A 55,453-nucleotide genomic window follows, 5' to 3' on the forward strand; every position below is an offset into this window, starting at 1 on the left:
CAACGCGCTCGACAAGGCGCTGCGCAAGGATCTCGGCCGCTACCAGAGCCATATCCGAGGTTTGAAGCTCAGCGATTTCAAGGTCCGCATCTTCCAGGGCGGCACCGATGCCGTGACGCGGGTGCTGATCGATTCCACCGACGAAGCGGGCGAGAGCTGGACAACGGTCGGCGTGTCCTCGAACATCATCGACGCCTCGTTCCAGGCGCTGACGGATTCGATCGTCTACAAGCTGATGCGGGCGCAGGTGGCGGCCGAGTGAGGCCGCCACAGGGGCTGATGCCGGCGGCCGAGTGAGGCCGCCACGGGGGCTGATGCCGGCGGCCGGCTCAATCGACGAAGCGCACCACCTTGTCGGCGCAGAGATTGACCTCGCCCTGGTCGAAACTCGCCTCGTCCGAGAAGGCGGCGCTGACCGCGAAGACGCAGCCCGCCTTCGCCGGCAGCTTGAACGCCGCGCGCTTGCCCGGCTCCAGCGGCCGCTTCAGCCGCGCCACGGCCTTGCCGGCGGCGTTCGTCACCGCTGCCTCGACCAGCACGCCTTGGCGCCCGTTCACGAACACCACTTCGGCGGCGTTTTTCGGCGGGGTCCGCCGCTGCGCCGCACGCGGCGCCGGCGCGGCGGGTTCGGCGGCCGGGGCCTGCTGCGCCACGGCGTTGCCGGGCCCGACCGGGCCGAGCACGAGAAGCGCGCCGATCAGCGCAAGCCCGGATTTCGAAATCATGCCGCACTCCCCTGCTTTCGCATGCCCTGCGGGCGCATCGCGCCCGCCGCGCCATTCATCGCGCAGCGGCGCGGCGTGCGCAAGCGCCGGTATCGGGTGCGGATACGGGGCGGGTTCAGGCCGGCTGGCGGCTGCGCATCGCCACGGCCTGCCTCAGCATCGGCAGGACGTCCCCGACCTGCTCCGCGACGAGATAATGCACCTCAAGCCCCGGACGGATGAAGTGAAACTCGCGCATATGGGCGAGCAGCACCAGCAACGGTTTCCAGAAATTCGCGATATTGGCGAGAAGGATCGGCTTCTGGTGCTGGCCGAGCTGCGCCCAGGTCAGCTGCTCGACCAGTTCCTCGAGCGTGCCGATGCCGCCCGGCAGCGCCACGAAGGCGTCGGAGCGTTCGAACATCAGGCGCTTGCGCTCGTGCATGTCGCCGACGACGATCATCTCCTGCGCATTCTCGAGCATGAGTTCGCGCGCCTTGAGGAAGCTGGGAATGATGCCGGTGACATGCCCGCCATGCGCGATCACCGCACGCGCGACCGTGCCCATCAGCCCGTGCGAGCCGCCGCCATAGACAAGCCGGATCCCGGCCTCGGCGAGGAGGCGCCCGAAGGATTCCGCGGCCTCCCGGAACACGGGTTCGGAGCCGTTGCCGGAGCCGCAATAGACGCAGACGGAGCGAATCGATGTCGGAGCCACGCCGGGAAGATGGGCGGGCGGCCACGCCGAGGCAAGCCTGAAAACGCCGAGCCGGCTTATCGGTACCGAGGCGCCGGCGCATCCAGGTGCCGGGAATACCGTACCGTGCGGCCTAGAATGGAAATATTCCAACGAGAAGCGGGGCCGGCCCTTGCCGTGCCCGCAGGCGGATCCCTAAATGGAAGCATGGGCTCCAGCATCGCGGTGCCCGTATCCCCCGCGACTGCGCTTCCCCCGCCCCGGGCGCAGCCCGATGCCAAGGCCGAAAGACGCCATCCGTGACCGATTCCCCGCCCGCGTCCGTCCGGCGCGATGCCTCGCTCCTTACCACCCTGCGGCAGCTCTTCCCCTATTTCTGGCCGTCCGACCGGCCGGATCTCCAGCGGGTGATCGCGGGCAGCCTGGCGCTGATCCTCGTCGCCAAGGGCTTCACGATCCTGATGCCCTTCACGTTCAAATGGGCGACGGATGCACTGGTCGTGGCCTCGGGCGGCCGGGCGGATCCCGCTTCGGCCATGCCCTGGCTGATTGGCGCTCCGCTGCTCGCGGTGGCGCTCTACAGCCTTGTCCGCATCCTGATGACGGTGTTCACGCAGCTGCGCGAAGGGCTCTTCGCGCGGGTGGCGATGCATGCGGTGCGCCAGCTTGCGCTCCATACTTTCAAGCACATGCACCGGCTTTCGCTGCGCTTCCACCTCGAACGCAAGACCGGCGGCCTGACCCGCGTGCTCGAGCGCGGCCGCAACGGCATCGAGGAAATCACGCGGATGACGTTGATGACGCTCATCCCGACCATCGTCGAGTTCGTGCTGGTGATCGCGGTCTTCGCCATCGAGTTCGACTGGCGCTATGTCGTGATCGTCGTGGTGATGATCGTGCTCTATCTCTGGTTTACGATCGTCGCCACCGTCTGGCGGATGCGCATCCGCAAGGAGATGAACGAATCCGATACCGACGCCAATGCCAAGGCGGTCGATTCGCTGCTGAACTTCGAGACCGTGAAATATTTCGGCGCCGAGGCCCGCGAAACCGCGCGCTATGACCGCAGCCTCGCCATCTACGAGCGGGCGTCGATCAAGACCTATACGTCGCTGGCCGTCCTCAATACGGGGCAGGCGGTGATCTTCACCCTGGCCTTGGGGCTGTGCATGGCGCTTTCGGCGACGGATGTCGTGGCCGGGCGCAATTCCGTCGGCCATTTCGTGATGATCAACGCGCTGATGATCCAGCTTTACCAGCCGCTCAACTTCATGGGCATGGTCTATCGCGAGATCAAGCAGGCGATCGTCGATATCGAGCAGATGTTCGACATTCTCAAGCGCGAGGCCGAGGTGCGCGACGACCCCGCCGCCCGGCCGCTCGCCGTGCGCGACGGGCATATCCGCTTCGAGAATGTGAGCTTCCATTACACGCCCGAGCGGCCGATCCTGCGCGGGGTCTCGTTCGAGGTGCCGCCGGGGCGCACGGTGGCGATCGTCGGCCCTTCGGGCGCCGGAAAATCGACGATCTCGCGGCTGCTCTTCCGCTTCTACGATGTTTCCGGCGGCGCTATCACCATCGACGGGCAGGATATCCGCGCGGTGACGCAGGCGAGCCTGCGCGCGGCGATCGGCATCGTCCCGCAGGATACGGTGCTGTTCAACGACACGATCCGCTACAATATCGGCTATGGCCGCGCGGGCGCCGATCAGGAGGCCGTGGCGGAGGCGGCGGCCATGGCGCAGATCGATCCCTTCATCCGCTCCCTGCCCGAGGGCTACGAGAGCCAGGTGGGGGAGCGCGGCCTCAAGCTCTCCGGCGGGGAGAAGCAGCGCGTCGCCATCGCCCGGACGATCCTCAAGGGGCCGCCCATCCTGGTCCTCGACGAGGCGACCAGCGCCCTCGACAGCTATACCGAGAAGGAGATCCAGGACGCGCTGGAACGGGTGAGCCGCGGCCGCTCGACCCTCGTCATCGCGCACCGGCTTTCCACCGTCGTCAACGCCGACCGCATCCTCTGCCTGGACAGGGGCGTGATCGTCGAAAGCGGCACGCATGAGGAATTGCTGGCGCTGGGCGGGGTCTATGCCGGCATGTGGAACAAGCAGCGCGAGGCCGATGTCGCGCGCGAGACATTGCAGCGCGCCGAGGCCGGCGAGGCGCCGAGCCTGCGGCAGAATCTCGGGGCCTGATCATCATCTCGGGGCCTGATCCGGCGCAAACCTGCCACCCGGCGGGGCTCAGTTCCGGCTGGCGCGCGCGAGGCGCGCCTCGTCGCGCAGCCGTTCGTGGATGGCGCGCCGGGTCTCGGCATCGATGCCCTCGATCCAGTCCGGATGGTCGCTGCCGAGCGCGTCGATGCAGAACTGCACCGGATCCGGCTGTTCGAGGATGTATTTCGCCGGCAGCGGCAGGGCGCCGGCCGGACGCTGCTCGCGCAGGACACGGATGGCACCGTAACCCACGCAGGAATAGGCGAGGTTGTGGTCCATGGTGGCTCCTCCTGTCGTCGTTGCCGGGTTCGGGCCCGTTTCTGTCCGCGACCATTTCACTATACCAAAGTCGCAGGACAAAGACGAGACAAACACGCGAACGTGGAAAATCTTTGATCGGGATATGCGCCGGCGCACCGAAGGCGGCCGGGCCGCATGCAGCCGCCCCGCCGGGGCTTCCGCTTGCGGCGAGCGAATCCTGCGGGTAAGCCTGCGGCGGAAAAATGACCCGCTTCCGACGGGTCCGGCACAATCTCGTGACGGCCGCGCGCCCCCGCCGGAAAGGCGAAGGCGGCCCGTCGCGACCGCAGGGAACCCGGCATGTCGATCTTTGATTCCATCCGCAAGTTCATCGTCCCCGTACATCCGGAGGGCTATCTCTTCATCGCCATCGCCATTGCGGCGGCGATCGTGCTTGGCTGGATCCTGCCGTCGGCCGGCTGGCTGTTCTGGCTCGCGCCGCTCTTCGTCGCCTATTTCTTCCGCGATCCGCCGCGCGTCTCACCCGTGCGCGCGGGGCTGGTGCTGTCTCCGGCGGATGGCCGGATCAGCCAGATCGGGATGTTCCCGCCGCCCGCGGAGCTTGGGCTCGGCGATGCGCCGCGGCTGCGGATCTCCATCTTCCTGTCGGTCTTCGACGTCCATATCAACCGCGTGCCGGTGGCGGGGCGGATCACCAAGGTGGTCTATACCCCCGGCCTGTTCCTCAACGCCGATCTCGACAAGGCGAGCGAGGACAACGAGCGCAATGCCATCGTCATCGAGGGCAGCCATGGCCCGGTTGCGTGCATCCAGATCGCGGGGCTGATCGCGCGGCGCATCCTGTGCTTCGTCCGCGAGGGCGAGGAGGTGGGACCGGGCGCCCGCTTCGGGCTGATCCGCTTCGGCAGCCGCACCGATATCTACCTGCCCGAGGGGGCGCGGCCGCTCGTGGCCGAGGGGCAGCGGGCCGTTGGCGGCGAGACCGTTCTGTGCGACCTTGCCGCGGCGGAACCGCAGCGGAATTTCCGCGTTTCCTGAAGGCTGGCCGATGGAACCGCTCTTTCCCCCGTTCGAGCCCGAGCCGCAGCCGCCGCAGCGGCGTTTTCGGCCGGTGCCGCTTCGCCTGCTGATCCCGAACATGATCACGCTGGCGGCGCTGGCGGCGGGGCTGACGGCGGTGCGGTTCGCGATCGAGGGGCGGCTCGAGGCGGCGGCTCTCGCAATTCTCGGTGCGGCGATCCTCGACGGGCTCGATGGCCGCATCGCGCGGCTGCTCAAAGGCACGTCGCGGTTCGGGGCTGAGCTTGATTCGCTCGCCGATTTCGTGAGCTTCGGCTGCGCGCCGGCGCTGATCCTCTATTTCTGGCAATTGCAGGCGCTGAAGACGGCGGGCTGGCTCGCCTGCCTGCTCTTCGCCTTCGCGATGGCGCTGCGCCTCGCGCGGTTCAACGTGACGCTCGACGCGCCCGAGCGGCCGGCCTGGCAGAAGGCCTATGCCGTGGGCGTGCCGGCGCCGGCGGGGGCGATGATGGCGATACTGCCCGTCAATCTCAGCCTTGCCGGGCTCCCGCAATTCTTCGGGGAATCGGTTCTGATCCTCGTCTGGCTGATTCTGACGACCGCCCTGACCATCTCCCGCCTGCCGACCTTTTCCGGCAAGGGGCTGAAGACTCCGGTGCCGCGCGAATCCGTGATTCCGATCCTCGCCGCCTGCCTGGTGATTCCGGCGCTGGTCGTGAGCCACCCCTTCGAGACCGTGAGCCTGCTCACCCTGGTCTATGCGGCGCTCGTCCCGGTTGCGGTGCATCGCTACCGGAATCAGGCCGCGATCGCGACGCAAACGCCTGCGGAACCGGGCGCGGAAGACGCGCCAACGACCTCGAATCCCCTAACAAATCGCTAAAATCCGACTCGTTCCGGCACAGGCGCGGCGGGGTGCGTGGAACGGGCGTGGCATTCGCGCAACATGGGTTTGAAAAGCCATGCCGGGCGCTTTCCTGGGGCGCTTCTAGAGTTGAACGGCAGGGCGGCGTGAGTATGGTGCGAAGCGCGACGGGAGTTTCCGGTCGCTGGCTTGTCTTTTCTTCGGGGGGTCCGGGGGAATGGCGGGCGACAAGGGAAAGCGGGTAGGGGTCCGGGGTTCCGGGGCCAGGTTCGCAAACTCCCGATTGGTCTCGAAATCTTTGGAGGTACACCATGAAGCTCGTTAAGAGCCTTCTCCTGGGCTCCGCCGCCGGCCTCGTTGCCGTCGCGGGCGCCTCGGCTGCCGATCTCGGCGTCAAGAAGCCGTCGGCTGTTGAGTATGTGAAGACCTGCCCGACCTACGGCGCCGGCTTCTTCGTCGTTCCGGGCACCACCTCGTGCCTGAAGCTCATCGGCCGCGTCCGCGCCGATTACATCTACAATAACCCGCAGACCCGTGCGGCTCAGGCGTTCCGCTGGCGCGCCCGCGGCTATGTCGGCTACGATCACCGCACCGCGACCGAGTACGGCCTGCTCCGCACCTATGTCCGCGCGTTCTTCAACCACGACACCGGCGCCGACTCGACCCCGACGCTCGAGTACGCCTTCATCCAGTTCGGCGGCCTCACCGTCGGCCGCGTGACCCCGGCCTTCGAGCATGGCTGGCTCCAGTTCTACGGCACCTCGGGCCAGTACTGGGGTGGCTACCACTCGGATATCACCTATGTGAACTCGATCGGCTACACCTTCAACTTCGGCGGCGGCTGGTCGGCCACCGTTGCGCTTGAGGATCCGATGAACCGCCGTTCGACGATCCTGATCGGCGGCACCTATGGCGGCCAGCGCCTCCCCGACGCGACCTTCGCGATCACCGGCAACCAGAGCTGGGGTGAAGTGAAGCTCGCGGCCGCGGTCCGCGAAGTCATCGGCTCGAACTCGACCACGGGCGATTCCGAGCTCGGCTACGCCTTCACCGCCGGCGCGAAGATCTTCCTGCCGATGCTGTCGAAGGGCTCGAACATCTGGGCGAGCTTCTCGTATGGCCGCGGCGCCACCTCGTACACCCACGCCCTCGGCGCGGGCACGATCGCCGATCGCACGCTCACGGTTGCCGACGCGACCGTCACGGCGGCCGGCCTGAAGCTGACGACCTCGTGGTCGGTTGCCGGTGCGGTGCAGTACTTCTTCACCCCGACCGTCTCGGCCTCGCTCGGCGGTGCCTATGGCCGTCACGATCCGTTCGGCGGCGGCAACACCGCCACCACCTATGTCGTCGCCGGCCAGCTCGCCTGGACCCCGGTCGCCGGCTTCCTGATCGGCACGGAAGTGGCCTATCGCCACATCTCCACCAAGGGCACCACGTCGATCGACGCTGGCCCGATCGACAACCAGGACGTTGTCGGCCGTATCCGCTTCCAGCGCGACTTCTAATCGATCCTTGCGGATTGGTACCGGATCGGGGGGCCTCACGGCCCCCCTTTTCGTTTTCGACCCGTCTTACGCCCTATTGACGCCGGCTTGGCCGGTGTGAACATTGTGCGCCGCAGGGACAGGCGGCGGATCGCGCGGGTTCCGCGCCGGGCAGCACGGAGAGACAGGCATGTGCCAGCCGCGCCGATGGGGCCTCGGGCTCCCGTTCCTCCTGCTTCTCGTCGTGCTTGCGGCGTTGTGGCGCCAGGGCGGCGTCGAGGCGGATCTCGCCCGCCGCGCCACCGACGCGCTCGCCCGTGCCGGTCATGGCTGGGCCGGGATCGTGCTCGCCGGCCGCGATGCGACCCTCACCGGGGAGGCTGCCGATTCCAAGGCGCGGGGTGCCGCGCAGGCCCTTGCCGGCCAGGTCTCCGGGATCCGCCGGGCCGCGGACGGAACAACCCTGCTCGCCGAGGCCAGCCCCTTCACCTTCACCGCGATCCGCGACGGCGCCCGGCTGGGCCTCGGCGGCTTTGCACCGCCGGGCGAGGCCGCCGCCCTCGTGGCGGCGGCGCGCCGCCTCCTGCCCGATGCCGTGATCGACGATCAGCTCAAGCCCGCGCGCGGCGCGCCGGCGGGGTTCGGCGCGGCGGCGGCCTTCGGGCTCGCGGAGCTTGCCCGGCTCGAACAGGGCACGCTGTCCGTCTCAGGCCAGATGCTTTCGCTCACCGGCCGCGCGGCGGATTTCGCCACCTTCGATGCGCTTCGCGCCCGGCTCGCGGCGCCGCCGGCGGGCTTCACGGTCGTGCGCGGGCTTGGGGATGGCGATATTCTCCCCCCGCGCGTCCGGCCGTTCACCTTCACCGCCGAGAAGGGCGCCGGCGGGCTGGTCCTGTCGGGCTTCGTTCCGGGCGAGGCGGCGCGCGCGGCGATCCTCGGCGCGGCGCGGGCGCTGGGCGGCGCGGTGACGGATTCGCTGCGGGTTGCCGATGGTGCGCCGGCGGGGGATTGGGCCGGCGCCGCCACCCGCCTCCTCGGCGAACTCGGGCGGCTCGAGAGCGGCCGCGCCGCGCTGACCGATGACAGGATCGCGATCGTCGGCCGGGGAGGCGACAGCATCGCCGCCGATGACATCCGCGCTGGCCTCGGCCGGCTGCCGCCGGGCTTCACAATCTCGGAGATCGCGGTCGAATCGCGGGCGATCCGTCCCTATCTGTTCAATGCCACGCGCAGCGAGGGGGGGCTGGCGCTCTCCGGCTTCGTGCCGGATGCCCGGACCCGCGCCGAGATTCTTGCCTTCGCCCGGCGCCATTTCGAACGCGAGACGATCGATGACCGCCTTCAGGAGGGGATCGGCGCGCCGGCGGATTTCCTCGCCGCGGTGCGGGCCGGGCTCGCCGGGCTGTCGCGGCTCGCGCCGGGCGCCTCGCTGTCGCTCTCGAATCTCGATGCCGCGCTGCGCGGGCTCGCCCTGCTCGATTTCGCGCGCGAGGAGGTGGCCGCCGATTTCCGCCGCGAGGTCCCGGCCGGGTTCGCGAGCCGCATCGAGGTTGCGACCGCGCCGCTGCCGCCGCCGATCCTCGCCGCGCCCGAATGCCAGCTGCTCTATCAGGAGGCGCTCGCGCGCGGCACCATCCATTTCCGCACCGGATCGGCGGATCTGTCGCCGGAATCGCGCGGGCTGCTCGACAGGCTCGCCATCGTCACGCTGCGCTGCGTCAACGCGCGGATCGAGATCGCCGGCCATACGGATTCGGACGGCCAGCCGCAGGCCAATGCCGAATTGTCGCGCCGCCGTGCCGAGGTCGTCGCGGGATATCTGATCCGCGCCGGCGTTCCCGCATCCCGGCTCGAGGCCGTCGGCTACGGCCAGACCCTGCCGGTGGCGCCGAACGACACGGCCGAGAACAAGGCCCGCAACCGGCGCATCGAATTCGTCGTGAAATGAGGAAGCGGCCATGGCTTACCTGATCTCGGCCTTCGCGGTCTGGCTGCTGCTGGCGCTGCTCCTCGGCCTCGCGGTGGGAGGCATCACTGGTGCGCGGGGCGCCGGCGGCGGCTGGCGGGGCCTGCTGCCCTGGCTCGCCGGGCTGGCTGCGGGCGCTCTGGTCGCCTGGGCGCAGATCCTGCCCGGCCGCGCCGGGCTCTGGTTCGATCTCGCGCTCCTGATGCTTGCGGCTTATCTCCTCGGCTGTGGGCTCGCCTGCCTGCTGCGCTGGCGGCTCGCCGTCCGGCCAGAGCCTGCCCCGGCGCCTCTGGCCGCCGCTGCACCGCCCAGATTCCCGTCTCCTACGGACCCGATTCCCGCGCGCGAGATGCCGGTCGAGCCCGCGAAGGCAGCGCCACCCGCCGCGGCCGAGGCGCTGGAGCAGGCGATCACCGGCCTTTCCGCGCCGCGCGGCGGCGTGCCCGACGATCTGACCCGGATCTACGGCATCGATGCGGAAACCGCGGCGCGGCTCAACGCGCTCGGTCTCTACCATTTCGACCAGATTGCGCGGCTGACGCCGGGGCAGCGCCGCTGGCTGTTCCGCCAGCTCGGCCATGGCGGCCGGTTCCCGAGCTGGTGGTGGCGCTGGCGCTTCGACGCCGAGCAGATCCTCGCCGGCCGCGATCCCCGGATCGAGGCGGCCGTGCCGCTGGCGGGGCCGGAATCGACCCGCATGCCGGCCCCGACGGTCCGCTCCGACCCGACGGCGATCGAAGGCACGCGCCCGGCCGGCCTTCCGGCGCCGCGCGGTGGCCAGGCCGACGACCTGAAGCGCATCCGCGGGATCGGCCGGCAGAACGAGGGCCGCCTGCACGGCCTCGGCATCTGGCATTTCGACCAGATTGCCGCCTGGAATGCCGAGGAGGCGGCCTGGATCGGCAGCTATCTCGCCTTTCCGGGCCGGATAGAGCGCGAGGACTGGATCGGCCAGGCCAGGGTTCTGGCCGCCGGCGCCGAGACCGCGTTCTCGAAGCGCGTCGATGCCGGCGAGGTCGCGACCTCGCGCGACGAGGCCGGCGATGACGGGCAGGGCAATGTGGAGCCGCCGCCGGGTGCGCCTCCTGCCGCGGGCAAGGGGGGGAGGGCGCGCAAGCCGAAGAGCTGAGCGGCACCGCCAGCCCGCCCATGCCGGCGCGCCTTGCGAGCAGGTTGGTTCCGGGTGATCGGAAGAGATACGGCGGCGCCGGATGGGCGCACCCGTTCCGTTCGGCCGGGATGCGCCCTAGCCGCAGCGCTCGACGAAATCGCGGATTGCGGCGATGGTCGGCGCATCCTCCAGCAGCGGCGCGTGGCCTTGATAGGGCACTTCATGCAACCGCGCATCCGGATGGCGCGCCACCATTTCCTCGGCGGTCCGGCGCGCGAGAATGTCGCTCAATTCGCCGCGGATGACGAGGAGCCGCGCGTGCGCCAGAGTCGCGAATTGCGGCCAGAGCGGCGGGATCGGCCTTTCGAGATCGAGATCGGCGAGCGTGCGCATGAGGTTGACGTCGTAGCGGGGGATGAGGCGCCCGCTCTCCTCCCGCCAGGTCCGCTCCGCGAAGCGCAGCCAGGCCGCCTCGTCCGTATCCGTGAAATGCGTACCGAAGAGCTGCCGGAGGATCAGCATCGCCTCGGGAAAATCGCGCGGCGCCGGCATCTTGCCGACATAGGAGCGGATCCGCGCGAGGCCCCGCGGCTCGATCACCGCGCCGATATCGTTGAGCACAGCGCCGGCGATCATCTCCGGCCGCGCGATGCCCATCAGCATGGTGAGGAGGCCGCCGCGCGAGGTGCCGAGGAAGATCGCGCGCTCGATTCCGAACGCGACCAGCACCTGCTGGAGATCGTCGAGTTCCACCTTGAGATCGTAGTTCCGCCAATCGGGATCGTATTCCGAGGCGCCGCGGCCGCGGCTGTCGAGCGCCATCACGAAGCGGTTGCCGGTTTCGGCGAGCGCGCGGCCGATCATGTCGAAATCCGCGCCGCAGCGCGTCAGTCCCGGCAGGCAGACCACCGGCAGCCGCGCGCTCGCCGCCGCGCCGAGCGTCGCGACATGGAGCCGCAGCCCGTCACGCGCGGTGACGAAGCGCGAATTCCAGGCGTGGTTCGGCACCACGAGATGGAGGTTCGCGGTGGATCTGGTCTTCTCGCGCGTCGGCATGGCGTCTCCGGGGCAGCGTTCCGCCTGTTTTAGCGGGCGGCGGCGCCGGCACAACCCGGCGCGGTGTTGACCTGCGCCGCGATACCGGAGAAAAGCGGGGTTTCCGACCTCCCCCTTGTTCTGGATCGACCCGATGACCGCGCCTCCGAATGCCGCCCGCTTCCGTGGCTCGTTTACCGCGCTGGTGACGCCCTTCAAGGGCGGCGCGCCCGACGAGAAGGCATTCCGCGAGCATGTCGCCTGGCAGATCGCCGAGGGCACCAACGGCCTCGTGCCGGTCGGCACGACGGGGGAGAGCCCGACGCTGAGCCATGACGAGCACAAGCGGGTCGTCGAATGGTGCGTTTCCGAGGCGAAGGGCCGCGTACCCGTGATCGCCGGCGCGGGCTCGAACAATACCGCCGAGGCGATCGACCTCGCCCGCCATGCCGAGAAGGCCGGCGCCGATGCCCTGCTGGTCGTGACGCCCTATTACAACCGCCCGACGCAGGAGGGGCTCTACCGCCATTTCAAGGCGGTGAACGACGCGGTCTCGATTCCGATCTTCATCTACAACATCCCGCCGCGCTCGGTGGTGGACATGTCGAACGAAACCATGGCACGGCTGTTCGAGCTGAGGAACATCGCCGGCGTGAAGGATGCCACCGCCAATCTCGCCCGCGTCAGCCAGCAGCGCTGGCTCGTCGGTGCCGATTTCATCCAGCTCTCCGGCGAGGACATGACCGCGCTCGCCTGGAACGCGGCCGGCGGCGTCGGCTGCATCTCGGTGGTCTCGAACGTGGCGCCGCGCCTCTGCGCCGATCTCCAGGCGGCCTGCCTCGCGGGCGATTACGCCAGGGCGCTCCAGATTCAGGATCGGCTGGTGCCGCTGCACGACGCGATCTTCCGCGAGCCCGGCCTCGCCGGTGCCAAGCACGCGCTGAGCCTGCTCGGCCGCATGAGCGAGGAGATCCGGCTGCCGATGCTGCCCGTGCAGCAGCAGGCGACGAAGGATGCCATCCGCACGGCGATGGTCCATGCCGGCCTGCTGAACTGACATGACGGCCCGCGACGAAGCGCGCTACAGGATCGCGGCCGACAATCGCAAGGCACGCTTCAACTACGAGATCCTCGAGCCGTTCGAGGCCGGCATCATGCTGACCGGAACCGAGGTCAAATCGCTGCGCGGCGGCAAGGCCACGATCGGCGAGAGCTATGCCGCGATCGAGAACGGCGAACTCTATCTCATCAACGCCTATATTCCGGAATATCTGCAGGCGAACCGCTTCAACCACGAGCCGAAGCGGCCGCGGAAACTCCTGCTCCATCGCCGGCAGGTCGGCCGGCTGGCCGCGGCCCTCGAACGGGAGGGGCTGACGATCGTGCCGCTGAAGGTCTATTTCAACGAGAAGGGGCGCGCCAAGGTCGAGATCGCGCTGGCGCGCGGCAAGAAGCTGCACGACAAGCGCGAGACCGAGAAGGCGCGCGACTGGAAGCGCGAGCAGGGTCGGCTGCTGCGCGAGCGCGGCTGAATCGGCTTGGCTCTGCCCGATTCTAGCCCAACTCCGCCCGGATGGCCGCGAATACCGCGCGGAACATCGCCGGCGTCAGCCGCCCGGTATTGGTGTTGTAGCGCGAGCAATGATAGCTCGAATGGAGCCGCACCGGCCCGATCGTCCGCGCGCCGCCATGCGCGAAAGGGTGGCGTGCGGGCGCGGCGCCCAGCGCGCGCACGGTTGAATCATGGGCGATCCGTCCGAGGGCGAGAATGGCCGCCAGGCGCTGCATCTGGCGCAAGGTCGCGGCGAGGAAGGGCCGGCAGCCGACGATTTCGGCGCCGGTCGGCTTGTTCTCCGGCGGCACGCAGCGCACGGCATTGGTGATGCGGCAATCGAGGAGTTCGAGCCCGTCCCCCGCCTGCGCGGCATAGGTGCCGCGCGCGAAGCCGAATTCCTGAAGCGTCGCGTAGAGCAGGTCGCCCGCGTAATCGCCGGTGAAGGGCCGCCCGGTGGCGTTGGCGCCGCGCAGACCGGGCGCCAGGCCGACGATCAGCAGCCGCGCATCGGCTGCCCCGAAGGAGGCGACCGGCGCGTTGTGCCAGCCCGGCTCGCGCTGGCGCCATTCCGCGCGGAACGCGGCGAGGCGCGGGCAGAGCGGGCAATCGCGCGGCGGCTCGGCCTCCATGCCCGGCGGTCAGCCCTCGTCGCGGTCGCGCGGCGGGCGACCGGCACTGGGACGCTCGATGAAGGCCGGCATCGCCGGGCGCGGCTCGCGGAACCCGCCCTCCGGGCGCGGCTCGCGCGGCGGCCGCTCGCCGGGATCGCGGCCGATCCGGGCCTGGAGATCGACAAGATCGAGGAACTGGTCGGCCTGCCGGCGCAGATCGTCGGCGATCATCGGCGGCTGGGTCGAGATCGTCGAGACCACCGAGACCCGGACGCCCTTGCGCTGCATCGCCTCGACGAGGCTGCGGAAATCGCCATCGCCGGAAAACAGGATCATGTGGTCGATGAAGGGCGCGAGCTCCATCGCGTCCACCGCGAGCTCGATATCCATGTTGCCCTTGATCTTGCGCCGGCCCATCGCGTCGGTGAATTCCTTCACCGGCTTCGTCACAACGGCATAGCCGTTATAGTCGAGCCAGTCGATCAGCGGGCGGATCGAGGAATATTCCTGATCCTCGATCAGAGCCGTGTAATAGAACGCGCGAACGAGATAACCCTTTGACTGATATTCCTTGAGAAGCCTGCGGTAATCGATATCGAAACCAAGCGTCTTCGAAGTTGCATAAAGATTGGCGCCGTCAATGAAGAGGGCAATCCGTTCAACGTTCTGCATTCTGTGTCCTGCTTTGCTCTCGCGCTCAAGAAATCCGTGCCGGATTTTGCCGATTCGGCGTCCCGGAAAGCGCTCATGCCTTGTTTTGACAGCCCATACCCGGTTAAAAACCGGTCTAGGTCGAATATGTGCTCGCGCGCGGTATCGGGACGGCGGCATTAATGAAAGGCAACATGGGATTCAATCCATAAATTTGCAACAGGAAGATGGTCCTTGCGCGGGATAACTATCCTGCGATTGTCTGCGCTTCGGGCCGAGGAGCCAAGGCGCTTGATGTCGCCGCCGCTTTCATGTAACGGCAGAACCTCCCAGGATTTTCCGGCTTTTTGAAGGAGCGAGGCGTCCATGGCCCGCGTGACCGTCGAAGATTGCGTCGACAAGGTGGAGAACCGGTTCGAACTGGTCCTGCTCGCGAGCCACCGCGCGCGGATGCTCTCCTCGGGCGCGCAGCCGCTCGTGACGCGTGACCGCGACAAGAACCCGGTCGTCGCCTTGCGCGAGATCGCCGATGAGCGGCTTTCGCCCGGCGACCTCAAGGAGGATTTCATCCATTCGCTGCAGAAATTCGTCGAGGTCGACGAACCCGAACCCGAGGCGGTTCCGCGCCTGCTGGGCGCGCAGGCGGCGCCTTCGGTTTCGGAGGTCGATGACAGCGACGTCTCGTTCGATCGCATGTCGGAGGAGGATCTGCTGCGCGGCCTCGACGGGCTCGTGCCCCCTTCGGAGACCGACGACGAGGATTGAGCGCGCGCCGCGGTTGCGTGTCGTGCAATTCTCGCCATACTGATCGAGGCGGTGCGGTCGAACGCGCCGCCTTTTTCGTCCGCCGGCAGTGGCGGTCAGGTTCTCGCGCGGGGTTCCGACGCGCATGATGCGCCAATTCGAACTGGTTGAACGGGTCAAGCGCTACCTGCCGGATGCCGACGAGGACCTGCTCAACCGCGCCTATGTCTATGCGATGCGCGCCCACGGTTCGCAGAAGCGCGCTTCGGGGGACCCGTATTTCTCGCATCCGCTCGAGGTCGCCGCGATCCTGACCGATCTGCATGTCGACGAGCAGACGATCGCCGCCGCCATCCTGCATGATATGATCGAGGATACCGGCACTACCCGGCATGATATCGAGAGCCGCTTCGGCGAGAATATCGCGGCGCTCGTCGAGGGGCTGACCAAGCTCAAGAAGCTCGATCTCGTCTCGAAAAAGGCGGCGCAGGCCGAGAACCTGCGCAAGCTGCTGCTCGCGGTGGCGGCGGATGTCCGGGTGCTGCTCGTCAAGCTCGCCGACCGGCTGCACAACATGCGCACCCTGCATTACGTGCCCCCGGACAAGCGCGCGCGCATCGCCGAGGAGACGCTGGAGATCTATGCCCCGCTCGCCGGCCGCATCGGCATGCAGGACATGCGCGACGAGCTGGAGGACATTTCCTTCCGCGTTCTGATGCCAGATGCGCATCTGATGATGTCGAAGCGGCTCGAAAGCCTGCGCAGCCGTGCCGAGGGGCTGATCGGCATCATCGAGACCGATCTGCGCGCCAAGCTCTCGGCCAACGGCATCGCCGGCGAGATCAAGGGCCGCGAGAAGCGCCTCTACTCGATCTGGCGCAAGATGGAGCGCAAGAGCATCTCCTTCGAGCAATTGTCGGACATCTTCGCCTTCCGCGTCATCGTCGGAACGGTGGAGGAATGCTATCAGGCACTCGGCATCATCCATCAGGCCTGGCGCTTCGTCCCGGGCCGGTTCAAGGATTACATCTCGACGCCGAAGCAGAACGATTACCGTTCGCTGCACACCACGGTCCTGGGGCCGAAGCACCAGCGCGTCGAGCTGCAGATCCGCACCCGCGGCATGGATGAGGTGGCGGAATTCGGCATCGCCGCCCATGCCGCCTATAAGGAGGGGCTGGTCTCCGCCGATGCGCTCGCCGGCACCTCGAAAGCCTATGCCTGGCTGCGCCGGACGATCGAACTGCTCGCGGAAGGCGACAATCCGGAGGAATTCCTCGAGCATACCAAGCTCGAACTCTTCCAGGACCAGGTGTTCTGCTTCACGCCGAAGGGGCTGCTGATCGCGCTGCCGCGCGGCGCCAACGCGATCGACTTCGCCTATGCGGTTCATACCGATATTGGAAACAACGCCGTGGGCTGCCGCATCAACGGCCGCAACGCGCCGCTGATCTCGGAACTGAGCAACGGCGATCAGGTCGAGATCCTGACGACCGAGGGGCAGGTGCCGCCCTCGGCCTGGGAGGGGCTCGTCGCCACCGGCAAGGCGCGCTCGGCCATCCGCCGCGCCACGCGCGAGGCGGTGCGGCGGCAATTCGTCGGGCTCGGGCGGCGGATCGTCGAGCGCGCCTTCCAGCGCGCCGGCAAGACCTATTCCGAGGAGAAGCTGATCGCCGCCCTGCCGCGCCTCGCGCGCCAGACGCTGGATGACGTGCTCACCGCGGTCGGCCGCGGCGAGATGTATTCCGGCGACGTGATCAAGGCGGTGTTCCCGGATTTCCGCGAGGAGGTCGCCAAGGCGGCCGCGCCGGGCACGGGAGCGGGCTGGTTCGGCGTGCAGGGCGCGGACAAGCTGAAATTCAAGGTGCCGGGCCAAGAGAGCGCCGCCGGCTCGATCCCCATCCGCGGCCTTTCGGATGATCTCCCGGTGCGCTTCGCGCCGGGCGGCGGTGCGGTGCCCGGCGACCGGATCGTCGGCATCCTGACGCCCGGCGAGGGCATCACGATCTACCCGATCCAGTCGCCGGCGCTCATCGCCTATGACGAGGAGCCCTGGCGCTGGCTCGACGTGCGCTGGGATGTGGACGAGCACGATCCGCGCCGGTTCTGGGCGCAGCTTATCGTCTCGGTCATCAACGAGCCGGGAAGCCTCGCGGCGATCGCGCAGGTGATCGCGGATACGGATGCGAATATCGACAACATCGCCATGCGCGCCAAGACCGCCGATTTCCGCGAGATGGTGCTCGATATCGAGGTCTGGGATCTCAAGCATCTCAACGCCATCATCTCGGAACTGCGCACGAAGCCGGTGGTGGCCAATGTCGAGCGCGTGATCGGCTGAGGGGACGCATGCGGTTCGGGGGGCTTTTTGTGTGCCGGGGCGCGGTGATCCATCGCGGCCGCACCCTGGCGCTCAGCGAGGCGCAGCTTGTCGATTCCGCCGGCAAGGTTTACGCGCATGGCACCGAGACCTGCATGATCTTCCCCAAGGAGAACGGCGCACGATGACGAGGGACGAGGTTCTGGCGGAATTCCGCGCCGCGGGCGCGCTGCTTGAAGGGCATTTCATCCTGTCCTCGGGGCGGCGTTCCGGGTTCTTCATCCAGAAGATGCGCGTTTTCGAGGATCCGGTGCGCACCGGGCGGCTGTGCCGCGCGCTGGCGGAGCGGGTCGCGGCGCGGTTCGGCGCCGTTGATGTCGTGGTCTCGCCGGCGATCGGCGGCATCGTGCCCGGCTACGAGACGGCGCGGGCGCTCGGCGCGCGGGCGATCTTCGTCGAGCGCGAGGACGGCGAGTTCCACCTGCGGCGCGGCTTCGAGATCCGCGCCGGCGAGCGCGTGCTCGTCATCGAGGACATCGTGACGACCGGGCTCTCGGCGCGTGAATGCCTGAACTCGCTGGCCGACCAGCCGGGCGAGATCGTCGGCGCCGCCTGCCTGATCGATCGCTCCGCCGGCCGGGTCGATCTCGGGGTGCCGCTGGTCGCCCTGTGCGAATTCGCCGTGCCGGATTACGATCCGCGCGACATCCCGCCCGACCTCGCGGCGCTGCCGCCGGTCAAGCCTGGCAGCCGCGCCATCCAGGGCGCGGGCAGCCGGGGAGGGTGAGGCGATGACCAGCCGCATCCGTCTTGGCGTGAACATCGATCACGTGGCGACCGTGCGCAACGCGCGCGGCGGCGCGCGGCCCGATCCCGTGCGCGCCGCCCTGCTCGCCATCGAGGCGGGAGCGGATGGAATCACCGCGCATCTGCGCGAGGATCGCCGCCATATCCGCGATGCGGACATGGCGCGGCTCAAGGACACGATCACGAAGCCGCTCAATTTCGAGATGGCGGCGACGCCCGAGATGCTCGCGATCGCGACCCGCATCCGCCCTCATGCCTGCTGCCTCGTGCCCGAGAAGCGCGAGGAGCGCACCACCGAGGGCGGGCTCGACGTGATTGGCGGTCACAATCACCTCGTGCCCTTCGTCGCGGCCCTGCGCGCCGCCGGCATCCGCGTCTCGCTCTTCATCGAGCCGGACGCGGCGCCGATCGATGCCGCCGCCGCGCTCGGCGCCGATATCGTCGAGCTGCATACCGGCTCCTGGTGTCACGCCGTCGAGGCGGGCGAAGGCGAGAAGGCCGAAGCGGAGTTCCGGCGTCTCGCGGCCGGCGCGCGGCACGCGGCGGCGAGCGGCCTCGAGGTCCATGCCGGGCATGGTCTCGATTTCGAGACCGCCGAACGGCTCGCCGGGGTGCCGGAATTCGTCGAGTTCAATATCGGGCATTTCCTCGTCGGCGAGGCGATCTTCGTCGGGCTGGGCGGCAGCATCCGTGCGATGCGGCTGGCGATGGACCGGGGACGCGGCTCTTGATCCTCGGGATCGGCGCCGATCTGTGCAATATCGAGCGCATCGCCGCGACGCTGGACCGGTTCGGCGCGCGCTTCGTCGCGCGCGTCTTCACCGATGCGGAGCGCGCGCGCTCCGAGCGCCGCGCGGCGCGCGCCGCGAGCTATGCCAGACGCTTCGCCGCCAAGGAGGCCATGGCCAAGGCGCTCGGCACCGGGCTGCGCATGGGCATCGCCTGGCGCGAGATGGGCGTCGTCAACCGGCCCTCCGGCCAGCCGGGCATGGAACTCACCGGCCGGGCGGCGGCGCGGCTCGCGGCGATGCTTCCGCCCGGCCATCGCGCGGAGATCCATCTCACGATCACCGACGATCCCCCCTTCGCGCTCGCCTTCGTGGTCATCGAGGCCCGGCCGGAGGGCTGACGCCTCGCGGCTGTGGACAAACCGGGCGAGATGCGGCCGGTGCGCTGCCGCACGGCGCGGCGGGGCCGGTTTCGCGCTACATTTGTGGCGGGACGGAACTGACAGGAAACGCCGATGACGATGCGTCTTGCCGCCCTGCTGGCCGTGTTCGCGGCCATCCTTCTTCCTGCCCCGGCCCGCAGCGAGGGCGGCCGGTCCGTCGCACTCATTCTCGATGCTTCGGGCAGCATGAAGGCGATGCTTCCCTCCGGACAATCCCGGATCGATGCCGCGAAGGACGCGGTCGAGACGCTGGTCACCGGCTTGCCGGAGGGGCTGCGCCTCGCCCTGCGCGCCTATGGCCACCAATCGCCGGCCAGGGCGAAGAATTGTCGCGATACGCAATTGCTGACGGGCTTCGCGCCTGTCGGTGCGAACCGGGCGGAGGTCATCCGCCGGGCCCGCGCGCTGACGGCGCAGGGCTATACGCCGATCAGCCATGTGCTGGAACTGGCCGCGGGTGATCTCAAGGCCGAGGCGGCGGCGGCCTCGCGCGTCGTCATCCTGGTCAGCGACGGCAAGGAGACCTGTGAGGGAGACCCCTGCGCGGTGGCGAAGGCGCTGGCGGCAGCGGATGCCGGTCTCGTCATCCATACGATCGGGTTCGCGGTCGATGTGGCGGCCCGCTACCAGCTCCAATGCATCGCCCGCGTGGCGCGCGGCACGTATTTCGACGCGGATTCGCTCGGAAAGCTCACCGAGAGCCTCTCTATGGCGGTGCGGAGCCGGGCCGTGGCGCCGGCGGTGAGCGTTCCGGCCGCGGGGCGGAAGCCGGGCGGAATCCGGCTCGCCGCGCCCTCCGCCACCCGCCACGAGGTGATCAGCGTCGAGACCGGCAAGGTCGTCCGGCATCTTTCGAGCCTCTCCGCTTTCGTTGATCTGCCGGCCGGCTTCTACAACGTGCGTTTCGGAAACCAGTTCTGGCGCTCGATCGAGGTGCGAGACGGCGAGACGGCCGAGATCGCGACCGCGATCGTGGAACTTCCGGCGGCGAGCTATCGCGGGCACGAGATCCGGGACTGGGAAACCGGCGAACTTGTGGAGAAGCTGTCCTCGTCGCGGACCTCCGCGAACCTGCTGCCATCCTCCTATACGATCGCTTTCGGCGCGCGGCAGGTGCCCTTCACCCTGGAGCCGGGCAGGCGGCTGGTGATCGACGCGGTGTCCGTGACGATCCGCGGCCTCCCGGTCAATGCCAGGACGATCCGCGACGAGGCGGGCGAACCGATCGCCGAGGTCTCGGCGATTGCGTCCAGCGTCACATTGCCGCCCGGCCGCTATGTTCTCGATCTCGGTGCGCAGAGCCGGCCCTTCGAGGTGAAATCCGGAGCCGCGCTCGAACTCGATCTGCGATAGGGGCGCGTTCGCGCTCCGCATTGCCCTTCGGGGGAGGCGCCTGTATATCCGACCCCCACGGCCGGGCGGCATCGAGGCCGCGACGGAAGGATAGCCCCGGAATGGCGATGGAAGAACTGAAACCGAAGACCGGCACCGAGGCGACCAAATCCGGCGGGCTGGGCGAGACGATCCGCGTCATCATCGAGGCGCTGCTGATCGCGCTGGTGATCCGCACCTTCGCCTTCCAGCCCTTCAACATCCCCTCGGGCTCGCTGATCCCGACGCTGCTGATCGGCGATTATCTGTTCGTGTCGAAATACGCCTATGGCTATTCGCGGCATTCCTTCCCGCTCTCGCTTGCGCCCTTCTCGGGCCGGTTCTGGGGCGCGGAGCCGAAGCGCGGCGACATCGCCGTTTTCAAATGGCCGCGCGACAATGACACCGATTACATCAAGCGCGTGATTGGCCTGCCGGGCGACCGGATCCAGATGCATTACGGCGTGCTGCACATCAACGGCAAACCCGTGCCGCGCGAGCGCGCCGGCATGTTCGAAAGCCGCGATTCCTTCGGCCGGCCGGCGCGCTTCCCGCTCTATCGCGAGACCCTGCCGAACGGCGTCAGCTACAACGTGCTCGAGATCGGCGGCAACGACGCGGTGATGGACAACACGCCGGAATATGTCGTGCCATCGGGTCATTATTTCATGATGGGCGACAACCGCGACAATTCCACCGACAGCCGTGACATGAGTGCGCTCGGCGTCGGCTTCGTCCCCTACGAGAACCTTGTCGGGCGCGCCGAGCTGATCTTCTTCTCGATCGAGGAGGGCGTGCAGCCCTGGAAGATCTGGCGCTGGCCGGCGGAGGCGCGCTGGGGCCGCTTCTTCCAGACCATCCGCTGATGTCCGGGGCCCAACCGGAAGCCTCCGTCTCCCGCGCACCGGCCCGGATCGAGGCGCGCATCGGCCATGTTTTCGCGAACCGCGCGCTGCTCGAGGAGGCGCTGACCCATGTCAGCGCCGGCGAGGGGCGGCTCTCCTACCAGCGTCTCGAATTCCTCGGCGACAGGGTGCTCGGCCTCGTCGTCGCGACGATGCTGTTCGAGGCCTTCCCCGAGGCGCCGGAAGGGGAATTGTCGCGCCGCCTCGCTGCCCTTGTCCGCAAGGAGACCTGTGCCGCGATCGCCCGCGAATGGCGGCTCGACGAGGAGATCCGCGTCGGCGAGGGCGAGCGCCGCTCCGGCGCCCGCCGCCGCGACGCGCTGCTCGGCGATGCCTGCGAGGCGCTGATCGGCGCGGTCTATCGCGACGGCGGCATCGAGGCGGCGGCACGGCTCGTCCGCGCGCATTGGACCGCGCGGATGCAGGCGCCGCAGGCGGTGCCGCGCGACGCCAAGACCATGCTCCAGGAGGCGGTTCAGGCGCGCGGGCTGCCTGTTCCCGCCTATCGCGATATCGGCCGCAAGGGGCCGGATCACGCCCCGGAATTCGAGATCGCGGTGCTGGTCGAGGGCAGCGCCGAGGCGATCGGGCGCGGGGCCTCGAAGCGGCTCGCCGAGCGCGCCGCCGCCGAGGCCTGGCTGCGCCGGGCCGGGCTCTGGACGGAGGAGACATGATGGCGGAACCGCCCCCCCCGATGGCGACGCGCTGCGGCTTCGTCGCGCTGATCGGCGTGCCGAATGCCGGCAAATCGACCCTGCTCAACACCCTGGTCGGCGCCAAGGTCTCGATCGTCTCGCGCAAGGTGCAGACGACGCGGACCCAGATACGCGGCATCGCCATCGCCGGCGCGACGCAGGTGGTGTTCGTCGATACGCCCGGCATCTTCGCCGCGAAGCGCAGGCTCGAACAGGCCATGGTCACCTCTGCCTGGGGCGGGGCCACGGATGCCGATCTCGTCGGCGTGCTGATCGATGTCACCCGCGCCGATGACGAGGCGCAGGAGGCGCTGTTCGCGCGGCTGGGCGAGATCCGCCAGCCGCTCTTCCTGGTTCTGAACAAGATCGACCTCATCCCGCACGAGCAATTGCTCACCATCGCCGATCGGCTCAACCGCGGCCGGAGCTTCGAGGCGACCTTCATGGTCTCGGCCGCGCGCGGCCACGGCGTGCGCCGGATTCTCGAATGGCTGGAGGACAAGCTGCCGCCCGGCCCCTGGCTCTATCCCGAGGACGAGATTTCCGACGCGCCGCTGCGCTTCCTCGCCGCCGAGATCACCCGCGAGAAGATCTTCGAGCGGCTGCACGACGAGCTGCCCTACCGTTCGACCGTCGAGACCGAGAAATGGACGGTGCAGAAGAACGGCGAGGTCCGCATCGACCAGACGATCTATGTCGAGCGCGAAAGCCAGCGCAAGATCATGCTCGGCAAGGGCGGGCAGACCATCAAGGCGATCGGCGCGGCCGCGCGCAGGGAGATCGCCGAGGCGGCGGATGCCGAGGTCCATCTCTTCCTGTTCGTGAAGGTCCGCGAGGATTGGGCCGAGGATCCCGAGCGCTATCGCGAGATGGGGCTCGAATTCCCGCGCCCGGACAAAGGCGCCGGCAAGGGGGGCAAAGGGTCCGGCCAGGGGCCCGGCAAAAGCTGAGGCGGGCGCCGGGCCATGGAATGGCGGGATCACGGCCTCATTCTCTCCACCCGCCGCCACGGCGAGCGCGACGTGCTGCTCGAGGTGATGACCGAGGCGCATGGCCGCCATCTCGGCCTTGTCCGGGGCGGCCGCTCGGTGCGGCAGGCACCGGGGCTCCAGCCCGGCAACCGCGTCGCGCTCACCTGGCGGGCGCGGCTCGAGGAGCATCTCGGCCAGTTCTCGGCGGAGATTGTCGAGAGCCGGGCGGGGCAGGTGCTCGCCGATCCGCTGGCGCTGGCGCTGGTCGGGCATCTCGGCTTCCTGCTGCGGCTCCTGCCCGAGCGTGATCCGCATCCGGCGCTCTTCGCCGCCGCCGACGGGCTGCTCGGGCTCGTCGCCCGGCCCGATTTTCTGGCGCCGGCGCTGGTGCGCTTCGAATTGCTCCTGCTCGCCGAACTCGGCTTCGGGCTCGATCTCGCCGTCTGCGCCGCGACCGGCACGACCGAGGATCTCGCCTATGTCTCGCCGAAATCCGGGCGCGCCGTCAGCCGCGCGGCGGGCGCGCCCTGGGCGGAAAAGCTGCTGGTGCTGCCGGATTTCGCGCGGCCCGGCCGGCCGCTTGCGCCGGCAGCACGGGAGGCGGTGGTGGCCGGGTTCGGCCTTGCGGGCCTGTTCCTCGACCGTCATCTCGTCGAGCCACGCGGCCTTGCGCGGCGGAGCCAGCGCGCGCGGCTGGTGGCGTTGCTGCTGGCGCGCCTCGTCGAGGCGGCGGAGCCGGGATGAGCCGTGCGGCGATCCCCAGCCGAAAGCCGGCCGGGGGTTTGATTCGCGGCGGGCGGGTTGCATCCTCGCCGGATTGATTCGGGCGCTTCGCGCCGGGAGGGATGCATGGGCAAGCCGGTTGATCCGCGCGGCGGCGAGGACAACGCCCCGATCGCGCTGCGCGAGGCGCTGGAGGAGCGCTACCTTGCCTATGCGCTCTCCACCATCATGCATCGCGCGTTGCCCGACGCGCGCGACGGGCTGAAGCCGGTTCATCGCCGCATTCTCTATGGCATGCACCTGCTCCGGCTCGATCCGGCGGCGGCGTTCAAGAAGAGCGCCAAGATCGTCGGCGACGTGATGGGCACCTTCCATCCGCATGGCGACCAGGCGATCTACGATGCGCTGGTGCGCCTCGCGCAGGATTTCGCCTCGCGCTATCCGCTCGTCGACGGCCAGGGGAATTTCGGCAATATCGACGGCGATTCCGCTGCCGCCTACCGCTATACCGAGGCGCGGATGACCGAGGTCGCGCGCCTCCTGCTCCAGGGGATCGACGAAGACGCGGTTCCGTTCCGCCCCAATTACGACGGGCTCAACGAGGAGCCGGTCGTGCTGCCCGGCGCCTTCCCGAACCTGCTCGCGAACGGCGCGCAGGGCATCGCGGTCGGCATGGCGACCTCGATCCCGCCGCACAACGCCGCCGAGCTTTGCGCCGCCGCGATCCAGTTGATCGACGATCCCGGCGCCAGTCTCGAAGCGCTGATGGCGCATGTGCCGGGGCCGGATTTCCCCACCGGCGGCCTCATCGTCGAGGCGCCGGCGAGTCTCGCCGAAACCTATCGCACCGGGCGCGGCGCGGTGCGGCTCCGCGCGCGCTGGCATCGCGAGGAGACGGGGCGGGGCACCTATGTCGTCGTCGTCACCGAGATCCCCTATCTCGTGCAGAAGGGGCGGCTGATCGAGAAGATCGCCGAGCTGCTCAACGAGAAGAAGCTGCCGCTCCTCGCCGATATCCGCGACGAGAGCGCCGAGGATATCCGCATCGTGCTCGAACCGCGGGCGCGCAATGTCGAGCCGGAACTGCTGATGGAGGCGCTGTTCAAACTCACCGAGCTGGAGACGCGCTTCCCGGTCAACATGAACGTGCTGATCGACGGCAAGGTGCCGAAGGTGGTCGGCCTCCAGGAGGCGTTGCGCGCCTTTCTCGATCATCGCCGCGCGGTGCTCGTCAACCGTTCGCGCTGGCGGCTCGCCAAGATCGAGGCGCGGCTCGAGATTCTCGGCGGGCTGCTCGTCGCCTTCCTCAATCTCGACGAGGTGATCCGCATCATCCGCGAGGAGGATGAGCCGAAGCCGGTGCTGATGGCGCGCTTCGCGCTGAGTGAGGTGCAGGCCAATGCCATCCTCGATACGCGCCTGCGCCAGCTCCGCCGCCTCGAGGAGATGGAGCTGCGCCGCGAGCATGAGGATCTCAGCGCCGAGAAGTCGCAGATCGAGGCGCTGCTCGCGTCCGATCCGAAGCAATGGAAGGCGGTGCGCTGGGAGATCGGCGAGGTCGCGAAGACCTTCGCCAAGGAGACCCCGCTCGGCCGCCGCCGCTCGGATTTCGGCCGCGTCACCGATGTGGCGATCGATGTCGCCGAGGCGCTGATCGAGCGCGAGCCGATCACCGTCGTCGTGACGGAGAAGGGCTGGATCCGGGCGCTCAAGGGCCACAATGTCGATCTCGCCGCCCTCCAGTTCAAGGGCGACGACGCGCTGGCCTTCGCCTTTCCCACCGAGACCACCGCCAGGATCATCCTGCTCGCGACCGACGGCAAGGCCTTCACGCTCGATGCCGCGAAGCTGCCGGGGGGGCGCGGCTTCGGCGAGCCGATCCGGCTGATGGTCGATCTCGACGCCGAGGCCGGCATCATCGCCGCCTTCCCCTTCGTGCCGGGCCAGAAGCGGCTTATCGCCGCGAAGGATGCGCGCGGCTTCGTCGTGGCGGCCGAGGATCTCCTTGCCACCACCCGCAAGGGCCGGCAGGTGCTGAATGTCGACGATGCCCGCGCCTGGATCGCGGCGCCGGTCGAGGGCGACATGGTCGCCATCGTCGGCGAGAACCGGAAACTGCTCGTCTTCCCGCTGTCGGAGGTGCCGGAAATGCCGCGCGGCAAGGGCGTGCGGCTCCAGCGCTACAAGGAGGGCGGCGTCGCGGACATCAAGACCTTCGCCGCGCAATCCGGCCTGACCTGGCAGGACAGCGCCGGCCGCACCTTCACGCTCAGGGGCGAGGAGATGCGGGATTGGCTCGGCCATCGCGCCGAAGCCGGGCGCCTGCCGCCGAAGGGATTCCCGCGCTCGAACCGCTTCACCGGCTAGGCTGGCGGGCGCCCGGACGATGTTCCGATCGCCGGATGCCGGCTGATCGGACGAAAATCCGACGGGCGGGAATCCGCGGCAGAAAACGTGACCCAATCGGTCCAAATTTCACCTTAGGGCGTCGGAGCTTGCGCAACAAGCCTGAAGAGCACGGCAATTCTGCAAAACACTTTCGCGAATTTTGCGCGTGCGAACGGCGTTTTTGCAACTATGTCTGAGGGCACCTTTCCCTAGCGGAGCACGTCAGATGACCAAGATCGCCATCGTCTATCATTCCGGCTACGGCCATACCGCCGTCATCGCCGATGCCGTCGCGGCCGGCGCGAAGGCCGCCGGCGCGCAGGTCCACCTCGCCCGGCTCGAGAGCGCGAGCCAGGATTTCACCCCGGCGCTCGAGGCCGTCAGCGGCGCCGATGCCGTGATCTTCGGCGCTCCCACCTATATGGGCGATGTCTCGGCGCCGCTGCGCGCTTTCTTCGAGGCGTCGTCGAAGATCTGGATGGGGCAGGGCTGGAAGGACAAGCTCGCGGCCGGCTTCACCAACGGGCTGACCTTCGGTGGCAACAAGGACCACACCCTGACCTCGATGTGGGTGCTGGCGATGCAGCACGGCATGCTCTGGACCGGGCCCGGCGTGCCGCTCGGCAACATGAACGGCAATACCAGCGCCGCGCCCGAGGCCGCGAACCGCATCGGCTCGGCGCTGGGCGTGATCGCGCAATCGGACAATGCCGCTCCGGACGTGACGCCGCCGGCCGGCGATCGGGAATTCGCGCGCCTGCTCGGCGAGCGCGTGGCAAAGCTTGCGGCCAAGCTCGCGGGCTGAGCGCCCGCGGGCCGCGCGGGCCGGATGGGCGCTGTCCATCCGGCCTGCATGCCTGCCCTTGAATCGAAACCTGAGCGGGTTGAAGTTGAATCGGATTCTCCGCGGCCCGGTATTGAATCGGATTCTGAGCGGCAACGACCTCCATCACAACCCGAACCGCGCTTGAATCGGCAGGCGAGATAATGGGGCTTGCGGGGAGTCGGAATCCCGATGAAACTCTTTCGATTTCAGATCGATGCAGCCGAAAGGTGAATCGGAATCACCTTCTGAGCTTCAGCGTTCGACCCGCTCCCAGGCGATCATGCCGAGCCGCTCCTGCGGCAGGAAGCGTGCCTTGTAATCCATCTTGCGCGAGCCCTCGACCCAATAGCCGAGATAGAGATGCGGCAGCCCGGAGGCGCGCGTCTTGCGGATATGGTCGAGGATCATGAAGGTTCCGAGCGAACGCTCCGAAAGATCGGGATCGTAGAAGGAATAGACCATCGAGAGCCCGTCGGAGAGCAGGTCCGTCAGCGCGATGCCGACGAGTTCCGATGTTTCGTCGGGCCGGCGCCGCGGGCGGCGATATTCGACGAGCCGCGTCTCGACATGCGTGTCCTCGATCATCGCGGCATAATCGAGCACGCTCATATCGGCCATGCCGCCATCGGTGTGGCGCCGGTGGAGATAGCGGCGGAAGAGCCCGTATTGCTCGGCGGTCGGCTGCGCGGGGATCATCCGCGCGCTCAGATCGGCATTGGCGGCGAGGATCCGGCGGAAGCCGCGCGTCTCGACGAAGTCGCGGACCAGAACCCGCACCGAGACGCAGGCGCGGCAATGCTCGCAGGCCGGCCGGTAGGCGATCGACTGGCTGCGCCGGAACCCGCCCTGGGTCAGGATCTCGTTGAGCTGCACCGCCCTGCGGCCGACGAGATGGGTGAAGACCTTCCGCTCCTGCCGCCCGGGCAGGTAGGGGCAGGGCGATGGCGCGGTGAGGAAGAATTGCGGCGTGTCGCGCGGCTGTTCGGTCATGCCTGGTGGTTCGTCCTGGCTGGCTCGTTTCCGTCCGTCGGAATGCCGATCCTCAGCGCAATGTGGTTCGCGGCGATTGTCGCGCAAGGCTCGGCCCGTCGCAAGCCGCATCCCGGCATTCACTGCGAAACCGTGGCGACCGCGGCGGGCGACCGGATCGGTTCGGAGAATGCGCTAGCCGCGCGGCACCAGCGCGCCGTTGGCGTCGATCCGCTGCGGAGAGAAGCCGTCGGCCTCGAGTGCCGCGAGGATCTCGGCGGCATGGGTGCCGCTGCGGGTCTCGATCGTCACGTCGAGCGAGACGCCCTTGGCGGGGATCGAGAGAAAGGTGCGGCGATGCATCACCTCGAGGATATTGGCATCGAGTTCGCCGAGCCGGGTCGCGACATGGCCGAGGAAGCCGGGCCGGTCCTCGCCGGTCAGGCGGAAGGAGACGATGCGCTCGCGCCGTTCGAGTTCGCGCACCATGATCGAGGCGAGGATGCGGGCGTCGATATTGCCGCCGCAGAGCACGAGCCCCACCCGCCGCCCCCTGAACCGCGCCGGCTCGTGCAGCAGCGCCGCGAGCCCGGCGGCGCCCGCGCCCTCGGCCATGGCGCGCTGCTGCGTCGCGAAGGCATCCACCGCCTGCTCGACCGCGCTCTCCGGCACGAGCAGGCAGGCCGAGACGAGCGCGCGCACCACCGGCAGCGTCAGCGCGCCGACATGCTTGACCGCGATGCCCTCGGCGAGGGTCGGCCCGCCGATCGGGAGCGTCTGGCCGGTCAGCGCGTTGTGGAAGGAGGGATAGCGCTCGACCTCGACGCCGATGATCTCGATCTCCGGGCGCAAGGCCTTGACGGCGATGGCATTGCCCGCGATCAGCCCGCCGCCGCCCATCGGCAGCACCATCATGTCGAGTTCGGGGTTGTCCTCCAGCATTTCGAGCGCGATCGTGCCCTGGCCGGCGATCACGTCCGGGTCGTCGTAGGGATGGACGAGGACGAGCCCCTCATCGGCGATCATGCGCTCGACCCGCGCCTGCGATTCCGCGAGCGTCACGCCGTCGAGGATGACGCGGGCGCCGAACCGGGCGGTGTTCTCCACCTTCACGTAGGGCGTGCCGACCGGCATGACGATCGTGGCGGGAATGCCGAGGCGCTGGGCGTTGTAGGCCACCGCCTGCGCGTGGTTGCCGGCGGACATCGCGATCACGCCGCGCCGCCGCGCCGCTTCCGGCAGCCGCGCGAGCTTCACATAGGCGCCCCGCTCCTTGAACGAGCCGGTCACCTGCATGGTCTCGAACTTCACATGGCATTCCGCGCCGGTCAGCGCCGAAAGCCGCGGCGACGGCAGGAAGGGCGTGCGCACCACCTTGCCGGCAAGCAGCGCGGCCGCGGCCCGGATCGCCGCGAGATCGGGAGCCGCGCGTGAGGGAGCATCCGTCATCGTCAGACCTTTCGTTGCGCACCGTCGGCATGGCGCGCCGGCCGCCGGGCATGGGCTCAGCCGTTTTCCTTGAGGCGGCGCGCCATCACCGGCGCGAAATAGGTGAGGATGCCGTCGGCGCCGGCCCGCTTGAAGGCGGTGAGGGTTTCGATCATCGCCCGCTCGCCGTCGATCAGCCCCTCGGCGGCGGCGCGCTGGAGCATCGCGTATTCGCCCGAGACCTGATAGGCGAAGGTCGGCACGCCGTAGGCGGTCTTCAGCCGGTTGAGGATATCGAGATAGGGCAGGCCCGGCTTGACCATGATCATGTCCGCTCCCTCGGCGAGGTCGAGTTCGGCCTCGATCATCGCCTCGTCGCCGTTGCAGAAATCCATCTGGTAGGTCTTCTTGTCGCCGGCCAGCGTCGCGGCGGAGCCGACCGCATCGCGAAACGGGCCGTAGAAGGCGGAGGCATATTTCGCCGTATAGGCCATGATCGACACATCCTCGTGCCCGGCCGCGTCGAGCACGTCGCGGATGGCGCCGACGCGGCCATCCATCATGTCCGAGGGCGCGATGATGTCGGCGCCGGCCTCGGCCTGGATCCGCGCCTGCTCGGCAAGCACGGCCACCGTGGCGTCGTTGACGATGCGGCCGCCGCGCAGCAGCCCGTCATGGCCATGGCTCGTATAGGGGTCGAGCGCGACATCGGTGATGATGCCGATCTCCGGCACCGCCGCCTTGATGGCGCGAACCGCCCGGCAGATGAGGTTGTCGGGGTTGAGCGCCTCGCTTCCGTCCTCGTCGCGCAGGTCCGGCGGGGTATTGGGGAACAGCGCCAGCGCGGGGATGCCGAGCGCCACCGCCTCCTGCGCCGCGCCGACCGCGGCCGCGATGGAGAGCCGGTCGACCCCCGGCATGCTCGCCACCGGCTCGCGCGCGCGCTCGCCCTCGTTGAGGAAGATCGGCCAGATGAGATCGTCCGCGCCCACCCGCGTCTCCCGGACGAGGCGGCGCATCCATTCGCTCCTGCGGTTGCGCCGCGGCCGGCGCCGGAGATCGAGGGCGGATGGGACGGCAGGGGAGGGGGAGGCGGGCCGGTTCGGCATCGGGTTTCCGTGGTTTGGAACGATGCCAGCATAGAAAGCCGGCCGCGGGAAGGGAAGGCGCCTCGAAGCGGCATCGGTTGACGTCGTCTGTCCGCCCGGCTACCGCCTCTGCCGGTGAAGGATGCGAGGGCCGCCGTGACCGAAGCTGACGCCGATATCCGCATCGAGACGCGCGGGGCGCTTGGCCTCGCGACGCTGACCCGGCCGCAGGCGCTCAACGCGCTCAACGACGGCATGGTCGACGCCCTTGCCGGCGCGCTCGATCGCTGGATCGCCGATGACGCGGTGCGTGCCATCGCCGTGCGCTCCGGCGGCGGCCGCGCCTTCTCGGCCGGTGGCGACATCCGGCTGATGCATGACCTCGGCCGCGCCGGGCGCCAGGCCGAATCGCTGGCCTTCTGGCATCGCGAATACCGCCTCAACGCCCGCATCCACACCTGCCCGAAGCCCTATCTTGCGCTGATCGACGGCATCGTGATGGGGGGCGGTGTCGGCATCTCGCTGCACGGCGCGTTGCGGCTCGCCGGGCCGGATTACCTCTTCGCGATGCCGGAGGTGGGGATCGGCTTCTTCCCCGATGTCGGCGCGACCTACGCGCTGCCGCGCCTGCCGGGCGCGACAGGCATGTATCTCGCCCTGACCGGCACGCGAATCCGCCGCGCCGATGCCGTGTGGCTCGGTCTTGCGACGCATGCCGTTCCGGCGGGATGCGAGGCCGCGATCCTCGATGCGCTTGCCGCCGGCGAGGACGCGGCGGCCGTCGCCGCACGCTTCGCCGAGCCGGCCGGCCCGGCGCCGATCGCCGCGCTCGAGGACCGGATCAACGCCTATTTCTCGGGCGGGAGCCTCGGCGAGATCCTGGAGCGGCTCGAGGCGGCCGCCGGAGCCGATCCTTTCGCGGCCGAGACGCTCGCCGGCATGCGCACCCGTTCGCCGACCAGCATGGCGATCGCCTTCGAGCAGATGCGGCGGGGCGGGGGGCTCGATTTCGCCGAGGCGATGCGCACCGAGTTCCGCATCGTCAGCCGCGTCGCCCATGGCCATGATTTCTACGAGGGGGTCCGGGCGCTGCTCATCGACAAGGACAACGCGCCGCGCTGGCAGCCCGCCACCGTCGCGGCGCTCGATCCGGCGGTCATCGCCGCGCATTTCGCGCCGCTGCCGGTCGATCTCGACCTCGCGGGAACGGGCGTCTGATGGCCGAGGCGGCCTCCTCCCGGGGCAGGGCGCCGGAGCGGCGCGGCGCCACGACCGACCTCATCATCGAGCCCGGCAGCCAGGACGAACCGCCGATCGGCGTCGAGATCCGCAATCCCGGCATCCGCTGGGATCTGATGCTCGTCATCTTCCTGCGGCTCATCGCGGCGGTCTGGCTGCTGAAGGGGCTCAGCTTCTGGGCGCTGATCCTGGGGCTCGGCGACGTGCCCTTCCCGGAAGAGCCGCGCCTGCGCCAGGCGCTGATCATCGGCTTCGCGCTGGTCGATTGCGCGGCGGGCGTGGGGATGTGGCTGCTCTCGCCCTGGGGCAAGAGCCTCTGGGTCTTCGCCGTGGTGTTCGAGATCGCGATCGGCGGGAGTGGGTTCGGCAACGCGGTGGGGCTCACCGCGCTGACGGGCTCGTTGCTGGCGCTGTTCTTCTTTTTCGTCCTGTCCTTCGCCGTGCGTTCGCGCCATCGCGGGCGGTTCTGATCCGGGCATCGTCAAGGGATTGTTTCCGGCTGCGGTAAACAGGTTCTTTGATTCAGATTTCACAAACTTACGAAAATGTGTCTGTAAAGCTTCATTCACTTCAAAGAATGAACGGCTAATTTACGCTGGAATTTAAATTCATCTTCATGGCCGTGACGTATGTTTGCCTCATAAGACGAGGACGTGCTCAAGCATGCCTCAAAGCAAAACGGGGTAAGGTGTCATGAACAACGCGAATGTTGCGCGTCAGCACGAGAATGCGCCCGAGGCCGAGAAGGCTGTGCGCCCGCTTTATCTGGAATCGCTCGCGCTGGTGGAGCGTCTCCATCGTCGGCTGCTCGACGTGATCAAGGACGAATTCGACCGCCGCGGCCGCAGCGACGTCAACTCGGTTCAGGCGCTGCTGCTCTACAATATCGGCGACAACGACGTGACGGCGAGCGAATTGCGCACCCGCGGCTATTATCTCGGCTCGAACGTCTCCTACAACGTCAAGAAGCTCGTCGAACTCGGCTATCTCTCCCATCAGCGCAGCCGCGTCGACCGCCGCTCGGTCCGCATCCGCCTCGCGCCGAAAGGGCAGGAGGTGCACGAGATCGTGGCGAAGCTCTATGACAAGCATATCCGCACCGTCGAGCAGATCGGCGGCATCTCGGCCCATGATTTTGAAACGCTCAACCAGGCGCTGCTGCGTCTCGACCGCTTCTGGACGGACCAGATCCGCTACAGGCTCTGAGGGAAGCGCCGCCGCGAACAGGCCCGCCCCCGCGCGCCGGAACCCCGGCCCGCCCGGCGGCATTCCGGCGCGAATTCCGCTCAACTCGGCGTGATGGACGCGCCTTCCGCGTGCATCGCCACAAATTTGCCGGAGAACCTCGCCTTGGTCGCATGGAGCGATGCGCGCGGAATCGGTTGCGCTCATCAAGGGTTAATCGGTAGCGATTAGGCAGGGCGGGCGTGGCGCGCGCCCGCGCGAGGGAACGGGGCATTCGGAATGGTGGGGCACGATCGGTTCAAGGCGTCGGCAGGGTTCGACCGGCGCAATTTCCTGATCCGGACCTTCGGAACCCTCGCCGGGCTCGGAATCCTGCCGGCCGCCGCGCAGCAGCAGGGCAGCCTCGTCGGCGGCCAGGCCGAATGGGCGCAGAGCTACGATGTCGGCGCGCAGAAGAGCCGCACCATCGAGACGGCGACGCCGATCCTTTCCTCCGCCACGCTCCAGGCCACCGAAGGCGCGATCCGCGTCTATCAGGAACTCGTCGCGCGTGGCGGTCATCCGCCCCTTCCCGCCGACCAGCGCCTGAAGCTCGGCACCCGTCACCCGAACGTCCAGGCCCTGCGCGAGCGGCTGATCGCGCTCGGCGATCTGTCGCCGAATGTCGGGCGCGGGCCGGTCTTCGATTCCTATGTCGACGCGGCGGTGCGTCGCTATCAGGCCCGCCACGGACTGACGCCGACCGGCGTCGTCGGCGCGCAGACCTTCGCCGCGCTCAACACGCCGGCCGATGTCCGGCTGCGTCAGCTCGAGATCAATCTCGTGCGGCTGAAATCCTATTCCGGCAATCTCGGCCACCGCCATGTGACGACCAATATCCCGGCCGCCTATATCGAGACGGTGGAGGGCGGCGTGGTGCAGACCCGCCATGTCGCCGGCGTCGGCAAGGTCGACCGGCAATCACCGATCATGACGGCGAAGATCCTCGACGTGAATTTCAACCCGACCTGGACCGTGCCGGCCTCGATCATCCGTAAGGATCTCATCCCGCTGATGCGGAAGAACCCGAACTACCTGACGGAACAGAAGATCCGCATCATCAACCGGCAGGGCCAGGAAGTTCAGCCGCAGGCCGTCAACTGGAATTCCGACGAGGCGACGCAGTACATGTTCCGCCAGGACCCGGGCGGCGAGTTCAACTCCCTCGGGTTCGTGCGGATCAATATCGCCAATCCGCATGGCGTCTACATGCACGATACACCGGCGAAGGGCATTTTCGGCGACGATTACCGCTTCGTCTCCTCAGGCTGCGTGCGCGTTCAGAATGTTCGCGACTACATCTACTGGATCCTCAAGGACAACCCGCAATGGACGCGCGACGCGATCGACGCGGCCATGCGTTCCGGCCAGCGGATTGACGCGCGGCCGGCGGAACCGATTCCGGTCTATTGGGTCTACATCACCGCCTGGGGCACGCCGGAAGGTGTCATCCAGTTCCGCGACGACATCTACGGCAAGGACGGGTTCGGCCCCGGCGCCGTGACCCAGGCGCTGCGCGACGGCGACGACCGCCCGACCGAATGAGCAGACATATCGCCGGCAGCGCGGATCGTTGCCGTCAGGATTTTTGCCGGGGTGCCAAAATAGATCTGGCTATTCCCGGCAAAATGGCCTAGAAGAACCTATCGAGTTTCGGCTGAATGGCCATAACCGGCGCCGTTGAATCATCCGGCCCTGGTGACGTTCCACCAATCCAAGACATCGATACACAAGGCGGTCGCGCGGTTGCGGCCGTCGGTCACGCCTGTTTTTGCGAAAGGACTACCCCATGCAGATGGGCACCGTGAAATGGTTCAACGCCACCAAGGGCTTCGGTTTCATCCAGCCGGACAATGGCGGCACCGACGTGTTCGTTCACATCTCCGCCGTCGAGCGCGCGGGCCTGCGTGGCCTCGCCGATGGCCAGAAGGTCGAGTTCGAGATCGTCGCCGATCGCCGGACCGGCAAGTCGGCGGCGGACAATCTGCGCGCCGCGTAAGCGTCGAACGCCGACCGGATCTCCGATCGGGCAGGGAGCGCGGCGATTGATCGCCGCGCTCTTTTTCGTGGGCACCTTGCCCGCCCCTGCTATTGCTTCTAGGAAACGGCGATGAATTGCGGGCCGGCATCGCGGCCCGCACCGCACGGGAATCGCCATGACCGCCACCGCCGCCATCCGCTCGAACTCGTTCTTCTCCGCCGGCCTCGCCGATACCGACCCGGAGATCGCGCGCGCGGTCCAGCTCGAACTCGGCCGCCAGCGCGACGAGATCGAGCTGATCGCCTCCGAGAACATCGTCTCGCGCGCCGTGCTCGAGGCGCAGGGCTCGGTGATGACCAACAAATACGCGGAAGGCTATCCCGGCCGGCGCTATTACGGCGGCTGCCAGTTCGTCGATATCGCCGAGGACCTCGCCATCGCGCGCGCCAAGGCGCTTTTCGGCTGCGAATTCGCGAATGTGCAGCCGAATTCCGGCAGCCAGGCCAATCAGGCGGTGTTCATGGCGCTGATGCAGCCGGGCGATACCTTCATGGGCCTCAATCTCGCGGCGGGCGGGCATCTCACCCACGGCGCCCCGGTCAACATGAGCGGCAAATGGTTCAAGGTGGTGCCCTACAATGTCGATCGCGAGAGTCATCGTGTCGACATGGCCGAGGTCGAGCGCCTTGCGCATGAGCATCGGCCGAAGGTGATCGTCGCCGGCGGCTCGGCCTATGCGCGGCACTGGGATTTCGAGGGGTTCCGCCGCATCTGCGATGCGGTCGGTGCCTGGTTCATGGTCGATATCGCGCATTTCGCCGGGCTGGTGGCCGGCGGCGCGCATCCCTCCCCCTTCCCGCATGCCCATGTCGTGACGACGACCACGCACAAGACTCTGCGCGGCCCGCGCGGCGGCATGGTGCTGACCAACGATCCCGAGATCGCCAAGAAGGTGAATTCTGCGGTGTTCCCCGGCCTGCAGGGCGGGCCGCTGATGCATGTCATCGCGGCGAAGGCGGTGGCCTTCCACGAGGCGCTGCAGCCCGAATTCCGGGCCTATGCCCAGGCGGTGGTCGCCAACGCGGTCGCGCTCGCCGAGGCGCTGCAGGCGCGCGGCTTCGCGATCGTCACCGGCGGCACCGACAACCATCTGATGCTGGTCGATCTCCGGCCGAAGGGTGTCACCGGCGCCGCGGCCGAGAAGGCGCTCGGCCGCGCCCATATCACCTGCAACAAGAACGGCATCCCCTACGATCCGGAGAAGCCGATGGTCACGTCCGGCATTCGTCTCGGCACCCCGGCCGCGACCTCGCGCGGCTTCGGCCGCGCGGAGTTCCGCGAGGTCGCGGCGCTGATCGGCGAGGTGATCGACGGGCTTGCCAGAAACGGCGAGGAGGGCAACGCGGCGGTCGAGGAATCGGTCCGGACGCGCGTCCACCAGCTCACGGCACGCTTCCCCATCTATTGAGGATCGTGGGGGCTCAGGCCGCGCGCGGGGTCTGCATGCTGTGCCAGGCGGCGATCGCCTGGAGCAGGACCAGCGCCAGCGCGCGTTCCTTCGGACCGAATTCGCCGACGATGCGCTGGATCGCGGCGATCTCCGCCTCCGCCGCGGCGTCATGCCGGGCCTCTCCGGAGGCGCCTGTTTCGGATTCGTCCAGCGCCCAGCCATTGGGCACGGTGAAATTCGTGTGCATTCTTTGGACCTCTGCCGCCCCGGTTCCGGCGCTCGGCATGGCGCGCGGATCGGGCAAGACGAAAACGACCCCGCGGCCGGCCGTTCGGGCCGGGACACGCAGGATCAATGCTGTGGGAACGGGCATGCAACCCGGAATTGCCGCTCCTATATCGCATAACGATTCCGGGCGCCACAGTTCGGATTGCATGCATTCCATGCCCGATTGTCATGAATTGGGCGCGATCCGGGCGGCCTCGCGCAAGGTTGGCCCGCGTGCATTGCCCGCTGCGCGCTTGACGCATCGCCGACTTGACGGCACCACGACCATCCCGCCTCGCAAGCGAAAGGATCGCCCGTGCGCTGCCCCTATTGCGGCTCGCTCGACACCCAGGTGAAGGACAGCCGGCCGACGGAGGATCACGCCGCGATCCGCCGCCGGCGCGTCTGCCCGGATTGCGGCGGCCGTTTCACCACTTTCGAGCGCGTGCAATTGCGCGAATTGACGGTGCTCAAACGCTCCGGGCGGCGCGCGCCCTTCGACCGCGACAAACTGGCGCGCTCGATCGAGGTGGCGCTGCGCAAGCGCCCGGTCGAGCCGGAGCGCGTCGAGCGGCTGATCAACGGTATCGTCCGCCAGCTCGAAAGCCAGGGCGAGGGTGAGGTGACGAGCGAGGAGATCGGCGCGCTGGTGATGGAGGGGCTCAAATCCCTCGACGACATCGCCTATGTCCGCTTTGCCTCGGTCTACCGCAATTTTCGCGAGGCCAGGGAATTCGGCGCGCTGATCGACGAACTCAACGCCGATCAGAAGGCGGCCGATGCGCGGGATGGCGGGGACGAGACGTGAGCCTTCCGGCACGGGACGAGGCCTTCATGCGCGCGGCGCTGGCGCTGGCGCGGCGCGGCCTCGGGCGCACGGCGCCCAATCCGAGCGTCGCGGCGCTGGTTGTGGATCCGCGCCGTGATCCCCCGGTCATGCTCGGGCGCGGCGTCACCGCGCCGGGCGGGCGGCCGCATGCCGAGGATCTCGCGCTCGCCCAGGCCGGTGCGGCGGCGCGCGGTGCGACGCTCTACGTGACGCTCGAACCCTGCGCCCGCCGCTCGGCGCGCTGGTACGGGCCCTCCTGCACCGACCTGATCCTGGCGAGCGGCATCGCCCGCGTCGTCGTCGCCGGCGCCGATCCCTCGCCCTTCGCGGCCGGAGAGGGCGCGGCGCGGCTCCGCGCCGCCGGCATCGCCGTGGTGGAAGGCGTGCTCGCGGAAGAGGCGGCGCGGCTCAACCAGGGTCATTGCCAGCGCGTGCGGCTCAACCGCCCCTTCACGCGCATCAAGCTGGCGATGACGGCCGACGGCTTCGCCGCCACGCCCGATCGCCGCCCGCTCGCCATCACCGGCGAGGCGGCGCGCGGCCATGTCCACCGCCTGCGCGCCGATGTCGACGCGTTGGTGACCGGGATCGGCACCGTGCTCGCCGATGATCCGCTGCTCGACGTGCGCCTGCCCGGCATGGCGGAATGGTCGCCCCTGCGCGTGATCCTCGATACCGAGGCGCGGATCGTTGCGGATCTGCGCATCATCCGCGACGCGGCGCGCGTTCCGGTCCTGGTCCTGACCGCGGCGCCGGAACGGGCGGCCGCGACGCTCGCCGGCGCTGCCGAGATCGCCGCCGTGCCGCGCGGGGCCGATGGCCGGCTTGATCTCGATGCCTGTTTCGGCCTGCTCGCCGCACGCGGCATCACCCGCGCCATGGTCGAGGCCGGGCCGACGCTCGCCGACGCGGTCGCCGCCGCCGGGCATTGCGACGAATGCGTCCGCCTTACTGGCCCCGAGGCCGCGGGCGCGGGCCTCGCCGCGACCGGCCCGGCGCTCGCAGCCTGGCTCGCCGGGGCGGAGCGGATCGAGGCGCGGTTCTGGGGCGCGGATTACGCCGAGACCTTCGTGAGGAGAATGTGATGTTCACCGGCCTTGTCAGCGATATTGGCACGATCATCCATGCGGAGGGCGGGGCGGATCTGCGCCGCTTCCGCATCGCCTGCCGCTATGATCCGGCCTCGATCGCCATCGGCGCCTCGATCGCCTGCGCCGGCATCTGCCTCACCGTGACGCATGCCGGCGCGGCGGCGCAGGGCGCGGCGGATCCCGAGCCCGGCGCCTGGTTCGAGGTGGAGGCGGCCGCCGAGACGCTGCGCCTCACCCGCGCGGCGCAATGGCGGACCGGAACCCGGCTCAATCTCGAACGCGCGCTCAAACTCGGCGACGAACTGGGCGGCCACCTCGTCACCGGCCATGTCGACGGGCTGGCGCGCATCCTCGCGCGCGAAACGGTGACGGCGGCGGATGGCGATTGGGGTGCGACGGCACGCTTCGTGCTGGAGGCGCCGGCGCCGCTCCACCGCTTCATCGCCGCGAAAGGCTCGGTCACTCTCGACGGCGTCTCGCTGACCGTGAACACGGTGGAGGCGCAGCGCTTCTCCGTGCTGCTGATCCCGCATACGCTCAAGGTCACGACCTTCGGCGCGCGGGAGGCCGGGGAGGAGGTCCATCTCGAGATCGACATGATGGCCCGCTACGCCGCGCGCCTTGCGGAGACGGCCCGACCGGCCTAGACCCTCGCCCAGAAGGAGTTCGCCATGGCCGAGGCCGCACGCCGCACCCTGCCGACCTATCCGGCGCCGGGCGCGCATGTCGTGATCGTCGAGGGACGGTTCTACGACGATCTCAACGATATGCTGATCGCCGGCGCGCGCCGGATGCTGGAGGCCGCCGGCGCGAGCGTCGAGATCTTCACGGTGCCGGGCGCGCTCGAAATCCCGGTCGCCATCGAGATCATCCGCCGGCAGGCGGCGGAAGGCCGGCGCCGCGCCGACGCCTTCGTCGCGCTCGGCGTGGTGATCCGCGGTGAGACGACGCATTACGAGATCGTCTCGAACGAGAGCGCCCGCGCGCTGGTGGCGCTCGCGACGCTTGAGGCGCTCGCCCTCGGCAACGGCATCCTCACGGTCGAGGATTTCGAGCAGGCGGAGGCACGGGCGAACCCGGCGAAGGGCGACAAGGGCGGGGATGCCGCGCGTGCCGCCCTGGCGCTGCTCGCGCTCAGGCGGGGAGAGGCGGCGTGAGCAATCCCGTTCCTTCGCGCGGGGAGAAGCGTTCCGCCGCCCGGCTCGCCGCCGTGCAGGCGCTCTACCAGATGGAACTTGCCGCCAAGGGCCTCAACGAGGTCTTCGCCGAGTTCGAATCGTTCTGGATGGGGCGCGAGATCGAGGGCGATCAATACAAGCCCGCCGAAAGCCGGCTGTTCCGCCGCATCGTCGAGGGCGTCGTCGCGGATCAGATCGCGATCGACCGCCGCATCGACGCCCTGCTCGCCGATGGCTGGCCGCTGAAGCGCATCGAGGCGATCATGCGCGCCATCCTGCGCGCGGGCGCCTTCGAACTGCTCCACGCGCCGGATGTGCCGGTCAAGGTCGCGATCTCGGAATATGTCGATCTCGCCTCGGCCTTCGTCGATCGCGACGAGGTGGGAATGATCAACGCCGTGCTCGACCGCCTCGCCAAGGCGGCGCGGGGCGAGGAACTGGCCCGCGCCGGGCGCGGCTGAGCGGCGGCGGCGATGGCGGCCCCGCTTTCGGAATTCGACCTCATCGCGCGGTTCTTCGCGCCCATCGCGGCGCCCGGCGGGCTCGGTCTGCTCGATGATGCCGCGCTCCTCGCCCCGCAGCCGGGCTGCGATCTCGTGCTGACCAAGGACGCGATCGTCGAGGGCGTGCATTTCTTCGCCGAGGATCCGCCGGGCGCGGTCGCGCGCAAGGCGCTGGCCGTCAACCTCTCCGATCTCGCGGCGAAAGGGGCGACGCCGCTCGGCTTCCTGCTCGCGCTGGGCCGCGGGCCGCGCCAGGACGAGGAGTGGCTCGCCGCCTTCGCCGGGGGGCTTGCGGAGGAGGCCCGCGCCGGCCGCTGCCCGCTGCTCGGCGGCGATACGGTCCGGACCGGGCAGGCCTTCTTCTCGATCACCGCCTTCGGCGCCGTGCCGGCCGGGCGGATGGTGCGCCGGCAGGCGGGCGCGCCGGGCGATCTCCTGTTCGTCTCGGGCACGATCGGCGATGCCGCGCTCGGGCTCCGGCTACGGCTCGAACCGGATGCCGCCTGGAGCCGCGCGCTCCCGCCCGCGGCGCGCGCGCATCTCCTCGACCGTTATCTCCACCCTGCGCCGCGCCTTGCGCTTGCGCCGGTGCTCCTCGATCATGCCCGCGCGGCGATGGACATTTCCGACGGGCTCGTAGGCGATGCCGACAAGCTGGTCGCCGGGCTCGGCGCGGCGTTCGACATCGCCGCCGTCCCGCTCTCGGAGGCTGCGCGAGCCGCGATCGCGCGCGAGCCCGCGCTGCGCGACACCGCGCTGACGGGCGGGGACGATTACGAGATCCTCGCCGCCGTGCCGCTCGAGCAGGCGGCGGCCTTCACGGCCGGGGCGGAACGGGCCGGGGTGCCGGTCACCGGGATCGGCCGGCTGCTGCCGGCCGGCTCGGGCATTGTCTGGCGCGGCGACGATGGCGCGGCCCGGCTCTTCTCAAACCGGTCCTTCCGGCATTTCTGAAAGGCCAGATGCATGAGCGCGAATGACAGCCTTGCCCGCCGCAATGCCATCGTGCTCGCCGGCGCCCATGCGCTGGCCGGCGCCAATGCCTCGGTGGTCATCGCCACCGGCGCGCTGGTCGGGCAGGTGCTTGCACCCTCGCAGGATTGGGCGACGCTGCCGATCACGACCTTCGTGCTCGGCACCGCGCTTGCGACCCTGCCCGCGGCGGCGATGATGCGTGGGCTCGGCCGGCGCGATTCCTACCGGATCGGCGCCGGGTTCGGCGTCGTGGCCGGGCTCCTTGCCGCCTATGCCGTGCGCGAGGCGTGGTTCACGCTGTTCCTGCTCGCCACCGCCCTGTGCGGCGCCTATCAGGCCTTCGTGGTCAGCTACCGGTTCGGCGCGACGGACAATGCGAGCCCCGCCTACCGCCCGCGCGCCATTTCCTATGTCCTGCTCGGCGGGCTCGCCTCGGCGATCGTCGGGCCGCAGCTCGTGATCCATACCAAGGATCTCACTCCGCCGATCACCTTCTTCGCGAGCTATCTCGGCCAGGCGCTGTTCGCAGGCGCCGCCCTGCTGCTGCTGGGTCTGACGCGCTTCCCCGCCGCGGCCGCGAGCGATGCCGGCGCGGCGCCGGCCCGGCCGCTCCGGGAGATCCTCGCCGCGCCGCGGCTGCGCGTCGCCATCGCCTGCGGCGCCGTCTCCCAGGCGCTGATGAACCTGATCATGACGGCGACGCCGCTCGCCATGGTCGGATGCGGGCTCACCGCCACCGAGGCCACGCTGGCGATTCAATGGCACATCATCGGCATGTTCGCGCCGGGCTTCTTCACCGGCGGGCTGATCAACCGGTTCGGCATCTATCCGGTCATGCTGTTCGGCCTCGCCCTGCTCGCCGCCTGCGGCGTGGTTGCGCTGGCGGGGATCTCGGTCGAGCATTTCTTCGCGGCGCTGATCCTGCTCGGGCTCGGCTGGAACTTCGCCTTTGTCGGCGCCTCGGCGCTGATCGCCGCCGACCAGCGCCCCGCCGAGCGCACGAAGGTGCAGGGCGTCAACGACCTGATCATCTTTTCGGTCACGGCGGCCGCCTCGCTCTCGGCCGGCAAGATCCTCGCCGGTTTCGGCTGGTCCGCCCTCAACCTGACGCTGTTTCCCTTCGTGCTCGCCGCGGCCCTGCTCGTGCTCTGGCTGGCGCGCGCGGAGCGCCGGCCGGCTCGGGACGCGGCGGAATAGCCGCGTGCGCGAAAAATCCGGGGCTCTTCCCCGCCTTTCGACGATTGCAGCGTGGCGGAGGCGTTAAAGCTTTGCTAACACCCCCAGATCAGCGGGGGCGCGGCGGGGCGGGGAGGCCCCGGCCTTCGAACCTGATGGGCAAGTGGCGCAGCCGCGCTTCTGCGGCGCGCGCCGGAGCAGCAGGACCCGTTCCCGGCATGCATGCCGGGGCGGCGCAGCAAGGAACGAGCAATAACATGACACCACTTCTCGTCATCATTGCGCTCGGAGCCCTTTCGGTCGTCTATGCCTTCCTCACCATTCAGGCGGTGATGGGGCAGGACGCGGGCAACCAGCGGATGCAGGAAATCGCCGGCGCCATCGCGGAAGGTGCGAGCGCCTATCTCAAGCGGCAATATACCGCGATCGCCACGGTCGGCGTGGTGATCTTCCTCGCCGCTCTGGTCCTGCTCGGCTGGCAGGTGGCCGTCGGGTTCGCGATCGGCGCGGTCCTGTCGGGCATGGCCGGTTTCATCGGCATGAATGTCTCGGTGCGCGCCAATGTCCGCACCGCGCAGGCGGCGATGCAGAGCCTCGCCGGCGGTCTCGACCTCGCCTTCAAGGCGGGCGCGGTCACCGGCATGCTGGTCGCGGGCCTCGCGCTGCTCGGCGTCGCGGTCTATTACCTCGTGCTCACGCAGTTTCTCGGCCTCAAGCCGGCCTCGCGCACGGTGATCGATGCGCTGGTCGCGCTCGGCTTCGGCGCCTCGCTGATCTCGATCTTCGCGCGGCTCGGCGGCGGCATCTTCACCAAGGGCGCCGATGTCGGCGCCGATCTCGTCGGCAAGGTCGAGGCGGGCATCCCCGAGGATGACCCCCGCAACCCGGCGGTGATCGCCGACAATGTCGGCGACAATGTGGGCGATTGCGCCGGCATGGCTGCGGACCTGTTCGAAACCTATGCCGTGACCCTGGTCGCGACCATGGTGCTCGCGGCGATCTTCTTCGCCTCCGCCCCCTCGCTCGGCGCGGCGATGCTCTACCCGATGGCCATCGGGGCAGCCTGCATCGTCACCTCGATCATCGGCACCTATTTCGTCAAGCTCGGCGCCAATGGTTCGATCATGGGCGCGCTCTACAAGGGGCTGATCGCCACTGGCGTGCTCTCGGTCGCCGGCCTCGGCGCGGCGACCTCGCTTACGATCGGCTGGGGCTCGATCGGCAAGGTGGCCGGGCAGGAGATCACCGGCCAGGCGCTGTTCATCTGCGGGCTCATGGGTCTCGTGGTCACGGCGCTGATCGTCGTGATCACCGAATACTACACCGGCACCGGCAAGCGCCCGGTGGTTTCCATAGCCCAGGCCTCGGTGACGGGGCATGGCACCAACGTGATCCAGGGCCTCGCGGTCAGCCTCGAATCCTGCGCCCTGCCGACGATCGTGATCGTCGGCGGCGTCGTCGTCACATTCCAGCTCGCGGGCCTGTTCGGCACCGCGATCGCCACCGCCACCATGCTCGGCCTTGCCGGCATGATCGTGGCGCTCGATGCCTTCGGCCCGGTGACGGACAATGCCGGCGGCATCGCCGAGATGGCGGGGCTGCCGAAGGAGGTCCGCAAGTCGACCGATGCGCTCGACGCGGTCGGCAACACCACCAAGGCGGTGACCAAGGGTTATGCGATCGGCTCGGCGGGCCTCGGCGCGCTGGTCCTGTTCGCGGCCTACAGCTACGACCTGCAATATTTCATTGCCGAGGCGAACAAGGCCGGCGCCACCACGTTCCAGTATTTCAAGGGCGTGACGCCGGATTTCTCGCTCGCCAATCCATACGTCGTGGTCGGGCTGCTGCTCGGCGGCCTGATCCCCTATCTGTTCGGCGGCATCGCGATGACCGCCGTCGGCCGCGCGGCGGGCGACGTGGTGATGGAGGTCCGGCGTCAGTTCCGCGAGAAGAAGATCATGGAAGGCATCGACAAGCCGGATTACGCCCGCGCCGTCGACCTGCTGACCAGGGCCGCGATCCGCGAGATGGTGATCCCCTCGCTGCTGCCGGTGCTCTCGCCGGTGGTGCTCTATTTCGCGGTGCTGGCGGTGGCCGGCAAGTCGGCGGCGTTCTCGGCGGTCGGCGCGATGCTGCTCGGTGTCATCGTCACCGGTCTTTTCGTCGCGATCTCGATGACCTCGGGCGGCGGCGCCTGGGACAACGCCAAGAAGAGCTTCGAGGACGGGTTCGTCGACAAGGACGGCGTGACCCATCACAAGGGCTCGGAGGCCCACAAGGCTTCCGTTACCGGCGACACCGTCGGCGACCCCTACAAGGACACTGCCGGCCCGGCCGTGAACCCGGCGATCAAGATCACCAATATCGTCGCGCTGCTGCTGCTCGCGATCCTCGCGCATTGAGGCGCGGAACGGCGGCTAGGCCCCTGAAAACAAACCCCGCGGGTTTCCCGCGGGGTTTTGCATTCGGGCCGGCGAAGGGCGGTGCGCCGGGCCGGTCGTCGTCAGACCGCGCTGGCGCCGAGGCGCCGGAACAGGCTCGCGATGAAGCTGCCTTCCTGCCCGCCGGTCGGCGTGGTCCGCGAGATGAAATCGAAGACCTTGCCGTCCTTGATGCCGTAATTGGCGATGCGCTCGACCTTGTTGTTCTTGTCGAGATAGATCGCCACGACGCGCTGGTCGGTGATCTTCTCTTCCATGAACAGGAAGGGCTGGGAGATCTTCTGCGAGATGTAATAATATGCCTGGCTGCCGACCGTGGAAGTCGTCGAGGGCGTGCCGAGCACCAGGATCACCTGCTCGGCGGAGGCGCCGACCTTGATCTGCTCCAGCGCCTTCTCGTCGAGCACATAGCCGCGCGTGCCGCCGCCCTGGTTCATGCAGCCGCCGAGCAGCAGCGCCGCCAAGGCCGCTCCGGCAAGACGCCCCTGGAGGGTGCGAGGGGACGGGGCGCTTCGGGAAAGGGTCCGGTTCAAGCATTCACTCCAGTCAAGCGTTCACTCCAGTCCAATATTGACGTCGATGGATCCCCGGGCCTCCCGGTCCCGGTCCAACGATCCCAGGCCGGGCGAACCGGCCGCATGATCGGGACACCGGCTTTGCGTGTGCGCCCGAACATCGCTATGGATGCCCAAAACGCGCGTGAAACACAATCGCCGCCGGGCAGATTTCCGGGCGGCGGCGCAATCCGCGCTTCCCGAGGCCCAGCCCTGGCACGACCATGATCTCGATCCCGTTCTCCCGCCCCCGGCCGGACCCGATCGCAGCGCTCTACGGCGATATCGTGGCGGCGGCGCGCATGCCGCGCGTTTATGCCGAGTTTGGTGTCGCCGACGATTTCGAGGGCCGGTTTGAATATCTGGCGCTGGTCGCGACCCTGGCGCTGCGCCGGCTCCGGTCGCTGCCGCCACCCGCCGGCGAGATCGCCCAGCAGCTCGTCGACCGCGTGTTCGACGGGCTCGACGATGCCCTGCGGCGGATCGGCGTGTCCGATCTCGCGGTCGGCAAGAAGGTCAAGAAGCTCGCGCAGGGCTTCTACGGCCGCGCCGGGGCCTATTCCGCCGCGCTCGATTCGGGCGCGGAGGCGGACATGCGCACGGCGCTGGCGCGCAACCTGTTCGGCGGCCGCCTCACGCCGGAGGCTGTGCCGCCGGCGCTCCTCGCCGAACTCGCCGCCATGACGGTGCGGCTCGACGCCGCCCCGCTCGATGCGCTCCTCGCCGGCGGCGTGCTCGCCGCCCCCGCTTCCCGATCCGGAGGGACGCCATGACATCCGAAACCCCGCACCCGGCCAAATCCGGGGCCGCCGCGCCGCCCTTCTCGCATCCGCTTGCCGTCGCGACCCTGCCGGCGAGCCTGGAACTGACCCTGCGCCCCGATGCCGAGGCGCGGGCGCGGATCGCGCGGAGCCTCGGCCTGTTCGCGCTCGACGATCTCGCGGCCGCTTTCCGCATCGAGGCGAAGGAGAGCGGCCTCGTCACGGTGGAGGGCCGGATCGCAGCGCGTTTCCAGCCCTTCTGCGTCGTGACGCTCGACCCCTTCCCGGATGCGATCGACGAGCCGGTGGCGATCCGCTTCGCGCCCGAGGCGCTGGTCGCGAAGATGACGGCGCGAGCGGAGGCCGATGCGATCGAGGATTTCGAGCCGCCGGACGTGATCGAGAATGGTGTGATCGATCTCGGCGCCGTGGCGGTGGAATTCCTGGCGCTGGCGCTCGATCCCTATCCGCGCAAGCCCGGCGCGGAGTTCCAGGGGCTTTCCGAGGGAGCGGGGCATGTTTCGCCCTTCGAGGCGCTCAAGGTGCTGAAGCGCGATCCTTCGTGAGGCCTCCGCGCTGCCAATCCCGCTGATTTCGCGCCGCCGGCGCGGCTTTTCGGCTTGCGCCGGCCCGGCACAAATTCTATGCCGTCACGCCCGGGCGCGCGGCGTGCGATGCCCGAAGGATCGGCGCGTTCGCCGCATAAGGGAACCAGGTTCGTAGATGGCGGAAGCGACGCGCGTCGTTCGGATCTCGCTCGATGCCATGGGCGGAGATTTTGGCCCGTCCGTGGTCGTGCCCGGCGCGGTGCGCGCGCTCGAACGGCATCCGGATCTCCATGTCGTGCTGTTCGGACGCGCGCCGGAGATCGAGGCGGAACTTTCGAAATTCCCCGCTTTCGGCGAGCGGGTGACGATCCGGCACACCGATATCGCGGTCTCGATGACCGACAAGCCCAGCCAGGCGCTGCGCCAGGGGCGCTACAAATCCTCGATGTGGCAGGCGATCGAGGCGGTGAAGAAGGGCGAGGCCGCAGCCTGCGTCTCGGCCGGCAATACCGGGGCGCTGATGGTGATGAGCCGCTTCTGCCTCAAGATGATGCCGGGTATCGACCGGCCGGCGATCGCGGCGATGTGGCCGACGCGCAAGGGCGAATCCATCGTGCTCGATGTCGGCGCCTCGATCGGCGCCGAGGCGCGCAACCTCGTCGAGATGGCGATCATGGGCTCCGCCATGGCGCGGATCGTCTTCGATATCGAGCGGCCGACGGTCGGGCTCCTCAATGTCGGCGTCGAGGAGATCAAGGGCGTCGAGCAGGTCAAGGAGGCGGGTCGGCTCCTGCGCGAGGCCGATCTTCCGGATCTGCATTATGCCGGCTTCGTCGAGGGCGACGATATCGGCCGCGGCACCACCGATGTCGTGGTCACGGAGGGGTTCGCGGGCAATATCGCGCTCAAGACGGCCGAGGGCACCGCGAAGCAGATCGGCGAATATCTCCGCGCCGCGATCACACGCTCGCTGATGGCGCGGATCGGCTATCTCTTCGCGCGCGGCGCCTTCCGCGCGCTGCGCGACAAGATGGACCCCCGCCGCGTCAATGGCGGCGTGTTCCTCGGGCTCGACGGCGTGGTCGTCAAGAGCCATGGCGGCACCGATGCGCTCGGCTTCGCGAGTGCGATCGATGTCGCCTACGATATGGTCAAATACGAGCTCCTCGCCAAGATCTCCAGGGCGCTCGCCGGGCGGGCCGGCGCGGCGGAGCCGGCGGCGGATGCCGCGCCGGCGGGAGAAGGATAGGCGATGCGACGCGCAAGAATCGTGGGGTTCGGGAGCTATCTGCCCGCGCGCCGTCTGAGCAACGACGAACTGGCCGGCCGGATCGACACATCCGATGAATGGATCCGCCAGCGCACCGGCATCCGCGCCCGGCACATCGCCGCCGAAGGCGAGACGACCAGCATGATCGCGACCCGGGCCGCCGAGGCCGCGCTCGCCCATGCCGGGCTGAAGCCGGCCGATATCGACCTGATCGTGCTCGCGACCGCGACGCCGGACTACACTTTTCCTGCCGTCGCCACGCAGGTGCAGGCCAATCTCGGCATCACCCACGGTGCCGCCTTCGATCTCGCCGCGGTCTGCTCCGGCTTCGTGTTCGCGCTCGCCACGGCCGAGAAATTCGTCGTCTCCGGCAGTGCCCGCCGTGCGCTGGTGATCGGCGCCGAGACCTTCTCGCGCATCCTCGATTGGGAGGACCGCACCACCTGCGTGCTGTTCGGCGATGGCGGCGGCGCCGTGGTGATCGAGGGTTACGAAGCCGCCGGCACGCGCGCGGATCAGGGCATCCTGACCACGCATCTGCGCTCCGACGGCCGGCATCGCGAGAAGCTCTATGTCGATGGCGGCCCCTCCAGCACCATGACCACCGGGCATTTGCGCATGGAGGGCCGCGAGGTCTTCAAGCACGCGGTGGGCATGATCACCGATGTCATCGTCGATGCCTTCGCCGCGACCGGCTATTCGGCCGAGACGATCGACTGGTTCGTGCCGCACCAGGCCAATCAGCGCATCATCACCGCCAGCGCCGAGAAGCTCGGCATCGCGCCGGAGAAGGTGGTGCTGACGGTCGGCGAGCATGGCAACACCTCCGCCGCCTCGATCCCGCTCGCGCTCGACACGGCAGTGAAGGACGGCCGCATCCGGCCCGGCCATGTCGTGCTGATCGAGGCAATGGGCGGCGGTTTCACCTGGGGCTCGGCGCTGTTCCGGGTCTGAAGCCGGCTTTTCCCGCAATTGCCGCAGTGCGAATAGAACAATATTGGCACAAACTCGGGTCTTGCCTTGGCATAGGCCTCGCAATACGCTTTAATTTCAGGTAGATACGATTCAATTTCAAAAAGGCGAACGGGGACGCATCATGGCCGGGCAGACGATCACGCGGGCCGACCTCTGCGAGGCGGTCTATCAGAAGCTCGGCTTGAGCCGGGCCGAGTCCTCGGAGCTCGTGGAATCGGTGCTGCGCGAGATCGCCGATACACTGGTCAGGGGCGAGACGGTGAAGCTCTCCTCCTTCGGCTCCTTCGTGGTGCGGCAGAAGGGTGAGCGCATCGGCCGCAACCCCAAGACCGGGGTCGAGGTGCCGATCACCCCGCGCCGGGTGCTGGTCTTCAAGCCCTCGAACGTCATGAAGGCGCGGATCAACGGGGATTCGCTGCCCGAGGAGGATTGATCCCGAGCCGCGACTCAGGCGCATTGCACAGCCTCGCGACCCGCGGGATCAGCCTGCCGAACGGAGCATGCCGTGACCGACAAGGCCCCTGATGCCTACCGCACCATCAGCGAGGTCGCCGAGGATCTCGATCTGCCGCAGCATGTCCTGCGCTTCTGGGAGACGCGCTTCAACCAGATCAGGCCGCTGAAGCGCGGCGGCGGGCGCCGCTATTACCGGCCGGATGATGTCGAGCTTCTCAAGGGCATCCGGCATCTGCTCTACAAGGAAGGCTACACGATCAAGGGCGTGCAGCGCATCCTGAAGGAGCACGGCGTGCGCGCGGTTCAGGGAATCGTCAAGGCCCCGCCGGCCGATTGGCGGCCCGACCCGGCCGATTTCGAGCCCGAGCCGCCGGCCCGCCCTCCGGTTCCGCCGCCCCCGGCCTTCGGGGCGGAAGCGGTCCCCGAATCCATGGCGCCACGCCTTGAGTGGCCGGATCCGGCGGCAGCGGCGACCGTTCTTCCCGTCACCGCCCCGCCCCCGCCGGAGGCGCCGCGCGGGCAGGTCTCGATGTTCCGCGGCGGGCTCCAGCGCGGCGAGACCGGGTTCGGCGCCGGCTCGACGCTGGAATTCGCCGGCCGCCTGCGTGCCGCCGCGCCGGAATCAGGAGCCGCTGGCGGCAAGGACGAAGAGGAGATGGCCGGGCCCAGAATCGGCGCGGGCGATCCACCCTGCCGCCCGGTGCAAGACGATCTTCTGCGCGCCGCGCTTGAGGAGCTCGTCGCCGCGCGGGCGATGATCGATCAGATCCTGCAGCGCCGGCCCGGCTGATTCTCTCAATGCGCCGCCGCGCTGCCGCGCACCAGGTGCCGGCGGGCGAGGCCGCGCAGCGGCTCGAAGGTGAAGGTCACCTGGCGGGCACCGCGCGGCAGGATCACCGCCCGGAACACGCCGTTCGCCCGCAGCACCCTGGCCGGCATGCTGTCGATCGTCGCGAACCACCAGGGATGCCAGACATCCGCGAGATGCAGCACGCCCCCGCGCGGTGCTTCGACCGCGATCTCGACGCGGGTGTTCCCATAATGGGTGATCCGCGCCGCGCCGCCCGTGGCGTGGCGGGGCAGGGGCAGGGCGGTGGGTTCGACGAAGGCCACCTGCCGGAAATCGGGCGAGGGCCGAGACGCGCTTCCGGGCCATTGCCCGGTGCGGATGATCGCGTCCTGATCGGCGATCCGCGCCTCCGGCACCACCATCACGCGCGGCAGCGCATCCGGGTTCTCGTAGATATAGGCGTCTTCCGTGCGCGCCACGAGCGGCAGCGGCTGATCCACGATGCCGGCATCGACGATATCCATCCGCACCGGCAGGGCGATGAAGCGCAGGCCCAGCAGGTTGGCAAAGGGTGCGTGATAGCCCCAGAACAGCGGGCTGAACTTGCGCTGGTCCCAGCCGGCCACATGGTCGCGGGCGCCGATCGCCGCCGAGTAATGGCCGAGCCGCAGTGGGTTGTAGCCGAGCGTCGCCTCGAGCCGGTGGATGAGCGGCAGGTTCGGCCAATGGAAGCCGAGCCCGGTCAGTTCCACGCGGTCGCGGCGATCACCCGCCTGCACGACATGGGCCTTGAGAAAGGCGAGCGTCGCGTTGGGGCTGTCCGGCTGCAATTCGGAATATTGCGCCGGCGGCAGGCCGGTTGAATCGTTGGGGCGGATGTTCCAGGCGAGGTCGGCGGTCGTCAGTGCGCCGAACAGCAGCGTCACGCCGAGCGGCGCGCGCGCGGCGGCGCCGCGCCCGAGCCGGAGCACGGCCAGCGCCGCGGCGAAGGTGAGGGCGGCAATGCCGAGATTGGGCAGCGCGAGCGGCAGCTTGTCGAGCCACAGGGCCATGCCGATCCCGCCGATGAAGCCCCCGGCGATGACGAGGGCCAGCGCGCCAATGACAAGGCGCGGCAGGCGGCCGGGCGGCAGGTTCAACAGCCTGTCGAGCCCGTATCCCGCGAGCAGCGCCCCGAGCGCCCCGACGAGGAACAGTGCATCGGCCGGGCGGCGGAACAGCTCGACGCCGGGCAGCAGGTGGTAGAGCGCCGGGAAGATCGGCGTATAGCGCCCGAGCGCGTAGGCGAGCATCAGGCCGAAGAGCAGCGTCAGCACCACCGCGCGGCGGCGATAGGCCTCTCCCGAGACCAGCCAGGCGACGATGCCGATCATCGGCAGCGCGCCCATATAGACATTGACCATGTTGCGCGACAGGTAGGACCAGACGATGAACGGCCAGTGCACGCTTGGCGCGCCCCAGAAATCGCGGCCACGCCCGATCGTCCCGTAGAGGTTGGAGACCACGAGAGTGAGGAGATTGGTCGGGTGCATCGAGCCGAGTTCGGCCTCGGCGAGGCTGATCTGCGCGCGGTTCGAGCCATCCGCGAAGCTCAGCACCATCAGGGTCGGCAATGCGGCGATCGCGCCCCCGACGAGGGCGCCGGCGGCGAGCGGCCGGATGCTCGCCCGCAGCCGCGCCCGGCGCCCCGCGCCGACGAGCCAATGCGCGAGCGTGAAGCCGGCGAGCGTCACCACCACCAGGAACGAGACCTGGTTGGGATCGAGCAGCGTCAGCGCGGCGAACAGGCCGGCGGCGGCGCCGTAGCGCGCCGAATGGAGGCGCAGCCCGCGCTCCAGCATCCACAGGGCCCAGGGGAAATAGGCCAGCGCCAGCACCTGGCCGGTATGCTGGATCCGCCACGCCATCGCGCCGGCGAAGCCGAAGGCCAGCGCCGCGACCAGGGCGGCCGCGGGGTGCCAGCCCCGGTCGCGCCCGAAGCCGAGCATGCCGAGGGCGCCGAAGGCGAGGCTCGCGAAGGTCGCGGCATCGACCATCGCGAAGCTCGGCGCGGCGGTGAGGAAGGCCAGCGCGAGATGCGGCGGCGAGAAGATCAGCGATTGCGGATCCGCGATCTGCGGGTGCCCGCCGAACACGAAGGGCGCCCAGAACGGGCTCTCGCCGGCATGGATCGATTGCGCGAGAAACACGAGCTGTGCGTGGAAATGCGCCCGCGCGTCCCAGGGGATCGTCACCCGGCCGGAGAGCCAGGGCCATGCGAGAACGAGGCAGGCCGCGAGCAGGATGAGCGCCGTGGCCGCCCATTGCCGCCGGCTCGCGACGAAGCGGTTAGGCGGGTCGTCCGCCAGGGTCTGGCCAGAGGGGAGCGCGTTCCCGGAGGGGGCCTTCAGCATCGGTTCGCCCCCGGCGCCGGGCAGGCGGCGCGGTGCCGGAGCACCGCGAGCCGCGTCAGGTGGTGATCGGCGCATGCGCGACCATGGCATCGAAATCGATGAAATGGCCGGCGCGGTCGCGCTTCGAGGCGAGGTAGCGGATATTCTCCGCCGTCGGGCGGCCGAAGGCGCGCTGGTCGGCGACCACCTCGAGCCCGGCGGCCTTCAGCGCCCCGATCTTCTCGGGATTGTTGGTCATGACGCGCACCGCCGTCACGCCGAGCTGGCGCAGCATCTCGGCCGCGAAATCGAAGCGACGCTGGTCGAGCCCGAAGCCGAGCACCTCGTCGGCGTCATAGGTGTCCCAGCCCTGCGATTGCAGCTTGTAGGCGCGCATCTTGTTGGCGATGCCGTTGCCGCGCCCCTCCTGGTCGAGATAGAGCAGGATGCCGCCATCCTCCTGCGCCATTTTCTGCACCGTGCCGCGCAGTTGGTCCCCGCAATCGCATTTGAGCGAGCCGAACAGGTCCCCGGTCAGGCAGGCGGAATGCATGCGGATCGCCACCGGTTTCGAAAAATCCGGCTTGCCGACGATGATCGCCACCTGATCGCGCAGGCCCTCGCCGCCGCGGAACACGACGAACTCCGTCTCCGCGGCGAATTCGAGCGGCACCGGTGCCCGCGCGACGAGCCGCGTCGCGCGCACCTGGGCGGCGCGGTAATCCTGCACATCCGCCGCGGGCACCTGCACGATATCCGCCGTCAGCGCCGCGCGCGCCACCGGAACCGCGTAGACGGCCGGGGTGACGAGCGTGAGCCGGGCGAGTTCCAGCGCCGCCTCGTCGAGCGGCGCCACCGGCGAGACCGGCGCATCGATCCGCGCATCGATCTTCAGCGCCAGCATCTCCGCCCGCGCCGCATCCGCCACCGGGAAGGCGACGACGCCATGGCTCGTGCGATCGAGCCCCAGCCGGCGCAGGCGGGCCGCCGGCAGGACGAGCCGGGCGCGCCCCGGCGCGAGCCGGTCGAGCGCCTCGGCGATGCGCTGGTCGAGCGCCTCCACATTCAGCGTGATGAGCGCCTCGTCGCCCGCGACGATGGCCACCGGGCGGCCTCCGCGATATTCGGCGATGGCCCGATCCACCGCGCGCTCCGCGGCGCTATCGAAAAGCCCGAGAATCTGTCCTACGTCACCCATTTACGCCTCTTCTGTCCATGTTTACGGTCTTTTCGACGAGATCATCCCGCCGGATGGACACCGTGTGAGCTGAAAGCGGGAGCATCTATGATCATGGAAGATGAACGGCGGATGTCTGGCTTCCGCCGGGTTCGAAAAATCGCCCCCTCCCGCCTTTCCCCAGCCGCGAGCCCTGCGCATGAGCGCCGAAACCCCCGATCCTTTCCGACATTTCCGGCGCCGGAACGATTCCCGCCCGTTCATCGTCGCCCAGCTCGGGCAATCGCTCGACGGCCGCATCGCCACCCGCACCGGCGACAGCCGCTATATCGGCCGGACGCCGTCGCTGGATCATCTCCACCGCATCCGCGCGCATGTCGATGCGGTGCTGGTGGGGATCGGCACCGTGCTCGCGGATGATCCGCAGCTCAATGTCCGGCGCTGTGCGGGGCGCAACCCGGCGCGCATCGTCATCGACGCGAAGGGCCGGCTGCCTCCCGGGGCGAAGCTGCTCGACGGGGCGGATGGCGCGCGCCGGATCGTCTTCCGCGCCGAGGGATGCGTCGGCCCGGCGCTGCCGGCGGGGGCGGAGACGGTCTTTCTCCCGGTCGATGCCGCCGGACGCTTCGATCTCGCCGAGATCGCCGCCCGGCTGCTCGGGCTCGGCTTCGAGCGGGTGCTGTTCGAGGGCGGGGCGGGGATCGTCAGCCAGGCGATCGATCGCGGCATCGTCGACCGGCTGCATCTCATGGTCTCGCCGGTCATCATCGGTTCCGGGCAGCCGGGGCTCGAACTCGCGCCGATCGACCGGCTCGCCGACGCGCGCCGGCCTCGCACCGAGGTGATTTCACTCGGGGAGGGCGAGGTGCTATTCGATTGCGATCTCGCGATGTGAGGGGAGGCCACCATGGCAGGCGAAACCGGACGTCCCACGGCCTATTCCGGCGGCCAGAAGCTGCTGCACTGGGCAATCGCGCTCCTTGTTCTGGCGATGATCCCGGTCGGCCTCTACATGGTGCGGCGCGGCGCGGCGACGAATTTCGATGCCGCCACCAACGCGCTCTATACCGCCCACAAGACCTTCGGCATGCTCATCCTGCTGCTGATGGCGCTGCGCCTCGCGCTGCGGCTCGGGCGCGGCGCGCCGGCGCCGGAGCCGACGCTGACGCCGGTTCAGCGCATCGGTTCGGAATCGGTCCACGGCCTGCTCTATGTGATGCTGTTCGTGGTGCCGCTTCTGGGCTGGGCCGGAATCTCGGCCTATCCCGCCCTCGGCATCCTCGGCGGCTACCAGCTCCCCGCCCTGCTGGCGCCGAACCAGCCGCTCGCCGAGACGCTGCTGAAATATCACGGTTATGCAGCGCTGGCCGTGGCGGGGCTCGTCGCGCTCCATATCGGCGCGGCGCTGTTCCACCGCCTCATCCTGAAGGATGGCGTGCTGCGGCGCATGCTGCCCTGATCAGCCGCGATAGGCGAGGAGATCCGTGTGACCGGTGATCATCCGGGCGCCTTTCTGCGTGATGATCGCCTGCCGGTAATGCCGCCAATCGACGATTCCCTTGTCGGCGATCAGCCCGGTCTCCTCGACGGCGGCCGCGATTCCCGCCACCAGCT

57 protein-coding genes and 1 pseudogene (2 of these 58 cut by a window edge) are annotated in these 55,453 nt (G+C 68.9%); 44 read left to right on the forward strand and 14 right to left on the reverse strand.

The window, feature by feature from the left end; translation table 11 throughout:
- Positions 1–262, forward strand: partial view of a citramalate synthase gene (cimA, locus tag FWJ24_RS04965; protein WP_150286711.1) — the final stretch only. It extends 1,352 nt beyond the left edge of the window; 262 of the gene's 1,614 nt are visible here — the last part of the coding sequence; the start codon falls outside the window, past its left edge; its stop codon occupies positions 260–262.
- Positions 263–329: 67 nt separating this feature from the next.
- On the opposite strand, the gene FWJ24_RS04970 is transcribed toward cimA, so the two are convergent.
- Together FWJ24_RS04970 and FWJ24_RS04975 are read right to left on the reverse strand one after the other, a co-directional pair.
- The gene (locus tag FWJ24_RS04970; protein WP_150286712.1) at positions 330–725 is read right to left on the reverse strand and encodes a hypothetical protein; all 396 of its coding nucleotides are present in this window, start codon (positions 723–725) and stop codon (positions 330–332) included.
- A 115-nt stretch (positions 726–840) separates the two neighbouring features.
- The gene (locus tag FWJ24_RS04975; protein WP_150286713.1) at positions 841–1,422 is read right to left on the reverse strand and encodes an LOG family protein; all 582 of its coding nucleotides are present in this window, start codon (positions 1,420–1,422) and stop codon (positions 841–843) included.
- A gap of 278 nt (positions 1,423–1,700) precedes the next feature.
- Between FWJ24_RS04975 and FWJ24_RS04980 the strand changes: the two genes are divergently transcribed.
- Positions 1,701–3,593 carry an ABCB family ABC transporter ATP-binding protein/permease gene (locus FWJ24_RS04980; protein WP_150286714.1) on the forward strand — a complete coding sequence of 631 codons (1,893 nt, stop codon included), beginning with the start codon at positions 1,701–1,703 and terminating at the stop codon, positions 3,591–3,593.
- Positions 3,594–3,641: 48 nt separating this feature from the next.
- On the opposite strand, the gene FWJ24_RS04985 is transcribed toward FWJ24_RS04980, so the two are convergent.
- Positions 3,642–3,893 carry a hypothetical protein gene (locus FWJ24_RS04985; protein WP_150286715.1) on the reverse strand — a complete coding sequence of 84 codons (252 nt, stop codon included), beginning with the start codon at positions 3,891–3,893 and terminating at the stop codon, positions 3,642–3,644.
- 306 nt (positions 3,894–4,199) lie between these two features.
- Here FWJ24_RS04985 and FWJ24_RS04990 point away from each other — a divergent pair.
- The 5 genes and pseudogenes from FWJ24_RS04990 to FWJ24_RS05010 all read left to right on the forward strand — a co-directional run.
- Positions 4,200–4,913: pseudogene (locus FWJ24_RS04990) on the forward strand (phosphatidylserine decarboxylase); the annotation flags it as partial.
- Positions 4,914–4,923: 10 nt separating this feature from the next.
- Positions 4,924–5,778: a CDP-alcohol phosphatidyltransferase family protein gene (locus FWJ24_RS04995; RefSeq protein WP_150286717.1), complete on the forward strand. Its 855-nt coding sequence runs from the start codon at positions 4,924–4,926 to the stop codon at positions 5,776–5,778.
- A 293-nt stretch (positions 5,779–6,071) separates the two neighbouring features.
- Entirely contained in the window at positions 6,072–7,268 is a 1,197-nt protein-coding gene (locus FWJ24_RS05000) for a porin (protein ID WP_150286718.1), read from the forward strand.
- A gap of 169 nt (positions 7,269–7,437) precedes the next feature.
- Complete coding sequence (locus tag FWJ24_RS05005; protein ID WP_150286719.1) at positions 7,438–9,195, forward strand: OmpA family protein; 1,758 nt, start codon at positions 7,438–7,440, stop codon at positions 9,193–9,195.
- A 10-nt stretch (positions 9,196–9,205) separates the two neighbouring features.
- Positions 9,206–10,342 (forward strand): hypothetical protein, encoded by a 1,137-nt coding sequence (locus FWJ24_RS05010; protein WP_150286720.1) that lies wholly within the window; start codon positions 9,206–9,208, stop codon positions 10,340–10,342.
- Positions 10,343–10,459: 117 nt separating this feature from the next.
- Here the strand turns inward: FWJ24_RS05010 and FWJ24_RS05015 are convergent, their stop codons facing one another.
- Positions 10,460–11,380 carry an alpha/beta fold hydrolase gene (locus FWJ24_RS05015; RefSeq protein ID WP_150286721.1) on the reverse strand — a complete coding sequence of 307 codons (921 nt, stop codon included), beginning with the start codon at positions 11,378–11,380 and terminating at the stop codon, positions 10,460–10,462.
- Positions 11,381–11,513: 133 nt separating this feature from the next.
- Between FWJ24_RS05015 and dapA the strand changes: the two genes are divergently transcribed.
- Complete coding sequence (dapA, locus tag FWJ24_RS05020) at positions 11,514–12,416, forward strand: 4-hydroxy-tetrahydrodipicolinate synthase (RefSeq protein ID WP_150286722.1); 903 nt, start codon at positions 11,514–11,516, stop codon at positions 12,414–12,416.
- A gap of 1 nt (position 12,417) precedes the next feature.
- Positions 12,418–12,891 (forward strand): SsrA-binding protein SmpB, encoded by a 474-nt coding sequence (gene smpB, locus FWJ24_RS05025; protein ID WP_150286723.1) that lies wholly within the window; start codon positions 12,418–12,420, stop codon positions 12,889–12,891.
- Positions 12,892–12,913: 22 nt separating this feature from the next.
- Here smpB and FWJ24_RS05030 read toward each other — a convergent pair whose 3' ends face one another.
- Complete coding sequence (locus FWJ24_RS05030; RefSeq protein ID WP_150286724.1) at positions 12,914–13,543, reverse strand: uracil-DNA glycosylase; 630 nt, start codon at positions 13,541–13,543, stop codon at positions 12,914–12,916.
- 9 nt (positions 13,544–13,552) lie between these two features.
- A complete protein-coding gene (locus FWJ24_RS05035; RefSeq protein WP_150286725.1) occupies positions 13,553–14,197 on the reverse strand; it encodes a LabA-like NYN domain-containing protein in 645 nt (214 codons plus the stop codon).
- Between the two features lie 345 nt (positions 14,198–14,542).
- Here FWJ24_RS05035 and rpoZ point away from each other — a divergent pair, with 345 nt between their 5' ends.
- From rpoZ to FWJ24_RS05100, 13 genes are all read left to right on the forward strand, one after another.
- Positions 14,543–14,941 (forward strand): DNA-directed RNA polymerase subunit omega, encoded by a 399-nt coding sequence (gene rpoZ / locus FWJ24_RS05040; RefSeq protein ID WP_150286726.1) that lies wholly within the window; start codon positions 14,543–14,545, stop codon positions 14,939–14,941.
- Positions 14,942–15,065: 124 nt separating this feature from the next.
- Positions 15,066–17,261, forward strand: a complete 2,196-nt coding sequence (locus tag FWJ24_RS05045) for a RelA/SpoT family protein (protein WP_150286727.1) — start codon at positions 15,066–15,068, stop codon at positions 17,259–17,261.
- Positions 17,262–17,269: 8 nt separating this feature from the next.
- The gene (locus FWJ24_RS05050; RefSeq protein ID WP_206110800.1) at positions 17,270–17,428 is read left to right on the forward strand and encodes a PaaI family thioesterase; all 159 of its coding nucleotides are present in this window, start codon (positions 17,270–17,272) and stop codon (positions 17,426–17,428) included.
- Complete coding sequence (pyrE, locus tag FWJ24_RS05055) at positions 17,425–18,027, forward strand: orotate phosphoribosyltransferase (protein WP_150286728.1); 603 nt, start codon at positions 17,425–17,427, stop codon at positions 18,025–18,027. Before FWJ24_RS05050 ends, pyrE begins: the two co-directional genes overlap by 4 nt.
- 4 nt (positions 18,028–18,031) lie before the next feature.
- The gene (locus FWJ24_RS05060; RefSeq protein WP_150286729.1) at positions 18,032–18,778 is read left to right on the forward strand and encodes a pyridoxine 5'-phosphate synthase; all 747 of its coding nucleotides are present in this window, start codon (positions 18,032–18,034) and stop codon (positions 18,776–18,778) included.
- Positions 18,775–19,176, forward strand: a complete 402-nt coding sequence (gene acpS, locus FWJ24_RS05065) for a holo-ACP synthase (RefSeq protein WP_150286730.1) — start codon at positions 18,775–18,777, stop codon at positions 19,174–19,176. The genes FWJ24_RS05060 and acpS overlap by 4 nt, the downstream gene beginning before the upstream one ends.
- A 114-nt stretch (positions 19,177–19,290) precedes the next feature.
- A complete protein-coding gene (locus tag FWJ24_RS05070; RefSeq protein ID WP_150286731.1) occupies positions 19,291–20,571 on the forward strand; it encodes a vWA domain-containing protein in 1,281 nt (426 codons plus the stop codon).
- A gap of 107 nt (positions 20,572–20,678) precedes the next feature.
- Positions 20,679–21,455 (forward strand): signal peptidase I, encoded by a 777-nt coding sequence (gene lepB / locus FWJ24_RS05075; protein WP_246155574.1) that lies wholly within the window; start codon positions 20,679–20,681, stop codon positions 21,453–21,455.
- Positions 21,455–22,168, forward strand: a complete 714-nt coding sequence (rnc, locus tag FWJ24_RS05080) for a ribonuclease III (protein ID WP_150286733.1) — start codon at positions 21,455–21,457, stop codon at positions 22,166–22,168. Before lepB ends, rnc begins: the two co-directional genes overlap by 1 nt.
- Positions 22,168–23,139 carry a GTPase Era gene (era, locus tag FWJ24_RS05085; protein ID WP_246155549.1) on the forward strand — a complete coding sequence of 324 codons (972 nt, stop codon included), beginning with the start codon at positions 22,168–22,170 and terminating at the stop codon, positions 23,137–23,139. Before rnc ends, era begins: the two co-directional genes overlap by 1 nt.
- Positions 23,140–23,154: 15 nt before the next feature.
- On the forward strand, positions 23,155–23,904 hold the full coding sequence (gene recO / locus FWJ24_RS05090; protein ID WP_150286735.1) for a DNA repair protein RecO: 750 nt from the start codon (positions 23,155–23,157) through the stop codon (positions 23,902–23,904).
- Between the two features lie 105 nt (positions 23,905–24,009).
- On the forward strand, positions 24,010–26,250 hold the full coding sequence (gene parC / locus FWJ24_RS05095; RefSeq protein WP_150286736.1) for a DNA topoisomerase IV subunit A: 2,241 nt from the start codon (positions 24,010–24,012) through the stop codon (positions 26,248–26,250).
- Between the two features lie 247 nt (positions 26,251–26,497).
- Positions 26,498–27,076, forward strand: coding sequence for a flavodoxin family protein (locus FWJ24_RS05100; protein WP_150286737.1), 579 nt, complete (start codon positions 26,498–26,500; stop codon positions 27,074–27,076).
- Positions 27,077–27,349: 273 nt separating this feature from the next.
- On the opposite strand, the gene FWJ24_RS05105 is transcribed toward FWJ24_RS05100, so the two are convergent.
- From FWJ24_RS05105 to hemB, 3 genes are all read right to left on the reverse strand, one after another.
- Positions 27,350–28,087, reverse strand: a complete 738-nt coding sequence (locus FWJ24_RS05105) for an arginyltransferase (RefSeq protein WP_150286738.1) — start codon at positions 28,085–28,087, stop codon at positions 27,350–27,352.
- A gap of 174 nt (positions 28,088–28,261) precedes the next feature.
- Positions 28,262–29,515 carry a threonine ammonia-lyase gene (locus tag FWJ24_RS05110; protein ID WP_150286739.1) on the reverse strand — a complete coding sequence of 418 codons (1,254 nt, stop codon included), beginning with the start codon at positions 29,513–29,515 and terminating at the stop codon, positions 28,262–28,264.
- A gap of 56 nt (positions 29,516–29,571) precedes the next feature.
- Entirely contained in the window at positions 29,572–30,603 is a 1,032-nt protein-coding gene (hemB, locus tag FWJ24_RS05115; RefSeq protein ID WP_150286740.1) for a porphobilinogen synthase, read from the reverse strand.
- Positions 30,604–30,738: 135 nt separating this feature from the next.
- Between hemB and FWJ24_RS05120 the strand changes: the two genes are divergently transcribed.
- From FWJ24_RS05120 to glyA, 6 genes are all read left to right on the forward strand, one after another.
- Positions 30,739–31,800, forward strand: coding sequence for an enoyl-CoA hydratase/isomerase family protein (locus tag FWJ24_RS05120; RefSeq protein WP_150286741.1), 1,062 nt, complete (start codon positions 30,739–30,741; stop codon positions 31,798–31,800).
- Positions 31,800–32,291 (forward strand): DUF6163 family protein, encoded by a 492-nt coding sequence (locus tag FWJ24_RS05125; RefSeq protein WP_150286742.1) that lies wholly within the window; start codon positions 31,800–31,802, stop codon positions 32,289–32,291. The genes FWJ24_RS05120 and FWJ24_RS05125 overlap by 1 nt, the downstream gene beginning before the upstream one ends.
- A gap of 223 nt (positions 32,292–32,514) precedes the next feature.
- Complete coding sequence (gene ldtR, locus FWJ24_RS05130) at positions 32,515–33,027, forward strand: transcriptional regulator LdtR (protein ID WP_150286743.1); 513 nt, start codon at positions 32,515–32,517, stop codon at positions 33,025–33,027.
- Positions 33,028–33,285: 258 nt separating this feature from the next.
- On the forward strand, positions 33,286–34,590 hold the full coding sequence (locus FWJ24_RS05135; protein ID WP_150286744.1) for a L,D-transpeptidase family protein: 1,305 nt from the start codon (positions 33,286–33,288) through the stop codon (positions 34,588–34,590).
- 244 nt (positions 34,591–34,834) lie between these two features.
- The gene (locus tag FWJ24_RS05140) at positions 34,835–35,044 is read left to right on the forward strand and encodes a cold-shock protein (protein WP_150286745.1); all 210 of its coding nucleotides are present in this window, start codon (positions 34,835–34,837) and stop codon (positions 35,042–35,044) included.
- Between the two features lie 157 nt (positions 35,045–35,201).
- Entirely contained in the window at positions 35,202–36,494 is a 1,293-nt protein-coding gene (glyA, locus tag FWJ24_RS05145; RefSeq protein ID WP_166443591.1) for a serine hydroxymethyltransferase, read from the forward strand.
- Positions 36,495–36,507: 13 nt separating this feature from the next.
- Here the strand turns inward: glyA and FWJ24_RS05150 are convergent, their stop codons facing one another.
- The gene (locus FWJ24_RS05150; RefSeq protein WP_150286746.1) at positions 36,508–36,723 is read right to left on the reverse strand and encodes a hypothetical protein; all 216 of its coding nucleotides are present in this window, start codon (positions 36,721–36,723) and stop codon (positions 36,508–36,510) included.
- Between the two features lie 336 nt (positions 36,724–37,059).
- On the opposite strand from FWJ24_RS05150, the gene nrdR reads away from it, so the two are divergent.
- The 8 genes from nrdR (at position 37,060) to FWJ24_RS05190 (ending at position 44,897) form a co-directional block, all read left to right on the forward strand.
- Positions 37,060–37,551, forward strand: coding sequence for a transcriptional regulator NrdR (gene nrdR / locus FWJ24_RS05155; RefSeq protein ID WP_150286747.1), 492 nt, complete (start codon positions 37,060–37,062; stop codon positions 37,549–37,551).
- Entirely contained in the window at positions 37,548–38,657 is a 1,110-nt protein-coding gene (ribD, locus tag FWJ24_RS05160; protein WP_281291943.1) for a bifunctional diaminohydroxyphosphoribosylaminopyrimidine deaminase/5-amino-6-(5-phosphoribosylamino)uracil reductase RibD, read from the forward strand. The genes nrdR and ribD overlap by 4 nt, the downstream gene beginning before the upstream one ends.
- Positions 38,657–39,310 carry a riboflavin synthase gene (locus FWJ24_RS05165; protein WP_150286748.1) on the forward strand — a complete coding sequence of 218 codons (654 nt, stop codon included), beginning with the start codon at positions 38,657–38,659 and terminating at the stop codon, positions 39,308–39,310. Before ribD ends, FWJ24_RS05165 begins: the two co-directional genes overlap by 1 nt.
- A gap of 24 nt (positions 39,311–39,334) precedes the next feature.
- Positions 39,335–39,820, forward strand: a complete 486-nt coding sequence (gene ribH / locus FWJ24_RS05170) for a 6,7-dimethyl-8-ribityllumazine synthase (protein ID WP_150286749.1) — start codon at positions 39,335–39,337, stop codon at positions 39,818–39,820.
- Positions 39,817–40,302 (forward strand): transcription antitermination factor NusB, encoded by a 486-nt coding sequence (nusB, locus tag FWJ24_RS05175; protein ID WP_150286750.1) that lies wholly within the window; start codon positions 39,817–39,819, stop codon positions 40,300–40,302. Before ribH ends, nusB begins: the two co-directional genes overlap by 4 nt.
- Before the next feature lie 12 nt (positions 40,303–40,314).
- Positions 40,315–41,298 carry a thiamine-phosphate kinase gene (thiL, locus tag FWJ24_RS05180; protein ID WP_150286751.1) on the forward strand — a complete coding sequence of 328 codons (984 nt, stop codon included), beginning with the start codon at positions 40,315–40,317 and terminating at the stop codon, positions 41,296–41,298.
- A gap of 12 nt (positions 41,299–41,310) precedes the next feature.
- Positions 41,311–42,516: an MFS transporter gene (locus FWJ24_RS05185; RefSeq protein WP_150286752.1), complete on the forward strand. Its 1,206-nt coding sequence runs from the start codon at positions 41,311–41,313 to the stop codon at positions 42,514–42,516.
- A gap of 236 nt (positions 42,517–42,752) precedes the next feature.
- Positions 42,753–44,897 carry a sodium-translocating pyrophosphatase gene (locus FWJ24_RS05190; RefSeq protein WP_150286753.1) on the forward strand — a complete coding sequence of 715 codons (2,145 nt, stop codon included), beginning with the start codon at positions 42,753–42,755 and terminating at the stop codon, positions 44,895–44,897.
- A 101-nt stretch (positions 44,898–44,998) separates the two neighbouring features.
- On the opposite strand, the gene FWJ24_RS05195 is transcribed toward FWJ24_RS05190, so the two are convergent.
- Positions 44,999–45,400, reverse strand: coding sequence for an outer membrane protein assembly factor BamE (locus FWJ24_RS05195; protein WP_246155550.1), 402 nt, complete (start codon positions 45,398–45,400; stop codon positions 44,999–45,001).
- Between the two features lie 314 nt (positions 45,401–45,714).
- Between FWJ24_RS05195 and FWJ24_RS05200 the strand changes: the two genes are divergently transcribed.
- The 6 genes from FWJ24_RS05200 (at position 45,715) to FWJ24_RS14780 (ending at position 50,290) form a co-directional block, all read left to right on the forward strand.
- Entirely contained in the window at positions 45,715–46,263 is a 549-nt protein-coding gene (locus FWJ24_RS05200; protein WP_150286754.1) for a ubiquinol-cytochrome C chaperone family protein, read from the forward strand.
- On the forward strand, positions 46,260–46,817 hold the full coding sequence (locus FWJ24_RS05205) for a YceD family protein (protein WP_150286755.1): 558 nt from the start codon (positions 46,260–46,262) through the stop codon (positions 46,815–46,817). Before FWJ24_RS05200 ends, FWJ24_RS05205 begins: the two co-directional genes overlap by 4 nt.
- 157 nt (positions 46,818–46,974) lie before the next feature.
- A complete protein-coding gene (plsX, locus tag FWJ24_RS05210; RefSeq protein ID WP_150286756.1) occupies positions 46,975–48,048 on the forward strand; it encodes a phosphate acyltransferase PlsX in 1,074 nt (357 codons plus the stop codon).
- 3 nt (positions 48,049–48,051) lie between these two features.
- Positions 48,052–49,023, forward strand: coding sequence for a beta-ketoacyl-ACP synthase III (locus FWJ24_RS05215; RefSeq protein ID WP_150286757.1), 972 nt, complete (start codon positions 48,052–48,054; stop codon positions 49,021–49,023).
- A gap of 142 nt (positions 49,024–49,165) precedes the next feature.
- Positions 49,166–49,477, forward strand: a complete 312-nt coding sequence (locus tag FWJ24_RS05220; protein ID WP_150286758.1) for an integration host factor subunit alpha — start codon at positions 49,166–49,168, stop codon at positions 49,475–49,477.
- Positions 49,478–49,549: 72 nt separating this feature from the next.
- The gene (locus FWJ24_RS14780) at positions 49,550–50,290 is read left to right on the forward strand and encodes a MerR family transcriptional regulator (RefSeq protein ID WP_150286759.1); all 741 of its coding nucleotides are present in this window, start codon (positions 49,550–49,552) and stop codon (positions 50,288–50,290) included.
- A gap of 5 nt (positions 50,291–50,295) precedes the next feature.
- Here the strand turns inward: FWJ24_RS14780 and FWJ24_RS14575 are convergent, their stop codons facing one another.
- Both FWJ24_RS14575 and ribA read right to left on the reverse strand, forming a co-directional pair.
- Positions 50,296–52,683 (reverse strand): YfhO family protein, encoded by a 2,388-nt coding sequence (locus FWJ24_RS14575; protein WP_166443592.1) that lies wholly within the window; start codon positions 52,681–52,683, stop codon positions 50,296–50,298.
- 55 nt (positions 52,684–52,738) lie between these two features.
- Positions 52,739–53,860 carry a GTP cyclohydrolase II RibA gene (gene ribA / locus FWJ24_RS05235; RefSeq protein WP_150286760.1) on the reverse strand — a complete coding sequence of 374 codons (1,122 nt, stop codon included), beginning with the start codon at positions 53,858–53,860 and terminating at the stop codon, positions 52,739–52,741.
- A 178-nt stretch (positions 53,861–54,038) separates the two neighbouring features.
- On the opposite strand from ribA, the gene FWJ24_RS05240 reads away from it, so the two are divergent.
- Positions 54,039–54,734 (forward strand): RibD family protein, encoded by a 696-nt coding sequence (locus FWJ24_RS05240; protein ID WP_150286761.1) that lies wholly within the window; start codon positions 54,039–54,041, stop codon positions 54,732–54,734.
- A 12-nt stretch (positions 54,735–54,746) separates the two neighbouring features.
- Positions 54,747–55,298 carry a cytochrome b gene (locus tag FWJ24_RS05245; protein WP_150286762.1) on the forward strand — a complete coding sequence of 184 codons (552 nt, stop codon included), beginning with the start codon at positions 54,747–54,749 and terminating at the stop codon, positions 55,296–55,298.
- Here FWJ24_RS05245 and FWJ24_RS05250 read toward each other — a convergent pair whose 3' ends face one another.
- Positions 55,299–55,453: the 3' end of a class I SAM-dependent methyltransferase gene (locus FWJ24_RS05250; RefSeq protein WP_150286763.1), read on the reverse strand. The gene runs 700 nt beyond the window's last position; the window shows 155 of its 855 coding nt (coding positions 701–855); its start codon lies beyond the right edge, outside the window — the gene reads right to left on this strand; the stop codon is at positions 55,299–55,301.

This window comes from Rhabdaerophilum calidifontis (assembly GCF_008641065.1).
In the GTDB taxonomy this organism is placed as follows: Bacteria; Pseudomonadota; Alphaproteobacteria; order Rhizobiales; family Beijerinckiaceae; genus Rhabdaerophilum; species Rhabdaerophilum calidifontis.

Bases quoted from the DNA above. Each gene is read 5' to 3' on its own strand.
- FWJ24_RS04970 (WP_150286712.1), bottom strand. From the start codon at position 725: ATGATTTCGAAATCCGGGCTTGCGCTGATCGGCGCGCTTCTCGTGCTC.
- FWJ24_RS04985 (WP_150286715.1), bottom strand. From the start codon at position 3,893: ATGGACCACAACCTCGCCTATTCCTGCGTGGGTTACGGTGCCATCCGT.
- FWJ24_RS04995 (WP_150286717.1), top strand. From the start codon at position 4,924: ATGGAACCGCTCTTTCCCCCGTTCGAGCCCGAGCCGCAGCCGCCGCAG.
- FWJ24_RS05000 (WP_150286718.1), top strand. From the start codon at position 6,072: ATGAAGCTCGTTAAGAGCCTTCTCCTGGGCTCCGCCGCCGGCCTCGTT.
- FWJ24_RS05005 (WP_150286719.1), top strand. From the start codon at position 7,438: ATGTGCCAGCCGCGCCGATGGGGCCTCGGGCTCCCGTTCCTCCTGCTT.
- FWJ24_RS05010 (WP_150286720.1), top strand. From the start codon at position 9,206: ATGGCTTACCTGATCTCGGCCTTCGCGGTCTGGCTGCTGCTGGCGCTG.
- FWJ24_RS05015 (WP_150286721.1), bottom strand. From the start codon at position 11,380: ATGCCGACGCGCGAGAAGACCAGATCCACCGCGAACCTCCATCTCGTG.
- dapA (WP_150286722.1), top strand. From the start codon at position 11,514: ATGACCGCGCCTCCGAATGCCGCCCGCTTCCGTGGCTCGTTTACCGCG.
- smpB (WP_150286723.1), top strand. From the start codon at position 12,418: ATGACGGCCCGCGACGAAGCGCGCTACAGGATCGCGGCCGACAATCGC.
- FWJ24_RS05030 (WP_150286724.1), bottom strand. From the start codon at position 13,543: ATGGAGGCCGAGCCGCCGCGCGATTGCCCGCTCTGCCCGCGCCTCGCC.
- FWJ24_RS05035 (WP_150286725.1), bottom strand. From the start codon at position 14,197: ATGCAGAACGTTGAACGGATTGCCCTCTTCATTGACGGCGCCAATCTT.
- rpoZ (WP_150286726.1), top strand. From the start codon at position 14,543: ATGGCCCGCGTGACCGTCGAAGATTGCGTCGACAAGGTGGAGAACCGG.
- FWJ24_RS05045 (WP_150286727.1), top strand. From the start codon at position 15,066: ATGATGCGCCAATTCGAACTGGTTGAACGGGTCAAGCGCTACCTGCCG.
- FWJ24_RS05050 (WP_206110800.1), top strand. From the start codon at position 17,270: ATGCGGTTCGGGGGGCTTTTTGTGTGCCGGGGCGCGGTGATCCATCGC.
- pyrE (WP_150286728.1), top strand. From the start codon at position 17,425: ATGACGAGGGACGAGGTTCTGGCGGAATTCCGCGCCGCGGGCGCGCTG.
- FWJ24_RS05060 (WP_150286729.1), top strand. From the start codon at position 18,032: ATGACCAGCCGCATCCGTCTTGGCGTGAACATCGATCACGTGGCGACC.
- FWJ24_RS05070 (WP_150286731.1), top strand. From the start codon at position 19,291: ATGACGATGCGTCTTGCCGCCCTGCTGGCCGTGTTCGCGGCCATCCTT.
- lepB (WP_246155574.1), top strand. From the start codon at position 20,679: ATGGAAGAACTGAAACCGAAGACCGGCACCGAGGCGACCAAATCCGGC.
- rnc (WP_150286733.1), top strand. From the start codon at position 21,455: ATGTCCGGGGCCCAACCGGAAGCCTCCGTCTCCCGCGCACCGGCCCGG.
- era (WP_246155549.1), top strand. From the start codon at position 22,168: ATGGCGGAACCGCCCCCCCCGATGGCGACGCGCTGCGGCTTCGTCGCG.
- recO (WP_150286735.1), top strand. From the start codon at position 23,155: ATGGAATGGCGGGATCACGGCCTCATTCTCTCCACCCGCCGCCACGGC.
- parC (WP_150286736.1), top strand. From the start codon at position 24,010: ATGGGCAAGCCGGTTGATCCGCGCGGCGGCGAGGACAACGCCCCGATC.
- FWJ24_RS05100 (WP_150286737.1), top strand. From the start codon at position 26,498: ATGACCAAGATCGCCATCGTCTATCATTCCGGCTACGGCCATACCGCC.
- FWJ24_RS05105 (WP_150286738.1), bottom strand. From the start codon at position 28,087: ATGACCGAACAGCCGCGCGACACGCCGCAATTCTTCCTCACCGCGCCA.
- FWJ24_RS05110 (WP_150286739.1), bottom strand. From the start codon at position 29,515: ATGACGGATGCTCCCTCACGCGCGGCTCCCGATCTCGCGGCGATCCGG.
- hemB (WP_150286740.1), bottom strand. From the start codon at position 30,603: ATGCCGAACCGGCCCGCCTCCCCCTCCCCTGCCGTCCCATCCGCCCTC.
- FWJ24_RS05125 (WP_150286742.1), top strand. From the start codon at position 31,800: ATGGCCGAGGCGGCCTCCTCCCGGGGCAGGGCGCCGGAGCGGCGCGGC.
- ldtR (WP_150286743.1), top strand. From the start codon at position 32,515: ATGAACAACGCGAATGTTGCGCGTCAGCACGAGAATGCGCCCGAGGCC.
- FWJ24_RS05135 (WP_150286744.1), top strand. From the start codon at position 33,286: ATGGTGGGGCACGATCGGTTCAAGGCGTCGGCAGGGTTCGACCGGCGC.
- FWJ24_RS05140 (WP_150286745.1), top strand. From the start codon at position 34,835: ATGCAGATGGGCACCGTGAAATGGTTCAACGCCACCAAGGGCTTCGGT.
- glyA (WP_166443591.1), top strand. From the start codon at position 35,202: ATGACCGCCACCGCCGCCATCCGCTCGAACTCGTTCTTCTCCGCCGGC.
- FWJ24_RS05150 (WP_150286746.1), bottom strand. From the start codon at position 36,723: ATGCACACGAATTTCACCGTGCCCAATGGCTGGGCGCTGGACGAATCC.
- FWJ24_RS05165 (WP_150286748.1), top strand. From the start codon at position 38,657: ATGTTCACCGGCCTTGTCAGCGATATTGGCACGATCATCCATGCGGAG.
- ribH (WP_150286749.1), top strand. From the start codon at position 39,335: ATGGCCGAGGCCGCACGCCGCACCCTGCCGACCTATCCGGCGCCGGGC.
- thiL (WP_150286751.1), top strand. From the start codon at position 40,315: ATGGCGGCCCCGCTTTCGGAATTCGACCTCATCGCGCGGTTCTTCGCG.
- FWJ24_RS05185 (WP_150286752.1), top strand. From the start codon at position 41,311: ATGAGCGCGAATGACAGCCTTGCCCGCCGCAATGCCATCGTGCTCGCC.
- FWJ24_RS05190 (WP_150286753.1), top strand. From the start codon at position 42,753: ATGACACCACTTCTCGTCATCATTGCGCTCGGAGCCCTTTCGGTCGTC.
- FWJ24_RS05200 (WP_150286754.1), top strand. From the start codon at position 45,715: ATGATCTCGATCCCGTTCTCCCGCCCCCGGCCGGACCCGATCGCAGCG.
- FWJ24_RS05205 (WP_150286755.1), top strand. From the start codon at position 46,260: ATGACATCCGAAACCCCGCACCCGGCCAAATCCGGGGCCGCCGCGCCG.
- plsX (WP_150286756.1), top strand. From the start codon at position 46,975: ATGGCGGAAGCGACGCGCGTCGTTCGGATCTCGCTCGATGCCATGGGC.
- FWJ24_RS05215 (WP_150286757.1), top strand. From the start codon at position 48,052: ATGCGACGCGCAAGAATCGTGGGGTTCGGGAGCTATCTGCCCGCGCGC.
- FWJ24_RS05220 (WP_150286758.1), top strand. From the start codon at position 49,166: ATGGCCGGGCAGACGATCACGCGGGCCGACCTCTGCGAGGCGGTCTAT.
- FWJ24_RS14575 (WP_166443592.1), bottom strand. From the start codon at position 52,683: ATGCTGAAGGCCCCCTCCGGGAACGCGCTCCCCTCTGGCCAGACCCTG.
- ribA (WP_150286760.1), bottom strand. From the start codon at position 53,860: ATGGGTGACGTAGGACAGATTCTCGGGCTTTTCGATAGCGCCGCGGAG.
- FWJ24_RS05240 (WP_150286761.1), top strand. From the start codon at position 54,039: ATGAGCGCCGAAACCCCCGATCCTTTCCGACATTTCCGGCGCCGGAAC.
- FWJ24_RS05245 (WP_150286762.1), top strand. From the start codon at position 54,747: ATGGCAGGCGAAACCGGACGTCCCACGGCCTATTCCGGCGGCCAGAAG.